The 55,926-nt window shown below is 66.7% G+C and carries 54 protein-coding genes and 1 riboswitch (1 of these 55 only partly in view); of the genes, 25 read left to right on the top strand and 29 right to left on the bottom strand.

Annotated features, from left to right (window positions below; translation table 11 throughout):
- The 3 genes in view from glcE to A9971_RS14485 are tightly spaced (at most 23 nt apart) and all read left to right on the top strand, a layout consistent with a single transcriptional unit that may run on beyond the window.
- Positions 1–671: the 3' portion of a glycolate oxidase subunit GlcE gene (gene glcE, locus A9971_RS14495; protein WP_183000115.1), read on the top strand. 394 nt of this gene lie to the left of the window's left edge; the window shows 671 of its 1,065 coding nt (coding positions 395–1,065); its start codon lies beyond the left edge, outside the window; the stop codon is at positions 669–671.
- Positions 672–674: 3 nt separating this feature from the next.
- A complete protein-coding gene (gene glcF, locus A9971_RS14490; protein ID WP_183000114.1) occupies positions 675–1,892 on the top strand; it encodes a glycolate oxidase subunit GlcF in 1,218 nt (405 codons plus the stop codon).
- Positions 1,893–1,915: 23 nt separating this feature from the next.
- Positions 1,916–2,323, top strand: coding sequence for a heme-binding protein (locus A9971_RS14485; protein ID WP_053150549.1), 408 nt, complete (start codon positions 1,916–1,918; stop codon positions 2,321–2,323).
- A gap of 7 nt (positions 2,324–2,330) precedes the next feature.
- On the opposite strand, the gene A9971_RS14480 is transcribed toward A9971_RS14485, so the two are convergent.
- Together A9971_RS14480 and A9971_RS14475 are read right to left on the bottom strand one after the other, a co-directional pair.
- Entirely contained in the window at positions 2,331–2,783 is a 453-nt protein-coding gene (locus tag A9971_RS14480) for a DMT family transporter (protein WP_041117272.1), read from the bottom strand.
- A gap of 2 nt (positions 2,784–2,785) precedes the next feature.
- Entirely contained in the window at positions 2,786–3,289 is a 504-nt protein-coding gene (locus A9971_RS14475; RefSeq protein WP_015635054.1) for a DMT family transporter, read from the bottom strand.
- 113 nt (positions 3,290–3,402) lie between these two features.
- Between A9971_RS14475 and A9971_RS14470 the strand changes: the two genes are divergently transcribed.
- The gene (locus A9971_RS14470) at positions 3,403–4,347 is read left to right on the top strand and encodes a LysR family transcriptional regulator (RefSeq protein ID WP_077933811.1); all 945 of its coding nucleotides are present in this window, start codon (positions 3,403–3,405) and stop codon (positions 4,345–4,347) included.
- Positions 4,348–4,527: 180 nt separating this feature from the next.
- Here A9971_RS14470 and A9971_RS14465 read toward each other — a convergent pair whose 3' ends face one another.
- Positions 4,528–5,826, bottom strand: a complete 1,299-nt coding sequence (locus A9971_RS14465; protein WP_161467262.1) for an Nramp family divalent metal transporter — start codon at positions 5,824–5,826, stop codon at positions 4,528–4,530.
- A 178-nt stretch (positions 5,827–6,004) separates the two neighbouring features.
- Here A9971_RS14465 and A9971_RS14460 point away from each other — a divergent pair, with 178 nt between their 5' ends.
- Positions 6,005–6,460, top strand: a complete 456-nt coding sequence (locus A9971_RS14460; protein ID WP_183000113.1) for a thiol-disulfide oxidoreductase DCC family protein — start codon at positions 6,005–6,007, stop codon at positions 6,458–6,460.
- An 18-nt stretch (positions 6,461–6,478) separates the two neighbouring features.
- Here the strand turns inward: A9971_RS14460 and A9971_RS14455 are convergent, their stop codons facing one another.
- The 3 genes from A9971_RS14455 to folE are packed head-to-tail and all read right to left on the bottom strand — an operon-like array spanning position 6,479 to position 8,119.
- Entirely contained in the window at positions 6,479–7,006 is a 528-nt protein-coding gene (locus A9971_RS14455; protein ID WP_011060558.1) for a DUF3833 domain-containing protein, read from the bottom strand.
- Positions 7,007–7,030: 24 nt separating this feature from the next.
- The gene (locus tag A9971_RS14450; RefSeq protein ID WP_183000112.1) at positions 7,031–7,558 is read right to left on the bottom strand and encodes a chalcone isomerase family protein; all 528 of its coding nucleotides are present in this window, start codon (positions 7,556–7,558) and stop codon (positions 7,031–7,033) included.
- The gene (gene folE, locus A9971_RS14445; RefSeq protein WP_015635048.1) at positions 7,559–8,119 is read right to left on the bottom strand and encodes a GTP cyclohydrolase I FolE; all 561 of its coding nucleotides are present in this window, start codon (positions 8,117–8,119) and stop codon (positions 7,559–7,561) included. It abuts the gene before it with no gap.
- 421 nt (positions 8,120–8,540) lie between these two features.
- Between folE and A9971_RS14440 the strand changes: the two genes are divergently transcribed.
- Positions 8,541–9,326 (top strand): hypothetical protein, encoded by a 786-nt coding sequence (locus A9971_RS14440; protein WP_183000111.1) that lies wholly within the window; start codon positions 8,541–8,543, stop codon positions 9,324–9,326.
- 154 nt (positions 9,327–9,480) lie between these two features.
- Positions 9,481–10,059, top strand: a complete 579-nt coding sequence (locus A9971_RS14435; RefSeq protein WP_011060554.1) for a hypothetical protein — start codon at positions 9,481–9,483, stop codon at positions 10,057–10,059.
- Positions 10,060–10,072: 13 nt separating this feature from the next.
- Here A9971_RS14435 and A9971_RS14430 read toward each other — a convergent pair whose 3' ends face one another.
- From A9971_RS14430 to A9971_RS14410, 5 genes are all read right to left on the bottom strand, one after another.
- Positions 10,073–10,789, bottom strand: a complete 717-nt coding sequence (locus tag A9971_RS14430; protein ID WP_053157559.1) for an alpha/beta hydrolase — start codon at positions 10,787–10,789, stop codon at positions 10,073–10,075.
- 62 nt (positions 10,790–10,851) lie between these two features.
- Complete coding sequence (locus A9971_RS14425) at positions 10,852–11,226, bottom strand: hypothetical protein (protein WP_183000110.1); 375 nt, start codon at positions 11,224–11,226, stop codon at positions 10,852–10,854.
- A gap of 118 nt (positions 11,227–11,344) precedes the next feature.
- Positions 11,345–12,457, bottom strand: a complete 1,113-nt coding sequence (locus tag A9971_RS14420; protein WP_183000109.1) for a succinylglutamate desuccinylase/aspartoacylase family protein — start codon at positions 12,455–12,457, stop codon at positions 11,345–11,347.
- Positions 12,458–12,560: 103 nt separating this feature from the next.
- The gene (locus A9971_RS14415) at positions 12,561–13,340 is read right to left on the bottom strand and encodes an ABC transporter substrate-binding protein (protein ID WP_011060550.1); all 780 of its coding nucleotides are present in this window, start codon (positions 13,338–13,340) and stop codon (positions 12,561–12,563) included.
- A gap of 274 nt (positions 13,341–13,614) precedes the next feature.
- Complete coding sequence (locus A9971_RS14410; RefSeq protein ID WP_011060549.1) at positions 13,615–14,049, bottom strand: rhodanese-like domain-containing protein; 435 nt, start codon at positions 14,047–14,049, stop codon at positions 13,615–13,617.
- A 103-nt stretch (positions 14,050–14,152) separates the two neighbouring features.
- On the opposite strand from A9971_RS14410, the gene ftrA reads away from it, so the two are divergent.
- The gene (gene ftrA, locus A9971_RS14405; RefSeq protein ID WP_183000108.1) at positions 14,153–15,139 is read left to right on the top strand and encodes a transcriptional regulator FtrA; all 987 of its coding nucleotides are present in this window, start codon (positions 14,153–14,155) and stop codon (positions 15,137–15,139) included.
- A gap of 135 nt (positions 15,140–15,274) precedes the next feature.
- On the opposite strand, the gene cobF is transcribed toward ftrA, so the two are convergent.
- Both cobF and A9971_RS14395 read right to left on the bottom strand, forming a co-directional pair.
- Complete coding sequence (gene cobF, locus A9971_RS14400; protein ID WP_015635042.1) at positions 15,275–16,036, bottom strand: precorrin-6A synthase (deacetylating); 762 nt, start codon at positions 16,034–16,036, stop codon at positions 15,275–15,277.
- A gap of 191 nt (positions 16,037–16,227) precedes the next feature.
- Entirely contained in the window at positions 16,228–16,803 is a 576-nt protein-coding gene (locus tag A9971_RS14395) for a histidine phosphatase family protein (RefSeq protein ID WP_183000107.1), read from the bottom strand.
- 354 nt (positions 16,804–17,157) lie between these two features.
- Between A9971_RS14395 and A9971_RS14390 the strand changes: the two genes are divergently transcribed.
- From A9971_RS14390 to A9971_RS14345, 10 genes are all read left to right on the top strand, one after another.
- A complete protein-coding gene (locus A9971_RS14390; protein ID WP_011060545.1) occupies positions 17,158–18,012 on the top strand; it encodes a MurR/RpiR family transcriptional regulator in 855 nt (284 codons plus the stop codon).
- Positions 18,013–18,014: 2 nt separating this feature from the next.
- Entirely contained in the window at positions 18,015–18,659 is a 645-nt protein-coding gene (locus tag A9971_RS14385) for an isochorismatase family cysteine hydrolase (RefSeq protein WP_011060544.1), read from the top strand.
- Positions 18,656–20,011, top strand: coding sequence for a glutamine synthetase family protein (locus tag A9971_RS14380; protein ID WP_183000106.1), 1,356 nt, complete (start codon positions 18,656–18,658; stop codon positions 20,009–20,011). Before A9971_RS14385 ends, A9971_RS14380 begins: the two co-directional genes overlap by 4 nt.
- Positions 19,995–20,747, top strand: a complete 753-nt coding sequence (locus tag A9971_RS14375; RefSeq protein ID WP_011060542.1) for an N-formylglutamate amidohydrolase — start codon at positions 19,995–19,997, stop codon at positions 20,745–20,747. Before A9971_RS14380 ends, A9971_RS14375 begins: the two co-directional genes overlap by 17 nt.
- A gap of 215 nt (positions 20,748–20,962) precedes the next feature.
- On the top strand, positions 20,963–22,312 hold the full coding sequence (locus A9971_RS14370; RefSeq protein ID WP_011060541.1) for an APC family permease: 1,350 nt from the start codon (positions 20,963–20,965) through the stop codon (positions 22,310–22,312).
- Between the two features lie 172 nt (positions 22,313–22,484).
- Positions 22,485–23,501, top strand: a complete 1,017-nt coding sequence (locus tag A9971_RS14365; RefSeq protein ID WP_183000105.1) for an arginine N-succinyltransferase — start codon at positions 22,485–22,487, stop codon at positions 23,499–23,501.
- A 49-nt stretch (positions 23,502–23,550) separates the two neighbouring features.
- A complete protein-coding gene (locus A9971_RS14360; protein ID WP_011060539.1) occupies positions 23,551–24,624 on the top strand; it encodes an arginine N-succinyltransferase in 1,074 nt (357 codons plus the stop codon).
- A gap of 216 nt (positions 24,625–24,840) precedes the next feature.
- Positions 24,841–25,045, top strand: a riboswitch (cobalamin riboswitch).
- Between the two features lie 151 nt (positions 25,046–25,196).
- Positions 25,197–27,122 carry a TonB-dependent siderophore receptor gene (locus A9971_RS14355; protein ID WP_183000131.1) on the top strand — a complete coding sequence of 642 codons (1,926 nt, stop codon included), beginning with the start codon at positions 25,197–25,199 and terminating at the stop codon, positions 27,120–27,122.
- 11 nt (positions 27,123–27,133) lie between these two features.
- On the top strand, positions 27,134–27,886 hold the full coding sequence (locus A9971_RS14350; RefSeq protein WP_145712927.1) for a ferredoxin: 753 nt from the start codon (positions 27,134–27,136) through the stop codon (positions 27,884–27,886).
- Positions 27,879–28,796 carry an ABC transporter substrate-binding protein gene (locus tag A9971_RS14345; protein WP_015635034.1) on the top strand — a complete coding sequence of 306 codons (918 nt, stop codon included), beginning with the start codon at positions 27,879–27,881 and terminating at the stop codon, positions 28,794–28,796. Before A9971_RS14350 ends, A9971_RS14345 begins: the two co-directional genes overlap by 8 nt.
- Before the next feature lie 302 nt (positions 28,797–29,098).
- Here the strand turns inward: A9971_RS14345 and A9971_RS14340 are convergent, their stop codons facing one another.
- Positions 29,099–30,181: a diguanylate cyclase gene (locus A9971_RS14340; protein ID WP_053151476.1), complete on the bottom strand. Its 1,083-nt coding sequence runs from the start codon at positions 30,179–30,181 to the stop codon at positions 29,099–29,101.
- A gap of 236 nt (positions 30,182–30,417) precedes the next feature.
- Between A9971_RS14340 and A9971_RS14335 the strand changes: the two genes are divergently transcribed.
- The 3 genes from A9971_RS14335 (at position 30,418) to A9971_RS14325 (ending at position 34,436) form a co-directional block, all read left to right on the top strand.
- On the top strand, positions 30,418–31,344 hold the full coding sequence (locus A9971_RS14335) for an alpha/beta fold hydrolase (protein WP_015635032.1): 927 nt from the start codon (positions 30,418–30,420) through the stop codon (positions 31,342–31,344).
- Between the two features lie 135 nt (positions 31,345–31,479).
- Complete coding sequence (locus A9971_RS14330; RefSeq protein ID WP_183000104.1) at positions 31,480–32,874, top strand: VOC family protein; 1,395 nt, start codon at positions 31,480–31,482, stop codon at positions 32,872–32,874.
- Positions 32,875–33,014: 140 nt separating this feature from the next.
- Positions 33,015–34,436 carry an FAD-binding oxidoreductase gene (locus A9971_RS14325; protein ID WP_019093660.1) on the top strand — a complete coding sequence of 474 codons (1,422 nt, stop codon included), beginning with the start codon at positions 33,015–33,017 and terminating at the stop codon, positions 34,434–34,436.
- 12 nt (positions 34,437–34,448) lie between these two features.
- Here the strand turns inward: A9971_RS14325 and A9971_RS14320 are convergent, their stop codons facing one another.
- On the bottom strand, positions 34,449–34,814 hold the full coding sequence (locus tag A9971_RS14320; protein WP_183000103.1) for a hypothetical protein: 366 nt from the start codon (positions 34,812–34,814) through the stop codon (positions 34,449–34,451).
- A 184-nt stretch (positions 34,815–34,998) separates the two neighbouring features.
- Here A9971_RS14320 and A9971_RS14315 point away from each other — a divergent pair, with 184 nt between their 5' ends.
- The gene (locus A9971_RS14315) at positions 34,999–35,385 is read left to right on the top strand and encodes a hypothetical protein (RefSeq protein WP_053150494.1); all 387 of its coding nucleotides are present in this window, start codon (positions 34,999–35,001) and stop codon (positions 35,383–35,385) included.
- A 269-nt stretch (positions 35,386–35,654) separates the two neighbouring features.
- On the opposite strand, the gene A9971_RS14310 is transcribed toward A9971_RS14315, so the two are convergent.
- The 4 genes from A9971_RS14310 to A9971_RS14295 all read right to left on the bottom strand — a co-directional run bounded on the left by A9971_RS14310 (position 35,655) and on the right by A9971_RS14295 (position 40,577).
- Positions 35,655–36,242, bottom strand: a complete 588-nt coding sequence (locus A9971_RS14310; protein ID WP_026020035.1) for a hypothetical protein — start codon at positions 36,240–36,242, stop codon at positions 35,655–35,657.
- Positions 36,243–36,351: 109 nt separating this feature from the next.
- A complete protein-coding gene (locus A9971_RS14305; RefSeq protein ID WP_011060528.1) occupies positions 36,352–37,437 on the bottom strand; it encodes a lipocalin-like domain-containing protein in 1,086 nt (361 codons plus the stop codon).
- Complete coding sequence (locus tag A9971_RS14300) at positions 37,427–39,907, bottom strand: FtsX-like permease family protein (RefSeq protein ID WP_183000102.1); 2,481 nt, start codon at positions 39,905–39,907, stop codon at positions 37,427–37,429. Before A9971_RS14300 ends, A9971_RS14305 begins: the two co-directional genes overlap by 11 nt.
- A 1-nt stretch (position 39,908) precedes the next feature.
- Positions 39,909–40,577 carry an ABC transporter ATP-binding protein gene (locus A9971_RS14295; RefSeq protein WP_125063907.1) on the bottom strand — a complete coding sequence of 223 codons (669 nt, stop codon included), beginning with the start codon at positions 40,575–40,577 and terminating at the stop codon, positions 39,909–39,911.
- 164 nt (positions 40,578–40,741) lie between these two features.
- Between A9971_RS14295 and A9971_RS14290 the strand changes: the two genes are divergently transcribed.
- Positions 40,742–41,290 carry a YniB family protein gene (locus A9971_RS14290; RefSeq protein ID WP_041117234.1) on the top strand — a complete coding sequence of 183 codons (549 nt, stop codon included), beginning with the start codon at positions 40,742–40,744 and terminating at the stop codon, positions 41,288–41,290.
- A gap of 44 nt (positions 41,291–41,334) precedes the next feature.
- On the opposite strand, the gene A9971_RS14285 is transcribed toward A9971_RS14290, so the two are convergent.
- From A9971_RS14285 to pedF, 10 genes are all read right to left on the bottom strand, one after another.
- Positions 41,335–43,062: a NahK/ErcS family hybrid sensor histidine kinase/response regulator gene (locus tag A9971_RS14285; protein ID WP_183000101.1), complete on the bottom strand. Its 1,728-nt coding sequence runs from the start codon at positions 43,060–43,062 to the stop codon at positions 41,335–41,337.
- Positions 43,046–44,209, bottom strand: a complete 1,164-nt coding sequence (gene ercA / locus A9971_RS14280; RefSeq protein WP_041117232.1) for an alcohol dehydrogenase-like regulatory protein ErcA — start codon at positions 44,207–44,209, stop codon at positions 43,046–43,048. The genes A9971_RS14285 and ercA overlap by 17 nt, the downstream gene beginning before the upstream one ends.
- Positions 44,210–44,791: 582 nt before the next feature.
- A complete protein-coding gene (gene pqqB / locus A9971_RS14275; RefSeq protein ID WP_183000100.1) occupies positions 44,792–45,706 on the bottom strand; it encodes a pyrroloquinoline quinone biosynthesis protein PqqB in 915 nt (304 codons plus the stop codon).
- A gap of 61 nt (positions 45,707–45,767) precedes the next feature.
- The gene (gene pqqA / locus A9971_RS14270; protein WP_011060521.1) at positions 45,768–45,839 is read right to left on the bottom strand and encodes a pyrroloquinoline quinone precursor peptide PqqA; all 72 of its coding nucleotides are present in this window, start codon (positions 45,837–45,839) and stop codon (positions 45,768–45,770) included.
- A gap of 275 nt (positions 45,840–46,114) precedes the next feature.
- Entirely contained in the window at positions 46,115–47,635 is a 1,521-nt protein-coding gene (locus A9971_RS14265; RefSeq protein WP_015635021.1) for an aldehyde dehydrogenase family protein, read from the bottom strand.
- 288 nt (positions 47,636–47,923) lie between these two features.
- The gene (gene pedH / locus A9971_RS14260) at positions 47,924–49,699 is read right to left on the bottom strand and encodes a PQQ-dependent alcohol dehydrogenase PedH (RefSeq protein WP_183000099.1); all 1,776 of its coding nucleotides are present in this window, start codon (positions 49,697–49,699) and stop codon (positions 47,924–47,926) included.
- Positions 49,700–49,930: 231 nt separating this feature from the next.
- Positions 49,931–50,860 (bottom strand): quinoprotein relay system zinc metallohydrolase 1, encoded by a 930-nt coding sequence (locus A9971_RS14255; RefSeq protein ID WP_053157526.1) that lies wholly within the window; start codon positions 50,858–50,860, stop codon positions 49,931–49,933.
- Between the two features lie 35 nt (positions 50,861–50,895).
- Complete coding sequence (locus A9971_RS14250; RefSeq protein WP_183000098.1) at positions 50,896–51,660, bottom strand: quinoprotein dehydrogenase-associated SoxYZ-like carrier; 765 nt, start codon at positions 51,658–51,660, stop codon at positions 50,896–50,898.
- Between the two features lie 8 nt (positions 51,661–51,668).
- The gene (locus tag A9971_RS14245; RefSeq protein WP_183000097.1) at positions 51,669–52,544 is read right to left on the bottom strand and encodes an ABC transporter substrate-binding protein; all 876 of its coding nucleotides are present in this window, start codon (positions 52,542–52,544) and stop codon (positions 51,669–51,671) included.
- A 5-nt stretch (positions 52,545–52,549) separates the two neighbouring features.
- Positions 52,550–53,011, bottom strand: a complete 462-nt coding sequence (gene pedF / locus A9971_RS14240) for a cytochrome c-550 PedF (protein ID WP_183000096.1) — start codon at positions 53,009–53,011, stop codon at positions 52,550–52,552.
- A 253-nt stretch (positions 53,012–53,264) separates the two neighbouring features.
- Between pedF and exaA the strand changes: the two genes are divergently transcribed.
- Entirely contained in the window at positions 53,265–55,160 is a 1,896-nt protein-coding gene (exaA, locus tag A9971_RS14235; RefSeq protein WP_183000095.1) for a quinoprotein ethanol dehydrogenase, read from the top strand.
- 78 nt (positions 55,161–55,238) lie between these two features.
- Positions 55,239–55,898 carry a pentapeptide repeat-containing protein gene (locus tag A9971_RS14230; protein WP_183000094.1) on the top strand — a complete coding sequence of 220 codons (660 nt, stop codon included), beginning with the start codon at positions 55,239–55,241 and terminating at the stop codon, positions 55,896–55,898.
- Positions 55,899–55,926 lie beyond the last annotated feature (28 nt).

The following is a 55,926-nucleotide window of genomic DNA, read 5'->3' as shown; positions in this document are numbered from 1 at the left end:
GCGGCCAACACCTGCGGTTTGGCGGCGAGGTGATGAAGAACGTCGCCGGCTATGACCTGTCACGGCTGATGGCCGGCAGCTACGGCTGCCTGGGGCTGGTCACCGAGGTCTCGCTGAAGGTCCTGCCCAAGCCCCGGCAATGCATGAGCCTGAGCCTGGAAATGGACCGCCAGCGGGCCCTCGCCCAGCTTGCCGAATGGGGCCAGCAGCCCTTGCCCATCAGCGCCGCCTGCCATGACGGCGAACGCCTGCACCTGCGCCTGGAGGGCGGTGAAGGCTCGGTGGCGGCGGCCCATGACCGGCTCGGCGGCGAGCCCCTGGACCCGGGCTACTGGAGCCAGCTCAACGAGCAGCATCTGGACTTCTTCAACCCCGGCCTGCCGCTGTGGCGCCTGTCGGTGCCGCACAACACCCCGCTGCTGCCCCTGCCCGGCGAACAACTGCTGGACTGGGGCGGCGCCCAGCGCTGGCTGAAGACCGATGCCACGGCCGCCGACATCCGCGCCGTTGTCAGCGCCGTTGGCGGCCACGCCAGTTGCTACAGCCACGGCCTGCTGGACAGCCCGTTCCAGCCCCTGGCGCCGACCCTGCTGCACTACCACCAGCGCCTCAAGGCCCAACTGGACCCGCAAGGGATCTTCAACCCCGGCCGACTCTACGTGGAGCTCTAGACCATGCAGACCACCCTCAGCCCCGAGGCCCGGCAACTGCCCCGGGCCGCCGAAGCCGAGCGCATCCTGCGCAGTTGCGTGCATTGCGGCTTCTGCAACGCCACCTGCCCCACCTACCAGTTGCAGGGCGATGAGCTGGACGGCCCGCGGGGGCGCATCTACCTGATCAAGCAGGTGCTCGAAGGCGCCCCGGCCACCGCCCAGACGCAGCAGCACCTGGACCGCTGCCTGTCGTGCCGCAACTGCGAAAGCACCTGCCCTTCCGGGGTCGACTACCACAACCTGCTGGACATCGGCCGCGCCGCGGTGGATGCCGCCCTGCCCCGGCCCGCCGGCCAACAATTGTTGCGCCGCGGCCTGCGGGCGCTGAGCGCCAACCCGCAGCTGTTCAAGGCCCTGATCCATGGCGGCAGCCGCCTGCGCCCGCTGCTGCCCCAGGCCCTGCAGGACAAGCTGCCGCGCCAGGTGCCCAGCGCCAAACCGCGTCCGCCCCTGCGCCATGCACGGCGCGTGCTGCTGCTCGAAGGCTGCGTGCAGCCGGGGCTGTCACCCAATACCAACGCCGCCGCAGCGCGGGTCCTGGATCGCCTGGGCATCAGCGTGCAACCGGTCAGCGAGGCCGGCTGCTGCGGCGCGGTGGACTATCACCTGGATGCCCAGCAAGCCGGTCTGCAGCGCGCCCGGCGCAATATCGACGCCTGGTGGCCGCACCTGCAACTGGGGGCCGAAGCCATCGTCCAGACCGCCAGCGGCTGCGGCGCCTTCATCAAGGATTACCAGCACCTGCTGGCCCATGACCCGGCCTACCGCAGCAAGGCCCAGCGCGTCAGTGCCCTGGCCCGGGACCTGGTGGAAGTGCTGCGGGACGAACCCCTGGAACAGCTCGGCGCCCACAGCGACCAGCGCCTGGCCTTCCACTGCCCCTGCACCCTGCACCACGCGCAGAAGCTCGGCGGCGCCGTGGAAAGCCTGCTGCAACGCCTGGGCTTTCACCTCACCGCGGTGCCCGACAGCCACCTGTGCTGCGGTTCGGCGGGCACCTATTCGCTGACCCAGCCGACGCTGGCGCGGCAACTGCGGGACGACAAGCTGCAGGCCCTGGAAAGCGGCCAGCCGGACCTCATTGCCACCGCCAATATCGGCTGCCAGAGCCACCTCGACGGCGCCGGCCGGACCCCGGTACGACACTGGATCGAAGTGCTGGAAGCCGCCCTGCCCTGAACCTCACGCCCCTGGAGCTCGCCATGCAGCACAAAGCCGTACTGGGTCAAGACGAAGCCCGCCGCATCCTCGCCGCCGCCCGCGCCGAGGCCCAGCGCCACCGGTGGGCGGTGAGCATCGCCGTGGTCGACGACGGCGGCCATCCCCTGGCCCTGGAACGCCTCGACGGCTGCGCGCCGATCAGTGCCTATATCGCCACCGAAAAGGCCCGCACCGCGGCCCTCGGCCGGCGCGAAACCAAGGCCTACGAGGACATGGTCAATGGCGGGCGCAGCGCCTTTCTCTCGGCGCCGCTGCTCACCTCCCTGGAAGGCGGCGTGCCGATCCGCGTCGGCGGCCAGGTGGTCGGCGCGGTGGGGGTTTCCGGGGTCAAGTCCGGTGAAGACGCCCAGGTGGCACTGGCTGGCGCCGCGTGCCTGGAGCGCGATTGAAGCGGGTTCAGGCGCGGCGCACGCTGCTGCGGTACATGAACAGCAGCGCCAGGGTCAGGCACAGCATCGCCAGCAGGCGGCTGGGCGACAGTTCGATGGCCGGGTTGCCGAACCAGCCGAAGTTGTCGATCAGCATGCCCATGCCCAACTGCCCGAGAATCACCGCCACCGTGGCCACCGCAGTGCCGACCCGGGGCACGGCTCCCACCATCACCAGCATGTAGACCACGCCGAACAGCGCACCGGTCAGTTGCCATTTCGGCGCCTGCAGCAGGCTCATGGCCTGGGGCGGCTGGAAAAACACGATCAGCAACCCGGTGATCAGGGCACCCACGGCAAAGGTCAGCAGGCTGCTGCGCAACACACCGACGCTTTCTCCCAGGCGGCCATTGATCGCCGCCTGCACACTCAGCACCGCACCGGCGGCCACCACCACAACCAGCAATAGAAACAGATTCATCTTCAACCTCGGGCAATCAGGATCAGGGCCAGCACAATCAGCGCCAGGGCCAGCCAGCGTTCGGCATTGACCGGCTTGCGGGCGCTGCCGAACCAGCCGAAATGGTCGATCAGCACGCTTTTGCCCACCTGCCCGGAAAGGATCGCGATCATGGTCATGGCAATGCCGATATGGGGCGTGGCCAACGTCAGCACCACCACGTAGATCGGCCCCAGCACCCCGCCCAGCAACTGCCAGCGCGGCAACTGGCTGAAGGCCGGGCCGGGCTGCGGGCCGCTGAACAACAGCAGCAGCAACAGCAGCGCCGTGCCCACGCCGAAGATGCTCAGGGTCGCCCACAAATGGCCCACCTGGCTCCCCAGCGGGCCCAGCAGACCGGCCTCCACCGACAGGCCCATGCCCGCCAGGATCACCAGCGGCAACAGCATCAGACGCTGCCAGCCGGCAGCGGGTACAGCGTTCGCCACCGGGTTGGGCAGCGGTACTTCTATCGTTTCAGAGGACATGCAACACCTGCTCGACATCAAGGAATGGCCGGCATTATCGATTGCGCAAGCTTTGCGATAAATGGGAGCATGCCGACAACACCTTTGCGCAAAACGCACGGCAGGATCGACCCATGCACGGCTTCAACGACCTCGGTTTCAAGGCCCTGCGCCTGTTTATCGCCGTGCTCGACCAGGGCAGTTTTTCTGCCGTGGCGCGCCGCGAAGGGCTGGCGCCCTCGTCCATTTCACGGCAGATCCAACTGATGGAACAGGCCCTGGGCCAGCAGTTGCTCTACCGCCACACCCGCGCCGTCAGCCCCACCGAGGCCGGGCGCCTGCTGGGGCACCACGCGCGGCGGGTGCTGGCGCAGTGGGAGGAAGCCGAACAGGCGTTGCAGGAACAGCAGGACGAACCGGCCGGGCTGGTGCGGATCAACGCCCCGGTGGTCTTTGGCCAGCGCCACCTGTCGCCCTGGCTCGGTGAACTGCACGGGCGCTACCCGAAGCTGCAGCTGGATATCCAGCAGACCGACAGCTACATCGACCCCTTGCAGGACGGCACTGACCTGCTGTTTCGCATCGGCACCCTGGAAGACTCCTCGATGCAGGCGCGCCTGCTGGCCCCGCAGCGCTACCGGGTAGCGGCCAGCCCGGCGTATCTGGCCCGGCACGGCACCCCGCAGCACCCGGAGCAACTGCAGCGGCACCAGTGCCTGGCCTACAAGGGCGAGACCGGCCAGCAGCGCTGGTTCTTCCGCCAGGGCCGGGCAGACTGGACGCCCTACAGCGTCAAGGGCCCGCTGACCGGCAACCACGCCGACACCCTGACCCAGGCCGCCGAACAGGGCCTGGGGCTGGTGATGTTCCCTTCCTGGCTGATTGGCGAAGCCCTGCACCAGGGCCGGCTGGTGGCGCTGTTCGAAGACTTCGACGTGGCCACCAGCCTCGAACCGCAACAGATCGCCGCCCTCTGGCCCGGCAGCCGCCGGCTGTCAGTGAAAGTGCGCACGGTGATCGACTTCTTCGTCGAGAAATTCGGCCCCGAGCCCTACTGGGACCGCCGCCCCGCCCCGTAGGAGCTGGCTTGCCAGCGAAGGCGGCGGCAAGACTTGTGCAGAGTCCAAGGGCCCCTTCGCCGGCAAGCCGGCTCCTACAAGAGCACGCCATTCACTCGCCCCGTAGGAGCTGGCTTGCCAGCGAAGGCGGCAGCAAGGTTTGCGCAGGATCCAAAGGCCCCTTCGCCGGCAAGCCGGCTCCTACAGGGCCATTTGCAGGATCAGCCAGGCATTGGCCGCGCTGATGATGGCGAACAGGCTCCAGGCGAGGATCCGGGTCGGCCAGCGGTTGACGAACTCGCCCATCAGGCGCCGGTCGTTGGTCATGCGGATCAGCGGGTACAGGGCGAACGGCAGTTGCAGGCTGAGCACCACCTGGCTCAGCACCAGCAACTGGCCCACGGCGCCGTCACCCAGCAGCCAGACGCCGATGAACGCCGGGATCAGGGCCAGCCCACGGGTGATCAGGCGCCGCTGCCAGCAGGGAATCCGCAGGTTCAGGTAACCCTCCATGATCACTTGCCCGGCAATGGTCCCGGTGAAGGTCGAGCTCTGCCCCGAAGCCAGCAGCGCCACGCCGAACAGCACGCTGGCCAGGGCCCCGCCCACCAGCGGGTCGAGCAGGTGGTAGGCGTCCTGGATCTCCACCACATCGCTGTGGCCGGTGTTGTGGAAGGCCGCGGCGGCGAGGATCAGGATCGCCGCGTTCACCAGCAGCGCCAGGGCCAGCGAGCCGATGGTGTCGATCCGCGCCAGCTTGATGGCGTCGGCGCGGCTGGCGCGGTCGTTGCCCACCAGCCGGGTTTGCACGACGGAGGTGTGCAGGTAGAGGTTGTGGGGCATGACCGTGGCGCCGAGGATGCCGATGGCCAAGTACAGCGGCGCGGCGTCGCCGATGGCCGAGAGCGAGGGTACAAAGCCCCGGGCCACGTCCGGCCAGTAGGGCTTGATCAGCAGCAGCTCGATGAAGAAGCACACGCCAATGGTCGCCACCAGCGCCAGCATGATCGCCTCCAGCCGGCGGAAGCCGCGGTTCTGCAGGGCCAGCACCAGCAGGGTGTCGAAGGCGGTGATGACGATCCCGGTGCTCAGGGACACCCCCAGCAGCAGGTGGAACGCCAGGGCGCAGCCCAGCACTTCGGCCAGGTCGGTGGCGATGATCGAAACCTCTGCCAGCAGCCACTGGGTGCGCGCCGAACGGGTGCTGTAGCGCTCGCGGCAGAGCTGGGCCAGGTCGCGCCCGGTGGCGATCCCCAGGCGTGAACACAGGCACTGCACCGCCATCCCCGCCAGGCTCGCCAGCAGTACCACGAACAGCAGGTTGTAGCCGTAGCGCGAGCCGGCCTCGATGGCCGTGGCCCAGTTGCCGGGGTCCATGTAGCCGATGGAAATCAGCAGCCCGGGGCCGGCAAAGCGCAGCAGGCGGCGCCACAGGGAAGCGCCGGGGTCGACGGCGACGGAACCCGCCACCTCCGGCGGGCAAAAGGGCGCGGTGGCGATTTTCGGCAAGCTGAATTTCACGGATTTTTCCCAGGCGGATTGGCGCAGGGGCCCAGCTTAGACGTTTCAATGCGGGCACCCAAGCCTGAATTTACCCCGCCAAGGCGAGTATGCTGCGCAGGTTGTGCCCTGCGCCGAACCCTTCGGCAGTGGGTATTTTCTGGCCCAAGGTAGCCCTGTGAACAGCACTGCGACGCCCCCCGAACCTCTGCCCCCTTTCCTGCAACCCGGCGACCGGGTCCTGCTGTTCGATGGCGTGTGCAAGCTGTGCAATGCCTCGGTGCGCTTCGTCATCCGCCACGACAGCCAGCGGCGGATCAAGCTGGCCTCGGTGCAATCGCCCCAGGGCCAGGCGCTGCTGGCCTGGTTCGGCCTGTCCACCGAGCAGTTCGACAGCGTGGTGCTGATCGAGAAAGGCCGGCTGTCCCAGCGCTCCGATGCGTTTATCCGCCTGATGGCGCAACTGCCGGCGCCCTGGCGCTGGCTGCGGCTGTTGCGCGGGGTTCCCCGGCCGCTGCGGGATTGGGTCTACGACCTTATTGCGCGCAATCGCTATCGGTTGTTCGGCCGTCTCGACGTCTGTTTACTGCCAAGCCCGGATCACCAGGGGCGCTTTCTCGACGACCCGTCTTGAGGCCGCGACCCGGCCCGATCAGCCGGGCTGACGCCGGAAGAACAGCGTCACCTGCCCGAGCTCGAAGCCGAACTTGGTCATGTAGGAACGATTGGCCAGAGTGTTTTCGTCCAACAGGTACATCCAGTCATCGAAGTGCACCTGGTAGGTCTTGCCATCCACCGGCAGGTTGAGCACGTAGCGCCAGCGCAGGGCATTGCCGGCGACCTCACCCCGGGCCTCGCCGACCACATCGTCGGCGGTCCCGCGCCACAGCCCGGGCCCCGCGGGGACCAGGGTCCAGACCCGGGTCTGGCGGGTGCCGTCGCTGTAGGTGAAGTCTTCGTGCATGATGAATTTCTCGCCTTCGCTGCGGCTGTCGATCTGCACATGAAAGCGCTTGATCACCTCGCCGGAGCGCTTCTGGAACAGGCCCCAGGCCTCGACACGACCCTTGAAGAACTGCCGCAGTTCCAGCTCGGGCTTCTGGTCACGGTACTGCTTGACGTCGGTGTCGCTGCATGCGACCAGGCCGAGGCACAGCACTAGCAAGTATTGCTTGAGCATGGAATATCTCCTGTGCTGCGCCCGCTATTGGCCCAGCAGTTGTGCGCGCAACTGCGGATTGCGCGTGCGCGGGTCGAGCCAGATGGCGAAAAACGCTCGGGCGAAGGCTTCGTCCTCCACCCTGTACTGCAAGCGCTGGTCGACAAAGAACTGCACCCCGCGCCCGGGCAGGAACACCCCGGTGATGCGCTGGCCCGGTTCGACATCGACGAAGGCGCGCTGCATCTGCGCCTGCCAGTCCTTGAGTTGCGCCGGGCTCACCGCGCTGCCGGACAGGCGCTGGATCTCGTCGAGGCTGGTCTGCACCAGATCGCCGCGGCTGATCGTGCGCCGGTAGGTCAGTTCCAGGGCGAAGGGGCTATCGGCGGTCAATGGCAACGTCGTGCCCCAGAGCCGCGCGGTGTAGACCTTGAAGCCGAACCAGCTGAACTCGCCGCTGCCCAGCAGCCGCGCATTGGGCAACGACTCTTGCCAACCGGCACTGGCCGTAGCGCTGAGCAGCACCAGCAGCCACCACCACCGGGCCCCGCTCACTCGCCGGACACGCTTCATTCAAGGCTGCCTGCGCAACAGCTGAAGAAACTCCTGGCGGGTGCTGGCCGACTCGCGAAAGGCCCCCAGCATTACCGAGGTGTTCATCAGCGAGTTCTGCTTCTCGACCCCGCGCATCATCATGCACATGTGCCGCGCTTCGATGACCACCGCCACCCCGGCCGCCCGGGTCACTTCCTGGATCGCCTCGGCAATCTGCCGCGTGAGGTTCTCCTGGATCTGCAGGCGTCGCGCATACATGTCGACGATCCGCGCCACCTTGGACAGGCCCAGCACTTTGCCGGTGGGGATGTAAGCCACATGAGCCTGACCAATGAACGGCAGCAAATGGTGCTCGCACAGGGAATACAACTCGATGTTCTGGACCATCACCATCTCGTCGCTGGTGGAGCTGAACAACGCACCGTTGACCAGTTCTTCGAGGCTGGTTTCGTAACCATGGCACAGATAACGCAAGGCTTTTGAGGCTCGCTGCGGGGTGTCCCGCAAGCCCTCGCGGGTCGGGTCTTCACCCAACCCCTGCAAAATGCCGTGAAAGTGCTGGGAGAGAGGATCGTGCATGGCGCATGGCTTCCGAAAGGCTGGCGGGGCGGGCAATTCCTTGCACGTGCCAAGGAAAAAAGGCCTCCGAGGTGGTCGACCACCTAACTGACCCAGCCCCGGTTCCACCCGGGCCTGACCTCGGAGCCCAAAAAGCGTGGGGAGCGAGCGCCGCCCCTTGAAAAACTGAGCAGCTATCAGCACATCCCACACCTTAAAAACCTATACGACAATTTAATTTTTGTACAATTTTTATCGGCGGAAAATGCCTTTTAAGCCCAAATACTTGTACAAATATGCCTTTAATCGATTCAATACTTTTTATCTGTACAAGAAAAAACGACCCTGCACTTCCCTCCCGACCACTTCCCTGCCTGCAGATACGCGCCAATCGCTTCGTTGGATGCTAGCGTGGCGCACCGTTCATCTGCCGAGTGCCCCCATGCTGCTGTTGAAACTGCTGACCGTTCCCGGATTTCTGTGGTTGATCTCCCTGGCGAGCAAGCGCTGGGGCCCGAATGTCGCTGGCTGGCTGGCGGGGTTTCCCGTGGTGGTGGGGCCGATCCTGCTGTTCCTGGCCCTGGAGCAGGGCCAGGTGTTCGCCACCCATGCCGCGGTGGCGGCCCTGTCGGCGGTGTTCGCGATGATCGCCTTCAGCGTCGCCTATACCCATGCCGCGCAGCGCTTCTCATGGCCCAGGGCCCTGGCCATTGCGACCCTGGTGTGGGCCTTGCTGGCCACGGTCATCGCCCAGGTGCCGCCATCCCTGGGTTTTTCCAGCCTCTGCGCCGCCAGCGCCCTGCTCCTGGCCCCGCGGCTGTTTCCGCCGGTGGGCGAACTGCCCGCCAGCCCTGGGCCGCGCTCCGACAAACTGCCCTACCGGATGCTCGCCGGGGCCCTGCTGACCCTGGCCGTGACCCTGTTGGCCAGCACCGTCGGCGAACGCTGGAGCGGCATGCTCGCGGTGTTCCCGGTGCTTGGCAGCGTCCTTGCGGTGTTCTCCCATCAGAGTCGTGGCGTGGCCTTCACCACTGTCCTGCTGCGCTCCCTGACCACCGGCCTGTACGCCTTCGCCGCCTTCTGCCTGGCCCTGGCACTGGCCCTGCCCCCGCTGGGCATACTCGCCTTCGCGGTGGCGCTGGCAGCGTCGATGCTGGTCCTGGGGCTGAGCAAGCGGCTGTTGCGAGCCACTGTGCAGGAGCCGGCTGGCCGGCGCAGGGGCTCTTGAGTCTTGCACCGGGCTGGCGGAAGTTTTCGCTGGCCAGCCAGCTCCTACGAGCCTTGGCTGGCCGTCATCGGAGTCGCGCTGAAAAATCCTTGTGGAGCAGGCCGCAACGGCCGTGGGATGATGCGCGCCTTTGATCACTGCCCGGAGATTGCGCATGTCATCTTTCGCTAGAAAAGCCCTGGTCCTGGTGTTCGCCGCCGTGGCGGGCCTGGGCGCGCTGAACGCGGTCGCCGCCAGCAAATCCGCGGCCAGGCAGGCCTCGGGGGAGAAGGTCGCAGTCCTCGACGGCAAGCTCGCCTTCACCCTGCCCAAGGGGTTCAGCGCTTCGGTACTGCCGGCCGGCAGCGAGGCCAATGGCACCGAGGGCGCCAGCGGCACCCTGTATTCCAACGCCACCACCCGTACCGTGGTGATCGCGGCGCAGAACACCATTCCCCATGGGGCCAAGGTCCAGGACAACGACGCCGCCTTTCTCGATGACGCGGTCAGCGGCTTTCTCGCGCAACAGGCCGCGGCGCTGCCGGATTTCAGCAAGCAAAGCGAAAAGAACATGACCCTCAAGGGCCTTGGCGTGCGCCAGATCGACAGCACCGCCACCATGGGCGGCGGCCTGACCCTGAACTCCACCCTGATTGCCGGCTCCGGCACACGCATGGCGGTGATCCAGATAATTTCCCGGGCCACCGACAAGGCCGGCCACACCGCGCTGATGAAGCAGATCCTCGGTCAGTAGACCCCGTGCCGGCTCAGGGGTTGAGCCCCTGCAGCCAGCCCTTGAGGTCGTCGATCTCGGCGTCGCTGATGCTGTGCCCCAGGCCCGGGTAGGCATGGAACTGCGGTTGCAGTGACAACCCCTGCAGCAAGCGCTGGGCATCCACCGCATCGCTGTAGGGCAGGCGCTGGTCAAGGGTGCCATGGCCGATGAAGATGCCCAGGCGCTGCAGGCTCGGGTTGTTCTTCACCTGCGCTGCCAGCACCGGCAGGATCTTCCCGCTCAAGGCGGCGATGCCCCGCACCGACTGCGGATGGCGCAGGCCCACTTCATAGGCCATCACCGCGCCCTGGCTGAACCCCACCAGCACCACCTTGTCCGGCTGGGTCTGGTACTTGGCCAGCGCCGCGCGGACAAACTGGCCGATCAGCTCGGCGCCGCTGGCCAGCTCGCTGGTCACACCATCGTAGGGGCCCTGGCCCTTGCGGTGGAACCACTGGTAGCTGCCCTCCTCCAGGGTCTGCGGTGCCCGCACCGACACATAGGTGTAGCTCGCCGGCAGGCGCTGGCGAAGGCCGAACAGGTCGGCCTCGTTGCTGCCGTAGCCATGCAGGAAAATCACCAGCGGCTGGTTGCGCGGCTCGGCCGGGGCCTGCTCCAGGTACTTGAGCGGCAGGTCATCGTGCAGTGCATCGGCGGCCTGCACCCAAGGCGCGGCCAGCAGCGCCAACAGCGCCAGGTAGCGGATCATGTGTAGCTCCTTGAAGGGGTAAAAACGGGTCGCCAGAGCCTAGCACTGCCAGCCCCGAGCGTTCATCTGCCCAGCCCGCGCCAGGCCAGCGGCAAGCACAGCAGCACCGCCAGCGCAAACCCCACCTGGGACAGGTAGAAGGTCTCCAGCCACTGGCCATGGGCCGCCACGTAGAGGCTGTTGTGCAGCACATCCAGCAGGATGATTGCCAGGGTCAGCAGCAGGCCCCAGCGCGGGCGCACCAACAGCAGCAGCACCGCCAGCGGATCGAACAGCGTCAGGGAGCCCCAGAAGGCCCGGCTGGCCAGGGGCGTGGCGGCGCCGTAGCCATAATCCCAGAGCAGGCCATGCTCGAAGGCGGCGCGCAGGTGATTGAACGTCGCCGCCAGCAGACACAGGGCGAACAGCAGGCGGATGCACAGCGATACTCGGGGCATGGGCACATCTGTCGTAGGAGCCGGCTGGCCGGCGCAGGGCGTGACGCCGGATCAAGGGGTGGGCGCGCTGCAGCTTGCGCTGGCCAGCCAACGCCCGATCGACCCCTGCGGTGGCGGTTCAGTCGTTGATCAGCTTGCCTTCACGAATCGCCTCGCGGCCGGCCACCTTGGCCAGCCAGATGCCCGGCTGGGTGTAGCGCCCACGGTCCAGGGCAAAGAGCACGCCGCTGGTGCCGGCACACACGGTGCTGACGCGATCGCTCAAGGGGTCCACCACTTCGAACAACGCATCGCCACGCTCCACCCACTCTCCGGCATCGCGCAGGAAACTGACCACGCCATGGTGGGGGGCGAACAGGTACTGAGTGCCTTCGAAGGGCATGCCTTCACAGCACTGCTGCGCAGCGGCCGGCCACTCGCCGCTGATCAGCCCCTGTTCGGCGAGAAACCCCAGGATGGCTTCGCAGTTGGCCCGGGCCTGCTGCACCCGGGTGTCGCCCATGCTGCCCAGCTCCAGGGTGGCGGCCAGGTTTGCCGGGGGAATCGCCGCCCGCGGAAAGTCCCGGGCCAGGCGCAGCCAGGGCGCGGAACAGGATTCATCGAAAGAGCTGCCGCCGGAGTCTTCGCACAACAGCGCCACCCCGGCCTTGAGCCGCGCCGCCAGGGATTGCCAGCGGGGCCAGTGCTGGGGCAAGGCATAGAGGTGGATCGCCGCTTCGAAATCGCAATGCAGGTCGAGGGTGATGTCGGCGTCGCAGGCATGGCGCAACAGCAAGCGATGCAGGGCTTGCAGCTGCGAATCAGCCGCTGGCAGCTCATCCAGCACCTGGACCATGGTCCGACGGATCAGGGCGATATTGGCCGTGGCGTCGTCCCCCAGTTGCTTGCCGATCAAGTCGCCCACCGGGCCGCTGAGCTCGACGAAGGCGCGATTGAAATTCTTGCCGCTGCCCAGCTCGAAACGCCCCAGGTGGCTGCCCTGTACCTGCTGGTCGAGGCCGATGGGATTGGCCACCGGCACCAGCTCGACCACTGCCTGCAGGCGCCCCTGGCTCTCCAGCTGCGCCAGGCGCTGCTTGAGCTCCCAGGCAGTGCGCATGCCGGGCAGTTCGTCGGCGTGCAGGCTGGCCTGGATGTACACCTTGCGCGGGCCGCTGCCAAAGCGGAACACACTGAGCTGGCGCTGGGTGCCCAGGTGGCCCCAGGGCAAGGAATGGTCGATGCGTTGCATGGCAACTCCGGAGATCAGAAAAAGGCGTGGCGCAGAATAAAACAGTGGCGCACAAAAAAGGTGGCTGCCGGCCCCCGGCAACCACCTTTTTCAACGCCCGGGCCTACTCGCCGTAGACGTCGAAATCGAAGTACTTGTCCTGCACTTGCTTGTACTTGCCGTTGGCACGGATCTCGGTGATGGCCTTGTTGAATTTCCCGGCCAGTTCCTGATCCCCCTTGCGCACGGCAATGCCGGCACCGCCGCCGAAGTATTTCGGATCGTTGTACTCCGGGCCCACGAAGGCGAAGCCCTTGCCGGCGTCGGTTTTCAGGAAGCCATCGTCGAGGTTCACCGAATCCGCCAGCAGCGCGTCGACGCGGCCGGAGACCATGTCCAGGTTGGCTTCCTGCTGGGAGCCGTAGCGCACCAGGTCGATGCCCGCCGGCACCAGCACTTCGGTGGCGAAGCGGTCATGGGTACTGGCCCGCAACACACCGACCTTCTTGCCCTTGAGCTCGGTCAGCGGGTCCTTGATGCTGGTGCCGGCCTTCATCACGAAGCGCGCCGGGGTGTGGTAGTACTTGATGGTGAAATCGACGTTTTTCTTGCGGTCGTCGGTGATGGTCATGGACGACAGGATGGCGTCGATCTTCTTCACCTTCAGCGCCGGGATCAGGCCGTCGAACTCCTGCTCGACCCAGGTGCACTTGGCCTGCATCTGCTCGCACAGGGCGTTGCCCAGGTCGACATCGAAACCGGTGAGCTTGCCGTCGGGGGTCTTCATCGAGAACGGCGGGTAGCCGGCTTCGATACCGATACGGATCGGCTTGGCCTCGTCGGCCGAAGCGGTAAAGGAAAACAGCGACAGTGCCAGGGCACCGAACAGCGCAAACTTGTTCATTTATAACTCCAGGAGACGGAGGCTTTTATTGGCTGGTTTCGATTGGGGGGCAAATCGAAGTGGCCAGCAGTCTAGAGCGGCTCCCGGGATGCAAATTGTGTTTATGCGACAAATACTTATAAAAAATATGCGCCCGCGATCCTCTACCTCCTCCCTCGCCCCGGCATGATGCGTTTGTCCCTGAAAATCCCGACGTTCGCCTCAGAACGGGCCATTTTTACCGACACATCCCCGCTAGCCGCAGCCCAAGGCCGCTACCAGCGGAGTCAGCCCTTCAGCAGGCGCAGGACAGATCCGCTCCCTCGCGGCGCGGTTGCCCGGTGCTGAGCTGGAAGCCCTCATCGAGCCAGCCGGTGACACCGCCGATCATCTCCTTGACCGAGTATTCCAGGGCCGCCAGCTTGACCGCCGCCTTGTTCGCGCCATTACAGTGAGGGCCGGCGCAATACACCACGAACAGGGTGTCGCGAGGATAACCGGCCAGGTGTTCGGCGGTGAGCAAGCGCCCGGGCAGATTGATCGCCCCGGGGACATGGCCACGGGCAAAGGCTTCGGGGCCACGCACATCCACCAGGACAAAATCCACTTCACCGGCCTCCTGGCTGCTGTGGACGTCGGAACAGTCGGTTTCAAAGGTCAGGCGGTTGCAAAAATGCATCAGGGCAATGGCCGAAGGGGCGGCGGCAGTGCTGCGGACCAGGCTGGTCATGGGCGTCTCCAGAAGCTTGCGATTAGGGTGGGAAGGACTTTATAGGCCCTGCCCCACCACGCTAAAGTGGCGACCCGGACACTGACTGGTAACTTTCCGCCAAATGCACAATCCTCCCGGTTTGGTCGCGATCCTGGCCTACGACGGCCTTTGCACCTTCGAGTTCGGCATTGCCGTGGAGATCTTCGGCCTGGCCCGGCCGGAGTTCGATTTCCCCTGGTACCGGCAAACCATCGCCGCCGTGGACCCCGGCCCGATGCGTGCCCTGGGCGGGATCCAGGTGCTGGCCGACGGGGGCCTGGAGCTGCTGGAGCAGGCGCGGACCATCATCATTCCCGGCTGGCGCAGCCGCGAGCAGGCGCCGCCGCCGAAGTTGCTGGAAGCGCTGCGCCAGGCCCACCAACGCGGTGCGCGGCTGCTGTCGATCTGCTCCGGGGTGTTCGTTCTGGCGGCGACCGGGCTGCTGGATGGTTGTAGCGCCACCACTCACTGGCGCTACGCCCGCGAGCTGGCCGAGGGTTTCCCGAATATCCGGGTGGACCCGGATGTGCTCTATGTCGATGCCGGGCAACTGATCACTTCCGCCGGCAGCGCCGCCGGTATCGATGCCTGCCTGCACCTGGTGGCCCGGGACTTCGGCACCCAGGTGGCCAACAGCGTGGCCCGGCGCCTGGTGATGTCGCCGCAACGCACCGGCGGCCAGGCGCAGTTCATTCCGGCCCCGGTCAGCCGTACCCCGCGCAGCGACCTGTCGCGGGTCATGCAATGGGCTCGGGAACGCCTGCATGAACCGCTGAGCGTGAGCGAACTGGCGGCCCGGGCGCTGATGAGCGAACGCACCTTCCTGCGGCGTTTCCACGACGCCACTGGCGCCTCGCCCAAGGCCTGGCTGCAGCATGAACGGCTGGCCCGGGCCAGGGAACTGCTGGAAAGCGGCAGCGAGAGTACCGAAAGCATTGCCCTGCGCTGCGGTTATCGCTCGGTGGAGAGCTTTCGCGTGGCTTTTCGCGGCCTGGTGGGCGTACCGCCGTCGGTGTACCGCGAACGCTTCGGCCGCGGCCTGGAAAGCACCACACCACCGCGCCCGTAGGAGCCGGCTTGCCGGCGAAGGGGACGACGCTGAGGCGGCGGCGTCCATCCCGACGCTTTCGCGGGCAAGCCCGCTCCTACAGAAGATTAATGCAGGAAGGGGATGTAGAGGGGGCGACGCTGGTCCGGCGGGGCGTCAGTCCTGGGGTTTGCGCAGCAGGTAGGTGTCCATGATCCAGCCATGGGTCTGGCGGGCCTGCAGGCGCACACGGCGGATTTCGTCGGCCACCTGGTCCAAGGGGCCGCTGATGAGGATTTCATCCGCGGTGCCCAGGTAGGCCCCCCAGTAGATGTCCAGGCCCTGGTTGCGCAGGTGGCGGTAGGAATCCTCGGCGTCGAGCATCACCACCAGGCTGTCGGCGGAGCCGGCCTGCCCCGCTGCCAGGCGGCGTCCGGTGGTGATTTCCACGGAGCGGCCAATGCGGTTCAGCGGCACTTTGTGCCGGGCCGTCAGGGCCTGGACACTGGTGACGCCGGGGATCACTTCGTACTCGAACGACGCCGTACCGCTGGCCAGGATCTGCTGCAGGATGCGCAGGGTGCTGTCGTACAGCGCCGGATCGCCCCAGGCCAGAAAAGCGCCGGTTTCACCGTCCGCCAGTTCCTGGTTGATCAGCCGCTCGAAGACCTGCTGCTTGTCGCGGTTCAGGGTCTGCACACTGGCCTGGTAGTCCACGTCGCCGCGCTCGCGCTCGGGGTTCTGCGCCTCGACGTAACGAAAGGGCCGCTCGGTGAGGTAGCGCTCGCACAGCTCGCGCCGCAGGTCGATCAGGGAATCCTTGCTCGGCCCCTTGTCCATGAGGAACACCACGTCGCTGCGGTTCAGCGCCTTGATCGCCTGGATCGTGATGTAGTCGGGGTTGCCGGCGCCGATGCCGATCACCAGGAGGGTTTTCATGGGCTTGCTCTCGCTGTTTTGCCAGCGAGCCAGTATGCGGCGCTTTGGCCTGATGAGAAATGCTTCTGTAGCCCCCTGGGGCGGCGGGCATCGGCGCGGCGAAGGGTAGCCTGGGGCCGTTGCATGTCCGGCTGGAGATGGCCAGGCAAGGCCCCCGGGGCCTTTGCGCAGCCTCGCGGGCTCGGCAGCGGCTACCGGGATGGCGTCGGGGGGCCGGGCAGGCGCAGGCGCCAGCGGCCGGCGTGGCTCAGGTCGAGCCGGGACAGGGGCTCGATGTCGATCTGGTTGAAGCTGGCCAGCGGCGCCTGCAGCACCTGCACCAGCACGGCGCGGATGACGAACGGATGGGTCACCGCCAGCCAGTGGCCCGGGCGCTGCGCCATGACCTCCAGCCATTGCGCCACGCGCTGGCACAACTGGGCCAGGGATTCGCCTCCCGGTGGCGCCAGCTGCGGGTCCTTGAGCCAGGCCTGCAGCGCCTCGGGTTCACGCTCTTGCAGTTCATCGATGCGCAGCCCCTGCCAGGCGCCGAAATCACAGTCGCGCAAGGCGTCCTGCACCTCATGCTCGGCGCTGAACAGCTGGGCGCTCTGGCGGGTGCGCAACTCGGGCCCGCACAGCACCCGGACGCTGCGCTTGAAATCACCGGCGCGGCTCAGGGCCTGGGCTTGCCAGTCCAGCTCCAGGGGTTCGTCCCGGGGAAAACGCGCCAGCTTCTGGGCGGCGGTGCGGGCATGGCAGATCAGGGTCAGACGGGTGGCCTGCACGGTGTTTACTCTGGCGTTATCGATTGGCAAACCTACACGGGCCGGGCAGATGCAACATCTTTGCTGCAACCGCCTCCAAGGTTCATTGCAAAACAGCACGCCGGTGCCTGTCCGGTGCGGTCGCGCCACTGTATTCGGCCTGCTCGGCGTAAGCCAGACCCTGTTGCGATCGCTCCCCTACGTCCCGCACCGTGGCTTCCCGCCCCGCCAACAACAGATTCCCACCTGAAACCGCCCCATTTCAGGGCAATTTGATATCAGAGGAAAATTCACTAGACATGTAGCGTCTATTACATAAATATCCATTTCGCCATTTTATGAAATAAAAACGACATCACTTTCCAAGGCACCCCGATGCCCTCTCTCAGAGACCTGATCACCGACCCCGCCCTCGACCTCACGCCCTCCGAGCGCAAGGTCGTGCGGGCCCTGCTCGATCACTACCCGCGCAATGGGCTGGGGCCGATGTCACGCCTGGCGGAACACGCCGGGGTCAGCGATCCGACCATCGTGCGCCTGGTGAAGAAGCTCGGTTTCAGCGGCTACGGCGAATTCCAGGAAGCCCTGCTCAGTGACATGGATGACCGCCTGCGCTCCCCCAGCACCCTGCTGCGCCCGCGTTCGCAAGTGGCCCAGGGCGATACCTGGGGCCGCTACCTGGCCGACAGCCAGCGCGTACTGCAGGACACCCAGGCCCTGACCCAGCCCGAAGACATCCGCGTGCTCATGGACTGGCTGCTGGACAGCCGGCATTCGGTGTACTGCTTCGGCGGCCGCTTCAGCAGCTTCCTCGCCCTCTACCTGTTCAACCACCTGCGGCTGATGCGCCCGGGCTGTTTCTTCCTTGACGACAACGCCCAACTGCCGGACCGCCTGTTCGATGTCCAGCGCCAGGACCTGGTGCTGCTGTTCGACTACCGCCGCTACCAGTCCCAGGCCATGCGCGTGGCCAGTGCGGTCAAGGCACGCAACGCCCGGGTGGTGCTGTTCACCGATATCTATGCCTCGCCGCTGCGGGAGCTGGCGGACCTGGTCATCAGTGCACCGGTGGAATCCTTGTCGCCATTCGACACCCTGGTGCCGGCGCTGGCCCAGGTCGAGGCGCTGGTCGCCTGCCTGACCCCGCGCAGCCCTCATCTTGATCAACGCCTGGAGGGCATCGATGCCCTGCGGGCGGAATTTGCTACCCATGTGCTGGAGGAAAAATAAGGATGTTCAGCCTGCCCCACCGTTCGCCCCGGGACCTGCCCTTCGTCGTCGACCACACCGCCCTGCTGCTGGTGGACATGCAGCGGGCGTGGCTTGAACCGCAGTTCGACCCGCACCTGCAAGGGCCCGAGGGCGAGGCCTTTCTCAAGCGCGCACGAGAGCGAGTGATCCCCAACCAGCAACGGCTGCTGGCGGCGGTGCGCGAGGCGCGGCAGAACGTGCTGCACACCATTATCGAAAGCCTGACCGCCGATGGCCGTGACCGCTCCCTGGACCACAAGCTGTCGGACATGCACCTGCCCAAGGGCAGCCCCCAGGCGGCGATCATTGCCGAGCTCGAACCGGTGGAAAACGAGATCGTGCTGCCCAAGACCTCCTCCGGGGTGTTCAACTCCACCAACATCGACTACGTGCTGCGCAACCTGGAAACCCGCCACCTGATCATCGCCGGGATCGTCACCGACCAGTGCGTGGACATGGCCGTGCGCGACGCCGCCGACCGCGGCTACCTGGTGACCCTGGTGGAAGATGCCTGCGCCACCTACGGCGATACCCGGCACCAGGCCTGCCTCAACGCAATCAAGGGCTACTGCTGGATCACCGACACCGACACCGTGCTCGGCCGCCTGCGGGAGATCCGCGGATGAGCCGGGGCCAGGGCATCGAGGCCCTGACCCCGGTGGCCATGACCAGCATCGTCACCACCGACCTGATCGGCGTCACCCGTGGCCGCTCCTTTCCCAGCGATGAGCTGGAGCGCTACAAGGTCGGCGGCTGCGGCTGGGTGCCGGCCAACAGCGCGCTGACGCCCCAGGACCTGATCGCCGAGGACAACCCCTGGGGCGCCTATGGCGACCTGCGGCTGATCCCCGACCTGGACAGCCGGGTCAGTGTCGGCGCCGGGCCGGATGCCAGCGCGGCGCCGCTGGATTTCATCCACGCCGACATCTGCGAGACCGACGGCAAGCCCTGGGCGGCCTGCCCGCGCACCCTGCTGCGCAATGAAATCGAGCGCTACCGCGAGCTGGGCATCCAGATCACCGCGGCCTTCGAGCATGAATTCAACCTCGACACCGGCACCGGCCAGCGCGAACACCTGGCCTTCTCCCTGGAAGCCCAGCGCCAGGGCGCGGCCTTCGGTGGCTGGCTGCTGGCGGCGTTGCGGGCCGCCGGCGCCGAACCGGAAATGTTCCTCCCCGAATACGGCAAGCAGCAGTACGAGATCACCTGCCGGCCGACCCAGGGCCTGGCCGCTGCCGACCGGGCGGTGAACGTGCGCGAGATCACCCGGGAAATCGCCCGGCAACTGGGGCACCGGGTCAGCTTCGCGCCCAAGACTGCCGACGACGCGGTGTGCAACGGGGTGCACCTGCACCTGAGCCTGCAAAACCTGGACGGCGAGCCACTGCTCTACGACCCCCACGCGGTGAGTGGCGACGACCTGTCGAGCCTGGGCCAGCACTGGGCCGCCGGGGTGCTCAGGCACCTGCCGGCGCTGTGCGCCTTCACCGCGCCGACGCCGATTTCCTACCAGCGCCTGCAGCCCCATCACTGGAGCGCCTCCTACGCCTGCCTGGGCCTGCGCAACCGCGAAGCCTCGCTGCGCATCTGCCCGACCCTGAGCCTGGGCGGCAAGCCGGTGGCGCCCCAGTACAACCTGGAGTTCCGCGCCCTGGATGCCACCGCCTCGCCGCACCTGGCCATGGCGGTCATCCTGATGGCCGGGCGCCTGGGCCTCGAACAGCAACGGGTGCTCAATGCGGTGACCGACAAGGCCCCCTCGGACCTGAGCGCCGAGCAACGCCTGGCCAGTGGCATCGTGCCGCTGCCGGGCTCCCTGCCCCAGGCCCTGGAATGCCTGCGCGGCAACACTGAACTGCTGCAGTTCCTGCCCCAGGACCTGCTGGCCACCTACTTCGCCGTCAAACAAAAGGAAGTGTCCCTGACCGAGCACCTGACCGCTGCCCAACTCTGTGAGCACTATGGACACCTGTACTAAATCCGCCGAGCTGGGGTTCTACACCGAGCCGGCCTACCGCCTGATCCGTGAAGACTCCGAGCACCCGCTGATTCTGGTGTGCGAACACGCCAGCCACTACATTCCACCGGCCCTGCACGACCTGGGCCTGGACCCGCTGGCGGCCCGCGAACACATCGCCTGGGACCCGGGCGCCCTGGAACTGGCCCAAAGCCTGTCCCAGGCCCTGGGCGCGACCCTGATCGCGGCCAATTACTCGCGCCTGCTGATCGACCTCAACCGGCCGCGCCACGCCCCCGACAGCATCCCGCTGCAAAGCGAGATCTATCAGGTGCCGGGCAACCAGCAGCTGGACGAGGCCACTCGCGAGTACCGCCGCCAGCAGCTGTTCACGCCGTTTCACCAGCGCCTGCAAAGGATCATCGACCGGCGCCTGGCCCAGGGCCGTGAAGTGCGGGTGGTGGGGATCCACAGCTTCACCCCGGTCTACTACGGGCAGCCGCGCGCGCTGGAAATCGGCGTGCTGTATGGCAGCGCCACCGACTACGCGGCGCGGATCCTCGAAGGGCTGTGGAGGCTGCCGATCAAGGTGGCGGGCAACCAGCCCTACGAGATCGATCCGTTGAGCGACATGACCGTGCCGGTGCACGGCGACGCCCGTGGCCTGGCGTCGGTATTGATCGAGGTGCGCAACGATCTGCTGCGTACCCCTGAAGCGGTGCAGCACTGGAGCGATACACTGGCGCCGCTGCTGTAGCCGCGGCGAGAGGAAGGTTTCACCGGCGCGCCCCGAAGGACTCACCCGGCGCGCCAAAACGCTGTTTGCAGGACCGGTACAACAACTAGAAAAACCGCTGTGGTGTGTCTTTAAACCCTGCCAGGTTCAAACACGAAAGCGCGGCCCGAGGTGTCAATGACGACCCGCAGGGCCCCGCCTTTACCCACTTACACAGGCTCAAGGAGAACGGCTTCATGGAGATTGAAGAATTCGGCTACAAACAGGAACTCAAGCGCGGGCTGAGCCTGCGTGACCTGGTGGTCTACGGGATGATTTTCATGATTCCCATCGCCCCGTTCGGGGTCTACGGCTACGTCAACCAGGAAGCCCCGGGCATGGTGCCCCTGGCCTACATCATCGGCATGGTGGCGATGGTCTTCACCGCCCTGAGCTACGGCGCCATGGCCCGCGCCTTTCCCATCGCCGGTTCGGTGTATTCCTACGCCCAGCGCGGCCTCAACCCCCATGTGGGCTTTCTTGCCGGCTGGCTGATGCTCCTGGACTACCTGCTGATCCCGCCGCTGCTCTACGTCTACGCGGCCATGGCGCTCAACCACCTATACCCGGAAGTGCCCAAGGTCGGCTTCATCCTGGCGTTCCTGGTCAGCGCCACCTTCGTCAACCTGCGCGGCATCACCTTCACCGCGCGGATGAACATCCTGTTCCTGCTGGCGCAACTGGCGGTCCTGGGGATCTTCCTGTTCTACGCCTGGAATGCCCTGCACGGTGGCGCCGGCAACGGCCAGCTGACCCTGGCGCCGCTGTACAACCCGGAGAACTTCCACTTCGGCATGCTGATGCAGGGCGTCTCGATCGCGGTGCTGTCGTTCCTCGGCTTCGATGCCATCTCCACGCTCGCCGAAGAGGTCAAGGGCGACCCGGGCCGCAGCGTCGGCCGCGCCGCGCTGATCACCCTGGTGGTGATGGGCGCGATCTTCGTGGTACAGACCTGGATCGCCACCGACCTGGCCGCCGGCATGGGCTTCAAGTCCGCCGACACCGCCTTCTATGAAATCGCCGAACTGGCCGCCGGCAGCTGGCTGGCGACCCTCACCGGAGTGGCCACGGCGCTGGCCTGGGGCGTGGCGGTGGCCATCACCTCGCAGGCCGCGGTATCGCGCCTGCTGTTCGGCATGGCCCGCGATGGCAAGCTGCCCAAGGTGCTGGCCAAGGTCCACCCCAAGCACAACACCCCGCACATCAGCATCTACCTGGTGGCGGTGCTGTCGCTGCTGATCTGCTACCTGTTCATCAACTCGGTGGACACCCTGACCTCCCTGGTCAACTTCGGCGCCCTGAGCGGCTTCATGCTGCTGCACATCACCGTGATCAATTTCTACTGGCGCCGGCAGAAGTCCGGCCAGGTGGTGCGCCACCTGATCTGCCCGGTGATCGGCTTCGTGATCGTCAGCGCCATCATGTACAACATGGGCGTGGATGCGCAGAAACTCGGCGCCATCTGGATCCTTGCCGGGCTGGTCTACCTGTTCCTGCTGAACAAGCTGGGCAGCGGCGCCGCCCTGCCCGACCCGCTCAAGCACTAGTTGCACCCGCGCGGCGCCCCAGGGCGTCGCGCCAACCCCGGCGCTGCCAGCAAGAGCGGCCCGGGGACTGGCCGCCGGATGCCGCGGCCATGGAACTGCGTGGTAACCGACAGTGATGTCTGGCCAGTGCCTGCCCCCCGGGGCAAGCGGCCCTTGATACAGGAGTACACCCATGCTGGCCTTGCGTCCGGTGGCGTTATCCGATCTGCCCCAACTGCGGCGCCTGGCCCGCGAACGCCTGCTGGGCGTGACCTCCCTGGTGGATGACGAAACCTGCCTGCGGGACAAGATCCTCGATTCCCAGGCCTCCTTCGCCAAGAGCGAGGCCAGCCAGGGCCCGGAGAACTATTTCCTGGTGCTCGAGGACCTCGACAGCGGCCAGTTGCGCGGCTGCTCGGACATCCTCGCCACTGCCGGTTTTGCCAGCCCGTTCTACAGCCTGCGCAACCGCCCGTTCATCAGCAGTTCCCGGGAGCTGAACATCCAGCACGGGGTGCCCACCCTGTCGCTGTGCCACGACCTCAGCGAACAGACCCTGCTGCGCAGCTTCCATGTCGACCCGCCGCTGGGCGGTACGCCACTGGCCCAGCTCACCTCCCGCGGGCGGTTGCTGTTCATCGCCGCCCACCCCCAGCGCTTCGCCGACAGCTGCATCAGCGAGATCGTGGGCTACAGCGACGCCAACGGCGAGTCGCCGTTCTGGCAAGCCGTGGGCCAGCACTTCTTCGACCTGCCCTATGTCGAGGCCGAGCGCCTGTACGCCCTGCAGGGCCGCGGCTTTCTCGCCGAACTGATGCCCCAGTACCCGCTGTACATCCCGATGCTGGCGCAGGCGGCCCAGGACTGCATCGGCCAGGTTCACCCGGATGCCCGGGAGGCCTGCCAGATCCTGATCGACGAAGGCTTCGCGCCGACCCAGTACGTCGACCTGTTCGATGCCGGGCCGACCCTTCAGGGGCGCAGCCACCAACTGCGCTCGATCGCCCAGAGCCGGGTTGCCACCAGTTACCCCAGCCCCCAGAGCGGCCAGGGCCAGCAGTGGTTGCTGAGCAACGAGCGGCTGCAGGGCTTTCGCGCCATAGTCGCGGCGCTGGACACCGCCCCGGGCGATGAAATCGGCCTCGACCCGGCCATGTTCCAGGCCCTGCAACTGGCGCCGGGCGAGCCGGTACGGAGCGTTGCCTTATGAACCGGCCCCTGTTGCCCCCCTGCCCGGCGTCATTGCCAGGAGCCCGCCAATGATCGTCCGTCCGATCCGCGTCACCGATCTGCCGGCGGTCTTGAGCCTGCTCGAAGGCAGCTGTCGCGAACTGAACAACCTGTCCACCGACCCCGAGCGCCTGGCCCATCGGGTGCGCTGGGCGCAGCGAGCCTTCGCCAACCAGGTGGAGCGGGCCGATGCCGACTACCTGTTCGTCATGGAAGATGACGAGCAGCAGGTGATCGGGGTCTGCGGCCTGAGCGGCGCCATCGGCCTGCGCGAGCCCTGCTACAACTACCGGGTCGGCACCACCCACGGCAGCGCCCCGGTGCTGGGCATCGAAAAGCACATCCCGACCCTGTTCCTGTGCAACGAGATGACCGGGCAGTCGCTGCTGTGCTCGCTGTTCCTGCGCCGCGATCACCGCCAGGGCTACACCGGCCGCCTGCTGTCCACCGCGCGCCTGCTGTTTGTCGCCGAATTCCCCCGGCTGTTCGGCGACAAGCTGGTGGCCGAACTGCGCGGCCAGCTCGACAGCCAGGGCCGCTCGCCGTTCTGGGACAGCCTGGGGCGGCACTTCTTCAAGATGGGTTTCCAGCAGGCCAATCGCCTGTCCAGCCACGGCAGCAAATCCTTCATCGCCGAACTGATGCCGCGCCAGCCGCTGTACACCTGCCTGCTCAGCCCCCAGGCACAGGCCGCCATCGGCCAGGCCCACGCCAGCACCGAACAGGCGGTAAGCATCCTGCGCGACGAAGGCTTCAGCCATCAGGGCTGCATCGACATCTTCGATGGCGGGCCGCTGATCGAGGCCGAGGTGGCGAAGATCCGCAGCGTGCGCGAAAGCCAGACCCTGCCCCTGCTGGTGGGCACTCCGGACGCACAGGCGCCGGTGTGGCTGATCCACAACCGGCGCCTGGAAAGCTGCCGCATCACCGCCGCCCCCGGGCGCCTGGTTTCGGGTTGCCTGCTGGTGGACCGGCTGACCGCCAAGCGCCTGCAACTGCAGCCGGGCGACTCGGTACGGGCGGTGCCGCTGCTGGCCTGCGAGTCACGCACGGCCCTGCACGCACAGCGGCACCTGGCCCCGCAAAGCGCCCTGCTCCTGTAGCCGCAGCCGCAGGCTCGGGCCGCGTTCGGAAGCACGGCCCGCAGGGGCGCGAAATCTCGAGACCGCTGAGGCGCTCGACATGAGACTGCCAAGCAAGGCCCTGCGGGCCTTTGCGCAGCCTCGCGCGCTCGGCAGTGGCTACAGAGGCGTCAGGGCGATGAATCCGGTAACACCTGGCGGCAGGCGCAACGTTGACGAACGCCGGGGCGGATGTTCATATGCCGCCCAGTTTCAGGTGCCTCCTGCCGCCGTGCAGGAGGTGAAACGGGAAACCGGTGCGCCCCTTTTCGGGCAAGTCCGGTGCTGCCCCCGCAACGGTAAGCGAGTGCTGCATTCAACAGGCCACTGTACCCAAGGTATGGGAAGGCGAATGCCGCCAGACTCGCAAGCCCGGAGACCGGCCTGTGACGTCTGTTTGGCAATCCTGCGGTGGGCGGGCATGGGCCGGTATGGTCGCGTGCCCGTGGCCGATACCCTCTCCTGCGTGCTTCCCGAAGACACTTTCGAGAAGACCAACAATGACAACACCTGACACTTTGCCTGCACGCGACTGGCGTGCACCTCGCCGCACCATGAGCGGCGCCCTGCTCGGCTGCCTGTTCAGCCCCCTGCTGCTGGCGGACGACAGCCCCCTGACGCTGGACCGGCAATTTGTTTCCGCCCCCTCGGTGGAGTCCACCACGGTGGCCGAAATGGCCCGGTACGGCAGCAAGGTGGAGATCATCGACCGCCAGCAGATCGAACGCGCCGGCCCCAGCAGCGACATCACCCGGGTCCTGCAGATGTACGTGCCGGGGCTGTATGTGGCGCCCAAGAATGGCCCCTTCGACTACGGCACCTACTCCCTGCTGGGCGGGCGCAACGACGACACCCTGATCCTGCTGGACGGCGTGCGCCTGAACAACCGCCTGTACGGCGGCCTGTACCTGGATACCCTGCCGGCCAACGCCATCGAGCGCATCGAGGTGCTCAAGAGTGGCCAGAGCCTGCTGTTCGGTACACAGGCGGTGTCCGGGGTGATCAACATCGTCACCCGCAGCCCGCAGACCCGCGACGTCTCCGGCGAGGTCAACCTGGGCCTGGACAGTTTCATGGGCAGGAGCGGCGACGCCCGCGCCGAGCAGATCCTCAGCAACGGCCTGGGCGAGCTGGGGCTGTTGGCCTATGTCAGCCACAACGTCTCCGATGGCTACCAGCCATTTCGCAACAGCGCCTACAACGCCAACACCCGGGACAAGAAACGCAGCTATGAAGTGACCACCTTCGGCGCCAAGGCGATCCAGGGCCTTGGCGACGCTTCGCGGCTGGAACTGTTCTACCAGTACAGCGACGCCAACCTGGATTTCGCCCGCCCGGTGAACAACCGGAAAACCACCAACGACCGCATCCAGCAGATCGCCACCGCGACCTTCGAGCAGCGCCTGGACGAAGGCTTCAGCTACTTCGTCAAGGGCCATGTCAACGACTGGGACACCCGCTACACCAGGATCGACAGCCTCGACGACGCCAGCCTCAAGGTGCGCAACCACAACGACTACTGGGGCTTCACCGACTGGGGCCTGCAGGCCGAGGGCAAGGCCGAGCTGGACGGCGGCCACGTGCTGGTATTGGGCACCGACAACCAGTGGTTCAAGGGCCAGGACGACGTGCTGAAGATCGATAACAAGCAGGCCCAGGCCAATGCCCTGTACACCCAACTGCGCCCGGTGTTCGACGCCCTGCCCGACTGGCACCCGAGCCTGGGCGTGCGCCACGAGAAAATCAGCGGCGGCGAGAGCGCCACCGTGGGCATGCTCACCTCGCTCTACGACCTGACGCCCCACTGGCAACTGCGCGGCCAGTACGGCAGCGCCTTCAAGCTGCCCAACGCCGAGCAGCTGTACGCCAACGAGGACTACGAAAAAGGCAACCCCGACCTCAAGCCGGAAAAGAGCCTCAATGCCGAGCTCGGCCTGGACTACAAGGGCAGCCTGCTGGCCGGCGAATTCAACGCCAGCGTCAGCGCCTTCCACCGCAAGATCGACGACCTGATCACCCTCGACGCCAACGATGTCTGGAGCAACGGCCAGGGCCGGATCAAGGTGCGCGGCATCGAACTCGACGGGCGCTGGCAGTTCAGCCCGCAATGGACCCTGCAGGCGGACATGACCCGCAACCTGTTGGAGTCGCGCAACGGCGTGACCCTGAGCAACATCCCCGGTTTCTTCGCCCGTTCGCGGCTGGGCTTCGAAGCCCCGGACCGGATGTGGGGCGTGGGTGGTGCGGTCCGCTACATCGGCCAGATCGACAGCCCGAAGAACGTCGACTACGGCCACTATTCGGTGGTCGACGCCGATGCCTATCGCTACCTGGATACGGCCCAGCAGCACCGCCTGAGCCTGCTGGTGGAGAACCTGTTCGACCGCGACTACAGCACCAGCATGACCAGCACCTCGCCCTCGGTGGACAACCTGGGGCGCCCCTTCACCACCGAAGTGCGCTACACCTACCGCTTCTGAGGCCGACCGACATGCATGAGAACTATCAACGGGTGCTGTTCGTCGGCCCCGGCCTGCACGGCGGCGCCCTCGGCGAAGCCTTTCGCAAGGAGCTCCAGGCCCTGCGCGGCGACGGCGCCGACACCCGGGTGATCGACACCCTGGACGGCTTCGACAGCCTCTGGGCGGCGCTGGGCGAAGCCCTGCCCGAGGACGGCGCGAAGCTGCTGGTGGTGGACCTGGAACCCAGCTCCGACAGTGCCTACCTGGACTGGCTGCGCGATGAGCTGGGGCGCCTGGCCCAGGCCCACCCCCAGGCACCGCGGCTGTGGATCACCGCCCAGGCCCTGGGCCGGCGCGGGCTGGACGCGGCCCTGGCCTGCGCCAGCATCGGCCAGCGCGAGCGCCACCTGGCCTGCGACAACGTCAACGCGGTGCAGAGCGACCCGGACTGGTCGCGGGTGCCGCCCCATGCCCGCCAGGTGTTCCTGTGCACCGGCCCGCGCTGCGTGCGGCGCGGCGCCCTGGCGCTGTGGAAGACCCTGCGCCGCGAACTGCTGCGCCTGGAGCACATGGAGACGCCCGGTGGCGTGCTGCTGACCCGCACCGCCTGCCAGTTCCCGTGCAACCTGGGGCCGGTACTCACCGTGCACCCGGACGGCTGCTGGTACCGGGTGCGCGATGACAGCGAGGTGCTGCGCCTGGTGCAGCAGCACCTGGTCCAGGGCGAACCGGTGGCGGACCTACGGATTCCCGCGCCCTACGGAGGAACGGCGGATGCCTAGCAGACTGCTCGGCCTGCTGCTGTGGCTGGCGGCCCTGCCGGCCCTGGCGCACAGCTACCAGAACTGTGGCCGGACCTGGACGGTGGACGGCCCGCCCCAGCGCATCGTCGCCCTCAACCAGCACAGCGCCGACCTGCTGCTGGCCCTGGGTGCCGGGCCGTCGATGATCGGCGTCGCCTATCTGGACGACGATGGCCAGGCCCAGGCCGAAGGGCTTTACCACGGCGTGCCGGTCATCGCTCGCCAGTACCCGTCGGCAGAAGTGCTCTACAGCCTGAAACCCGACCTGGTGGTGGGCGGCTTCGCCTCGGCCTTCCCGGAAAACTTCAGCTCCCGGCAACGCCTGGGGGCCATAGGCGTGGGCAGCTACCTGCTGGAATCGGCCTGCGCCGGGCATGACCAGGACTACTTCGGGCATATCCGCCGCGACCTGCTGACCCTGGGCCGGCTGCTGCGCCAGGAGGCCCGCGCGCAGCAACTGGTGGGCCAGATGGATGCCGACCTGGAGGCCGCCGCGGCCCTGTACCGCGGGCGCCCGACGCCTTCGGTGTTCTACCTGGACAGCGAAGTCAACGGCCTGGCCAGCCAGGGCCAGCGCGGGTTTGTCGGCGTGCTGCTGCAAGCGGCCGGTGCACGCAACAGCTTTGCCGCCATCGACCGCCCGCGCCTGACCGTGGACAGCGAGACCCTGCTGGCCAACGACCCCGACGCCATGCTCCTGGCCGACGCCCTGTGGTCACCGGCCCGGCGCAAACGCCAGCTGCTGCACAGCGACCCTGTGCTGTCGCGATTGCGCGCGGTGCGCGAAGACCGACTGATCGACATCCCCTTCGCCCGACTGGTGCCGGGCATCGCCAGCGGCCGCACCGCCCTGGAACTGGCCCGGCGCCTGCACCCCACCCACGACTGACCCCACACCCCGCAGGAGCCGGCTTGCCGGCGAAGGGAACACCCCCGATCCCTCGGCGTACCCACAGACGCCTTCGCGGGCAAGCCCGCTCCTACAACCACCAGCGAGCCCCCCGTAGGAGCCGGCTTGCCGGCGAAGGGAACACCCCCGACCCCGCGGCGTACCCACAGACGCCTTCGCGGGCAAGCCCGCTCCTACAACCACCAGCGAGCCCCCCGTAGGAGCCGGCTTGCCGGCGAAGGGAACACCTCCGACCCCGAGGCGTACCCACAGACGCCTTCGCGGGACACAAGGAACAGCGGCTACAGGGAGTTGAGCAAACGCCTGGACGGCTGCTCCGGCGGGTGGCAGGTGACGTTGTTGCGGCCGCAGGTCTTGGCCGCATACAGGGCCTGGTCGGCATCGTTGAGCCAGCCCATGGCGTCGTCGTGCAGGGGGTTGAAGGCCGCCAGGCCGATGCTCAGGCTGACCTGCAGCGCCGGGCTCTGTTCATAGCCCAGGGCCCCAAAACGACCGCGCAGGGCCTCCATCAGTTCGGCGGCATGGGCCAGGGGCACGTCCGGCAGGATCACGCAGAACTCGTCGCCGCCATAACGCCCGGCCTGGTCGCTGACCCGCAGGTTCTGGCGCAGCAGCTTGCTCAACTGGCGCAGCACCACATCCCCGGCCACATGGCCGTAGGTGTCATTGATGGCCTTGAAGTGGTCGATGTCGATCAGGGCGATGGCGCCACCATGGGCCTGGCGCTGGCAGCGCTGGAACTCGATCTCCAACTGGTCCTTCCAGGCGCCATGGTTGAGCAGCCCGGTCAGGCTGTCGGTGCGGCTCAGGGCCAGCAGCTCACGCTTGTGCCGGCCCAGGGTCACCGCCTGCTGATAGCAGATGTAGCCCAGGGCCAGCGGGTACAGGGTCAGCATCGGCAGGCAGGCATACACCTGCTCGGGGGTGGTCTGGGCGACAAACGCCGGCCCGAACAGCCACAGGGCAACGCCCATGCCCAGCACTTGGGCCGCACTGCCGGCGAGGAAGAAACGTAATCCGCCCAGGGCCATGTTGTTCATGGCCATCATCCCCAGGGTGGTGGCCAGCGGCAGCGGATTGAAGTGCATGGCGCCGACCCAGAAGCCCCCCAGCAGCGAATCCACCAGCAAGTTGCGGTACTCGGCACGAAACGGCACCCGGGCCAACCGCGCCCATTGGTAGGCCAGGTGCGGCCAGGCAAATGCATTGAACAGCATGAAGCCCCAGACCCAGGGCGCCGGTTGCAGGGGCGCCATCCCCGCGGCCACGCAGAAAAACCCCAGGGCCAGGCCCAGGGTCCGTGACCGATAAAGCCTCCTGGCCAATGACAGTCCCTTCCCTCTGGTGTCCTGCGCAGGGAGCAAGTCGCCTCCGATCAGCAATGGGTAAAGGTGGAACGAGCGGGTGGCAAGCAACCGGTGAAAGTCTATCAGTCGCGTTTCAAAGCGCCATCACTGCCAACGCCCAGTTTCGGCCTGCCAGCGCCAGCAGGTGGGGAATATTTGGCTATAACTGAGGGGCGGCCGATAACCGACTTCGCAGTGGCGAGCACGGCGCGCGCCGCCCCTGAGCCGATCCACCCTGCCCCTGGAGGCCACCGATGCTGGTGATCCTGGTCCTGCTGCTCCTTGCCGCACTCTGGTGCTACCGCACCTACCCGCGCATCGGCCACCTGCTGTACGACGCCAGCGTGGCCCTGGAAGCACGCCTGTACCGACTGCAGAAAGTCCCGGTGCAGATCGGCGAAGAGACCCTGATGACCTACCAGGGCGGCCCGGCCCAGGCGCCGGTGATCCTGCTGCTGCACGGCCTGAGCGCGGACAAGAGCATCTGGCTGCGTTTTGCCCGGCACTTCAACCGCGACTACCGGTTGCTGATCCCGGACCTGGGCGGCCATGGCGAAACCGCCTATGCCGCCCACCAGGACTACCGCGTTCCGGCCCAGGCCCAGCGCCTTTTGCGCTTGCTCGACGCCTGCGGCATCCAGCGGGTGCAGGTGATCGGCAACTCCATGGGCGGCTATATCGCCGCCTGGCTGGCCGCCCATGCCCCGCAACGGATCAGCGGCCTGGCGCTGTTCGACCCGGCCGGCGTCGAAGCCCCCGAGACCAGCGACCTGCAGCACCTGCTGGAACAGGGCAAGAACCCCTTCCTGGTCCGCTCCCGCGCCGACTTCCAGCACTTCTACAGCCTGACCATGGCCACCCCGCCCTGGGTGCCCGAAGCAGTGCTGGCGGCCATCGCCGAACGCTATCAGGCGCGCCGCGGGCAACTGGCGCGGATCTTCGCCGAGCTCCAGGCCAGCCCGCCCATGGAGCCCGAGCTGGCGAAGATCCAGGCCCCGACCCTGCTGCTCTGGGGCCGCGAGGACCGCCTGCTGCACCCCAGCAGCGCCCAGGTCTGGGCCAAGGGCCTGCCCCAGGCCCAGGTGCAACTCTGGGAGGGCATCGGGCATATGCCCATGGTCGAACGCCCGGTGCGCAGTGCCCGGCTGTACCAGCAGTTCCTGGAACGCCAGCGGCACTGACAGCGGCCCGCTCATGCATTCATTTGCAGAATGAAGTTCAGAGGAAACTTCGTTTGTCAGCCTCGGGCAGGCCCAGCAGAATCGAGGCCGATCCGCCCTTTCACGCCTCGCCCCTCTGCCACGGGAAGCCTGTTCATGAGCAACCAGCACTTCGTCAGCCCGGACCTGATCCGCCAGGGATTTTCCCGGGCGATGTCGGACATGTACCGCGAGGAGGTGCCGCTCTACGGCGCCCTGATGGAGCTGGTGGCCGAAGTCAACGCCCAGGTCCTGGAGCGGCAGGCGGCACTTGCCCGGCACCTGCAGAGCAGCGGTGAACTGCAGCGCCTGGACCTGGAGCGCCACGGCGCGATCCGCGTCGGCAGCGCCGCCGAGCTGGCGACCCTGGCCCGGCTGTTCGCGGTGATGGGCATGCAGCCGGTGGGCTACTACGACCTGACCCCCGCCGGGGTGCCGGTGCATTCCACGGCCTTTCGCGCGGTGCACGAAGCGGCCCTGCAAGTCAGCCCGTTCCGGGTCTTCACCTCGCTGCTGCGCCTGGAGCTGATCGACAACCCGGAGCTGCGCAGCTTTGCCGAACAGGTCCTGGCCCGGCGCCAGATCTTCACCCCCCAGGTGCTGGAACTGATCCAGCAGGCCGAGGCTGCCGGAGGCCTGGACGCCGAAGACGCCGAGCGCTTTATCCGCCAGGCCCTGGAAACCTTCCGCTGGCACCACCACGCCACGGTGACCGCCGCCCAGTACGCCAGCCTCAGCGCCCAGCACCGGCTGATCGCCGACGTGGTGGCCTTCAAGGGCCCGCACATCAACCACCTGACCCCGCGCACCCTGGACATCGATGAAGTGCAACGGCTGATGCCTGCCCGCGGCATCACCCCCAAGGCGGTGATCGAAGGCCCGCCGCGCCGGGAATGCCCGATCCTGCTGCGCCAGACCAGCTTCAAGGCCCTGGAGGAGTCCGTGGCCTTCACCGACCAGGCCCAGAGCCAGGGCAGCCACAGCGCGCGTTTCGGCGAGATCGAACAGCGCGGCGCGGCCCTGACCCCCAAGGGCCGCGAGCTCTACGACCGCCTGCTGAACGCCGCCCGCGACGCCCTGGGCGACTTCCCCAACGAAGCCAATGCCCAACGCTACAACCAACTGATGCAAGAGCACTTCAGGGAATTTCCCGACAGCCACCCAGCCATGCGCGAACAGGGCCTGGCCTACTTTCGCTACTTCGTCAGCGAAACCGGGCTGGCCGCGCGCAACCAGCCCCAGCGGCCCACCACCCTGGCAGCGCTGCTGGCGGCCGGGCACCTGAGCGCCGAACCCCTGGTGTATGAAGATTTCCTGCCGGTCAGCGCCGCCGGGATCTTCCAGTCCAACCTGGGGGACGACAGCCAGAGCCACTACGCCGGGCAATCCAACCGCCAGGCGTTCGAAGCCGCCCTGGGCCGCCCCACCCTCGACGAACTGCAGCTCTACGCCCAGACCCAGCAGCGCTCCCTGGAGCACTGCGCCGCCACCCTGGGCCTGCCGGCGCTCTAAGGCGCAGGGCAGGCCCGCGGGCCGATGCCGGCCTTGCAGCCGGTGCGCTGCCCCCATGGTCATGGACCCGTCGCGGCGTTATTCTGCCGCCACTTGCGCCCCCATCAGCGGCGCGCCACCACCAGGGATGGACACAGCGAATGAGATTCGCGATCGGCCTGTTTTTATGTGCGGCACTCGGCGGCGCACTCACCACCCACGCCGCAGAAACCGTCAACGACATCACCCAGCTCAACCCCATAGTGGTGGACCAGGTGGTACGCCCCACCCGCCTGGAGCAGATCGTCCAGCTGGTGGCCGGGCACCCCGGCCCTATCGCCATTGGCGGCGGGCGCTACAGCATGGGCGGCCAGACCGCCACCGAACAGGCCTTGCAGATCGACATGCGCGGCTTCAACCGGGTGCTCGACTTCTCCAAGGAACGCAAGGAAATCACCGTGCAGCCGGGCATCACCTGGCGCGCCGTGCAGGACTACATCGACCCCCACGACCTGTCCGTGAGCATCATGCAGAGCTACGCCAACTTCACCGTCGGCGGCGCCCTGAGCGTCAACGCCCATGGCCGCTACATCGGCTACGGCCCGCTGGTGAGCTCGGTGAAATCCATCAAGCTGGTGCTGGCCGACGGCCAAGTGGTGGACGCCAGCCCGCAGCACAACCGCGACCTGTTCTACGGCGCCATCGGCGGCTACGGCGGCCTGGGGGTGATCGTCCAAGCCACCCTGCAACTGAGCGACAACGTGCGCCTGCTGCGTAGCGTCGACGAGATGCCCCTGGGGGACTACCGCCCCTACTTCCAGGCCCGGATCCAGAACAACCCCAAGGTCATCCTGCACAACGCCGTGCTCTACCCCGACCAGTACCAGACCCTGCGCGCGGTTTCCTACAGCCAGACCGACCTGCCGGTCACGGTCAAGGAACGCCTCACGCCCCTGGACCAGAACTACTGGAAAGAACAGAAGGCCCTGAAAGTGGTGAGCCAGTGGCCCGGCGGCAAGACCCTGCGCCAGGAAGTGATCGACCCCCTGGTGCTGAAAAAACCGCAAGTGTCCTGGCGCAACCACGAAGCCAGCCTCGATGTGCGTGAACTGGAACCCGACTCCCGGGCCAAGCGCACCTACGTGCTGCAGGAATACTTCGTGCCCCCCGACCAGCTGGAAAGCTTCGTCCAGGAGATGGGCGCGACCCTGCGGGCGCACAAGGTCAACGTGATCAACCTGTCGATCCGCCACGCCAAGGCCGACCCCGGCACCCTGCTGGCCTGGGCCAAGACCGAGGTCTTCGCCCTGGTGCTGTACTACCAGCAGAGCACCGCGCCAGAGGAACGGGAAAAAGTCGGCGTATGGACCCGCGCCCTGGTGGACAGCGCCATCGAGCGCGGCGGCAGCTACTACCTGCCGTACCAGATCCACGCCACGGCCCAGCAGTTTCGCGCGGCCTATCCACGGGCCGGGGAGTTCCTGGCGCTGAAGGCCCGGGTCGATCCGCAGAACAAGTTCCGCAACAAGTTGTGGGATGCCTATGGGCTGGGGGCCACAGGGGATGGGGCTGCCCAACCTTAAGGCTGGGTGCCATCAATGGGCCGCGGAGCGCAGTGGCGCCAATACCTTGCGTTGCTGCAGGTAAATCACTCCGTCACCGTCGAAGGCCAGCACCTTGTCGGTGGTCAGGACGCTGGCGTCGCCGTCCTCGTACTTGAGCCAGCCCTCATCCCACAAGTCGCCACTTTCATGACGCACCTGCACAAAGAAATAAGGCGGCTCGGAGCGGGTGATCTCAATGTAATGCCCACCATCGGCCCCCCCCTGCCACCGCGCATCAGGGTGCTCGGCCAATACATGGGCCGGCGTCGTGGAGAAGCCGTTCTTGAACACGACCACCGCCAGCAATACCAGCGCCAGTACGCCCACCGACATGAGCAAACGTTTTAACCAGATCAATCCAGGATCTCCGCTATCATTCACCGCCCTCGACCTGTCCCGGTCGGGCAATCGCGCATTCTGTTGAAGGCCCGCGCAGTGTGCAATAACAAGCGCAGTGGCCGCTTGCCATCCAGGCCGGCCGCCCCCCCGGAAAGCCGGCTGAACGCCTCTTGAACCCGCAGTACCAAGGAAAGGATTGGCCATGCGTATCACCCTCAACACCCTCCATGTAGAAGCCGACCATAGCCTGTGGGTCAATTTCAGCAGTGCGTTCGGCGAAGGCCGGGGCCAATGGCTGGGCACGCCGCCACAGACGGGCCAGGTGCATGAGGTGGAGTTGAGCCTGGAGGACGATTTTGTCTGGGATCACAACCTGTGGGCCGCGACCCAGGACAGGCCACGCATCAGCCGGGAACAGGCGGGGCTGCGGGTCACCGGGCAGTTGCTGCCCCGGGAAGACGAGGCTGTCGCGGCGCTGGCCATAGGTCCGAACATCGTCCTGCTGTCGCTGCAGGGTGGCCACGCGCAGCCAGGCGGCTTCGTCAGCCTGCTTGCACGCCAGGTCAGCTTGAGTCCGGTGGCACTGTAGAGGGAGCACGGCAGGCTCGCGCCGGAGCATCCAGCCAGGGTCGATTCAGGGTGATGTAAAGCGGGAAAGTCGCAGGACGCGACAGGGAAAGGTGTTCGCCCAGTGCTCTGGCCTTGGCAATCCTTGCACCGGTAAAGAGCCCTTGCACCGGGCGAACGGTTGGCATTCTAGTGCAACTGGCGGGGAAAGTCCGTGGGCAGATTCTGAATAAAACTGCACAGTGCAGTTAACCCGATTGCCCATTGCCTCCCCCGCTCAGTCCTGCCCCCTCAGCCTTCGTGGGCAGTGCTGACCTGCAGGATGTCGGTGTAGGTCACCAGCACGCTCTGGCCCACCTTGAGGTCCTTGAGGCGCTGCTGGACTTCGGGTTTCTCCACGCTCACCACTTTCTTGTTGCCCGCCGGGCCTTCGAAGGTCAGCTGGTTTTTCTTCAAGTCGATGGCGGTGATCTTCAACTGCACCTGCACCTGGCGATAGGCCGCGCCGCCGGGGTTGGGGTTGTCTGCGGTAGCGCGGACCACGCCGCTGGCTTCGCTGGAATCGGGCTTGCCCTTTTCAACGTCGGTGTCGAGCACCGCCACCACCGAGTGGGTGACCGTGACCTTGACCTGATCGCCGACCTTGAGGTGGCCCAGGTCCTTGGCCTGATCGCTCAATTGCACATGCACCGGCTTGCCCCCGGCGCCTTCGAGCACCACCTGGTGCTTGGCAGCGTCCACCGACAGGACCTTGGTCACCACCTGGTCGGCCTCGATGGCCCCGGACAGCGGGATATCGGCGGCGTGTGCGGCAAGGCTGGCGGTGCCCAGCACAGTGGCCAGGGCGATGGCGCGGGCCAGGGTATTGAGGGTTTTCATCATGAACATTCCTTGTGGTTGAGAAACACACTGACTTTCAGTCAGGCCCTTGAGCATAGACGCCCTGCCAGCTTTCACCGGGGGGATGGGTGCAAGCGTCGCGGCGCCCTCAATAACCGGTCATCTCCAGGTAGCCGCTGCCACTGTGGCTGCCAGCGAATTGCAGCGGCCCTTCCCAGTAGGGAATGCTCAGGTTCATCCAGGCCTGGGGGTTCAGGGCCCGGGTGGTGATATCCAGGCCCTTGGCGGGGATCTTCAGTTGCCAGGTGGTGGGCAGGCTGCGGCCCTGGACCCTGGACTGGGCCAGCGGCAGCAACTGGATCTGCTCCTTGCCCAGGCTCTGGGTGTGGCCATCGGTGCTGATCCAGGTGCCGGTGATATAGGGCGCCTTGTCCCGCTCGCGGACCCGGAACAGCATCAGCCGCTCGCCGCTGTCCAGGTGCAGAGAGAACCAGTCCCAGCCGCTCTGGTCCGCGCCCAGGGGCTGGCTGCTCCATTCCCGGTCGAGCCAGGCCGGGCCGCTGACCTGATAGCGCTGGCCATCGATCTGCAACTCCCCCGCGGCCTGGAAGAACGGCTGGCTGTAGTAGTAGGAGGCCTGCCCCTGGTCGGACTTGCGGCTGTAGCCGCCCTCGCCCTGCAGCACCAGCGGCCGGCTGCTGGAAAGTTGCAGGCGATAGGCGAACCCCGGCCCCGCGGCCTGCACCTGCATCCGCGCCAGGGGGTCGCCGGCGCTGTTCAGGGTGCTCAGTTGCCAGTCGTCGATCCAGGCCTGGAACGGCTGCGCGATCACCCCGGCCTGGCCGACGCCACCCCGGGCATACCGCTCGGCGGCGTGGTGGCTCTGGGCCGACGTGGCCGCTGCATGGCCCAGCCACACCAGCGGCGCGCCCCAGCCCGGCTGTTCGGGAGCGGCCCGCAGGGCACTGCGAAACAGCGTCCACTGCACGCCGAAGTGGCGGCCCTGGGCGTCGCTCAGGTCTGCCGTGAGGTACCACCACTCGATGCGAAACCCGTCATGGGCACCGTGGTCGGCAGGAAAGCTGAAACTGCGCCCCGGCAGCACCGGGGTGAAGGCCGCGGCCTCGCTGCCCAGGCCGGCGAAACCCTGGGGCGGCTCGGCGGGCTGTTCACAACCGGCCAGCAGCGCCAGCAGCAACCCCGCCAGGGCCCGGCCCAACACATCAGTCTTCATGGGCAAAAGTCCTCAGCAGATCCGCCGGTTGCGCGCGGTACAAACGCAGCAGCGGCCAGGCCGATGCCAACAGAGTCGCCAGCATGGCCAGGCCCAGAAGTTGCAGAAGCTGCCCGGGGAACACCCGCAACGGCAGGCGCCAACCAAAGGCCTGGACATTGATCACGCTGTCCAGGCACCAGGCCAGGAGGATGCCCAGCGGCAGCGCCAGGACCAGGGTGAGCAAAGCCAGCAGCCAGGTCTGCCCGAGGTTCAGCAGCATCAGTTGACGCCGCCCCACCCCCAGGGCCCAGAGCGGCGCCAACTGGCCCAGCCGGCTCTGGCTCTGGGTCAGCAGGCTGATGAACAGCGCCACCCCGGACACCCCCAGGGTCAGGCTGTTGAGGGCGGCGGTGGCGGCGAAGGTGCGTTCGAAGACCTGCTGCGACCAGCCCTTGAGCCGGGCCTGATCGATGATCCGGCTGTCGTCCAGGGCGAACCGCTGTTGCAAGGCGCCGACCAGCCCAGGCATCGCTCCCGGCGCCAGGCGCAGGTTGAAACGGCTCGGCGTCAGCGCTGGCCAATGCGCCAGCAAGTGCCCGGCATTCACCAGCAGGTGGCCCTTGGGGTTGCCATAGTCGGCGTAGATCCCCACCACCCGGGGCGCCCACTGCCCGGCGGGCACCGGCAGGCTCAGGCGGTCGCCGGGGCGCACCTTCAGGCGTCGGGCCAGCTGTTCACTGAGCATCAGGGTGTCCTGGCTCGCCAGTTGTGCCCAGGGCTCGGCGCCGTCGCTTTCCAGGAGCGGCCAGTGCTGGCGGTAGCTGGGATGGTCGATCACCCCATACAGGTCCGCCGGCCAACCCTGCACCTGCAACGCCACCTGCCAGCTGGGCAGCACCGCGGCCACCTGGGCCTGTTGCGGCAACCAGTCCAGCAACTGCCGGGCCTGCTCCGGGCTCTGCGGATTGACATACAACTCGGCGCTCAGGCGTTGCTCCAGCCAGTCGTTGAAGGTTTCGCGAAACCCTGCCGTCATGCTGCCGGCGCCGATATTCGCCGCCAGCGCCAGCAACAGCGCCATCAGGGCCAGGCTCAGGGCCGGCAGTTGCTGGCGGCAATCGGCAAGAAACCACTGCCCCAGCACCCCACGCCGGCGCCCGAGCAAGGTCCCGAGCAAGGCATCGAGCAGCACCGGCAGGCCCAGGGCCGCCGCTAGCAGCAAGGCCGCCATCAGCACAAAGCCGCTGGCCAGGCTGTCGCCCCACTGCCACGCCGCCAGGGCCAGCAGCAGCGCCACTACGGCCACCGCACCCTGGCGGCGCAGCCAGCGGGCATGGGCCTGATGCCAGGCCTGGGGGTTGGCCAGGGCCAGCAGCGGCAGGCGCGCCGCCCGCAGCAGGCTGGCGGCGCCGGCCAGCAAGGCGCCCAGCAGGCTCAGGCCGATACCGCTGAGCCACCACCCAGGGCTGAGGCTCAACTGCCCCGCCACCTCGGCGCCGTACAAGCCGCGCAGGCTGGCAGCCACGTCCGGCAGCAGCAGCCCGGCCAGCAGGTAGCCGCTGATGACCCCCGCCACTCCACCCAGCAGCGCCAGGGCCCCCAGTTCCAGAATCAGACTGAAGATCAGCAGCCGCGCACTGACCCCGCAGGCGCGCAAGGTCCGCAGCAGGCCACGACGCTGCTCCAGGGCCAGGCCGATGGCGGCATGCACGATGAACAGCCCGACCACGAAGGACAGGAAACCCAAGGCATCCAGGTTCAGGTGAAAGCTCTCGGTCAGGCGCGCCAGGGTGTTTTCCGATTCGCCCGAATGCAGCACCAGTTGCCCCGCCAGCTCGGCCGGCAAGGGCGGCGCGCGGGCGGCAAAGTCCCGGGGCAGCAGCAGGCGGCTCAGTTGCCCCGGCTGGTCGAGTACCTGCTGGGCAAAGCCGATGTCCATCAGCAGTAGCCCCGGGGCCATGTCCGCCTGCACCTGCAACGGCGGCAGCAGCCGGCCATTGCTGGCACGGGGCTGCTGGCCCTCGCGGTAGCCGAGGCTGGCCAGGGTCTCTGGGGCAACCCAGGTACGCCCCGGCGGGCTGAAGAATTCCACCACCTGCTGCATCGCCAGTGGCTTGCCGGCCACTGCGGAACCGGCGGGCAAGGACAAAGGCTCGATGCCCATCAGTTGCAGGCGCAGCGCCTCGAAGCCCTGCAACTGCACCCGCCCTTGCAGCACCGGTGACACCGGCCAGCCGGCCCGGCGCAGGTCGACGAACCATTGCTGGGCAAAGCTTGCGCCAGTGGCCGTGCCCAGGCTGGCCTGGGGTTCACCGCCAATCAACTGGCTGGCCCTGGCATAGCTGTCCCGGGCCTGGCTGTTGAGGGCCAGGACCCCGGTCAGCAGGCTGGTGGCCAGCCACAAACCGGTGAGCACACTGAAGAACTGCACCGGGTGCTGGCGCCAGTGGCTCAACAGCGCCTGCAAGGTGCCACGCAGCACCCGCATCTCAGGCCCCGCCCGCTGCGGCCAGGCGGCCACGCTGCAGGACCACGGTGTGTTGCAAACGGCTGGCCACGCGCTGGCTGTGGGTCACCATCAGCAAACTGGTGGGGCTGTCGGCCAGCAATTCCAGCAGCAAATCCAGCACCTGGTCACTGGTGGTTTCATCGAGGCTGCCGGTGGGCTCATCGGCCAGCAACAGCCCGGGCCTCGACGCCAGGGCCCGGCCCAAAGCGACCCGCTGCTGCTGGCCGCCGGACAACTGTTCGGGGTAGCGGCGCAGCAAGTCCCCCAGGCCCAGGCGCTCCACCAACTGCGCCTGCCAGCGCGGATCGAAGCGCCCGGCCAGGCGCGCCTGGAAGCCCAGGTTGTCCTCGACCCGCAAGCTGCCGATCAGGTTGAACTGCTGGAACACCAGGCCGACTTCGGTGCGGCGCCAGTTGGCCAACTGGCTTTCGCTCATGCGCTCCAGGCGCTGGACGCCGATGCGAATGCTGCCGGCATCCACCCTGTCCAGCCCGGCCACCAGGTGCAGCAAGGTGCTCTTGCCGCTGCCGGATTCGCCCATCAGCGCCAGGCTGCTGCCCTGCCCCAGGTGCAAATCGACACCCTGCAGCACCGCCAGCGGCCCCTGGGGGGTGGCATAGCTCTTGAACACTCCTTGTACTTCCAGCATGGGCTGACTCGTCCGACCTGAAGGGGGCTCAAGGATAACCCGTGTCGCCCATGGCACCAGCGCAAACCTGCAGCGCGGCAACCGATGAACCAGGGCGCGCCCCTATCGCCCAGCGGCCACGGAATATAGTATTGCGGCCCGTTTGTTCATTGCAGGAAGCACCCATGACCTACACCAGGGCCCAATTGCAGTACCGGCTGTACATCGCCGCAGGCGCACTGTTGTTTACCGGTGCCTTGATCTCGACCTTTTTCTCGACCCTGAAAATGCTCTACTGGCGCCTGGACAGCTACACCACCATGGCCTCGACCATCAACCGCCCGATCAAGTATTTCGTGTACCAGGTCAATGCCAACACCCAGCCGCTGAACTGGTTCTGGGACAACAGCCCGACGCCCAGCTTCCTCGACCTGAGCTACTCCTCCCACTGGAAATTCCTGGTGATCTACTTGCTGATCTTCGTCGGCGCGGCGCTGTTCGCCACGGGCCGGGGGATGATACGCAAGGTCGAAGAAGTCGAGCCGCTGATCGAGGCCCAGCTCCAGGCCCCGGTGGAGGAAGGCGTCCCCGCCAAGACCCTGCAACAGCTGGAAGACTCGACCCTGGTGGGCAAAGCGCCGTCGTTCTTCAGCCAGACCCGCCTGCTGGTGGTCTGGCCCCTGGGCTGTGCGGCGGTCTACCTGGGCTTACTGTGGATGCTGGGCATCATCTGAGCCCCGCGCCGGCGCATCGATTTAGCCGCAACCCCTTGCCACCGCTAGCCCAACAACTGGCTGAGCACGGCCCGCAACTTGCCCGGCTTCACCGGTTTGTTGAGCAGCGGCGCGCCCAGTTGCTGCAAGGCGCGGCGGCACTGGTCGCTGCGGTCGGCGGTGATGATCACCGCCGGCAGCGGTTGTTGGAAATGCTCGCGCAAGCGCCTGACCACCTGGCAGCCGGTGACCCCGTGATCCAGGTGGAAGTCGGCCAGGATCAACTCCGGCGCCCGGCCCTGCAACACCTCCATGGCCGCGGCCTGATCGGTGGCGGTCAGCACCTCGCAGCCCCACTGGCCGAGCAGCGCGGCCATGCTTTCAAGAATGCTCAACTCGTTGTCCAGCACCAGCAGGCGCCGCCCCGGCAGCGGGTTGCCGGTGCCCGGCTGCGGTGCCTGCTGGCTCAAGGGCAAGGGCACCCGGGCCGCCAGTGGCACCTCGATGCTGAACCGCGAACCGTGCCCCGGCCGCGACGCTACCTGCACCCGATAGCCGAGGATCTTGGCGATGCGCTCGACAATCGCCAGCCCCAGGCCCACCCCTTTGCGGTCGGCGGCGCGGCCTACATCCAGCTGGTTGAATTCAAGGAAAATCGACTCCAGGCGGTCGGCGGCAATGCCGCGCCCGGTGTCCCACACCTCCAGCCGTAACTGGTCGCCGCGACGGCGCGCCGCCAGCAGGATACTGCCGCGCTCGGTGTAGCGGCAGGCATTGCTGAGGAAGTTGCGCAGGATCCGCGTCATCAGCCGCAAGTCGGTGAACAGGGCAAAGTCACCGAAGCGCACCCGCAGCCCCAGCCCCGCCGCCTCGGCCACCGACTGGAACTCGGAGACCAGGGGCGCGAGCATTTCATCCAGGCGGTAGGTGGCCAGGTCCGGCTTCACCGCCGCCTGATCGAGCCTGGAAATATCCAGCAGGTCGGTGAGCAGGTCCTCGGCGCCTTCCAGGGCCTGGTGGGTGCGTTCCACCAGCAGTTGCTCCGGGGCCGGCAGGCTGCGCTCGCGCAGGGTGGAAATCAGCAGGCGTGCGGCATTCAGAGGTTGCAGCAGGTCGTGGCTGGCGGCGGCCAGGTACTTGTCCTTGCTGCGGTTGGCCGCCTCGGCGGCGTCCCGGGCCTCGCGCAGGTCGCGCTCGATGCGCTCGCGCCGGGCGATCTGCTGCTGCAGGTTGCGGTTGGCGTCCAGCAACTCATCGGTGCGCGCCGCCACCCGCTGCTCCAGCTGGTCGTTGAGCTGTTCCAGGTGCTGCTGGGCCAGCTTGCGCTCGGTGATGTCGGCGACGAACCCTTCCACCAGCCCGTCCTGGTCGGGCTTGAGCAACAGGTTCATCAGCACATCGATGCTGCTGCCGTCCTTGCGCCGCAGCTGGGTTTCGTAACCCAGCAGGCTGCGCTGGTTCTGCAACTGCTCGCCGATGGCCGCCAGTTCCCCGGCGCCGCCCACGAACAGGTTGCCCGCCAGGTCGGCCAGGGAAAACAGCACTTCCTGGGGGTCCTGATACCCCAGCATGCGCGCCAGGGCCGGGTTGGCGGCACGCATGCCGGCCTGCAGGCTGGCCTGGAAGATGCCGTGCACCGCGTTCTCGAACAGCCACTTGTAGCGGTTGCGCTCGGTTTCCAGGTCTTCCAGGCGCGCCGCCAGTTCCGGGTAATGGCTCTTGCGCGCCGAGTGGTTGCCCAGGCCCAAGAGCCCGGCCAGGGCTCGTTGCTGTTCGTCAGAGGGCCTCGCCATAGACCACCTCGACATCACGCTGGCTGGATTCACGAGGGTTGGTGAGGATGCATGGGTCGCCCATTGCGTGCTGCGAGAGGAACGGAATATCGCTGCTGCTGACCCCATGCAGGCCCAGGGTCTCGTGGAAGCCGATAGAGCGCTTGAGGGCGATCAGGTGCTCCACCAGGCGCCCGCAGATCTGTCGCTGGTTGAGCCCGCGGCAGTCGATACCGAAAGTCTCGGCAATCACCTTGAAGCGCTCCGGCGCCGCGCTGTAGTTGAAGGCCACCACATGCTCCACCAGCACCGCGTTGCACAGCCCGTGAGGCAGGTCGAGAAAGCCCCCCAGGCTGTGGGACATGGCATGCACCGCGCCGAGGATGGCGTTGGAGAACGCCAGCCCGGCCTGCATGCTGCCGAGCATGATCTTCTCGCGCAGGGCGATATCCGCGGGGTTGGCGATCATCTGCACCAGGTTGCCGTTGATCAGGCGCATGGCTTCCAGGGCGTGGGGATCGGTCAGCGGCCCGTGGCCGGTGGAAACGAACGCCTCGATGGCATGCACCAGGGCGTCGATGCCGGTGCAGGCGGAAAGGAAGGGGTCCATGCCCTGGGTGGTTTCCGGGTCGATCAGCGACACATCAGGGACCACCGCCTTGCTGACGATGGAGAACTTCATCCGCTCCTGCTGGTTGGAGATGATCACGAACTGCGAGACATCCGCCGAGGTGCCCGCGGTAGTCGGGATCATGATCAGCGGGGGGCTGGGCATGCGGATGGTGTCCACCCCCTCGAACTCGAGGATGCTGCGCCCGTGGGCGGCGACGATGCCGATGCCCTTGCCGCAATCCATGGGGCTGCCGCCACCGACCGCGACGATCACATCGCAGGCGTTTTCCCGGTAGATCTGCGCGCCGTGCATCACCTCCTCCACCCGCGGGTTGGGCGACACCGCGCTGTACAGGCAGTACTCGACGCCCTGGGCCAGCAGGCTGGCCTCGACATCGGCGACCCAGCCGGCGGCGATCACCCCGGGGTCGGTGACCACCAGCACCTTGCGCGCACCGAAGGTCTTCGCATAGTTGCCGACGTTGTGCCGGCAACCGGCGCCAAAGATGATTTCCGGAGAGACGAACTTGCGCAGCAGACTGAGATTCTGGCCCATGGGGGAAGCCTGTTTTCTTATTGTTCTGGAGAAGAACGCCAGCCTAAAGCATCCGTTGCTGAAAGCAATCCGACCATCGGCGGACTTCGCAGCCTCGGCAGCGGCTACAGGCCATGTAGCCGCTGCCGCAGGCTGCGAACGGCACGAAGGGCCGCAGCGTGCTTGAGGCCGCTGCGGGTTCGGTGGGAGATGGTCAGGCAAGGCCCTGCGGGCCTTTTCGCAGCTTCGCCAGGGCTCAGCAGCGGCTACAGGGCCAGTGCCGATCCGAGGTTGGTGTAGCCGCTGCCGCAGGCTGCGAACGGCACGAAGGGCCGCAGCGTTCTTGAGGCCGCTGCGGGTTTGGCGGGTGATCGCCAGGCAAGGCCCTGCGGGCCTTTTCGCAGCTTCGCCAGGGCTCAGCAGCGGCTACAGGGCCAGTGTCGATCCGAGGTTGGTGTAGCCGCTGCCGCAGGCTGCGAACGGCACGAAGGGCCGCGGCGCTCTTGAGGTCGCTGCGGGTTTGGCGGGAGATGGTCAGGCAAGGCCCTGCGGGCCTTTGCGCAGCCTCGCGGGCTCGGCAGCGGCTACAGGGACCGGGTGGCGTCAGAGATGGATGTCCATGCCGTCATGCGCCACTTCGATGCCGCGGCGGGTCAGTTCGGCGCGCTCGGGGGAGTCCTCGTCGAGGATCGGGTTGGTGTTGTTGATGTGGATCAGCACCTTGCGCGCCCGAGGAAAGCGCTCCAGCACCTCAAGCATGCCGCCGGGGCCGCTTTGCGCCAGATGGCCCATTTCGCTGCCCAGCTTGTCGCCCACTTCACACAGGCGCATCTCGTCGTCGCGCCACAAGGTGCCATCCACCAGCAGGCAGTCGGCGCGCTCCATCCACGCCAGCAGGGCCTCATCCACCTGCCCCAGACCCGGGGCATAGAACAGGCTGGCGCCGCTGCGCCGGTCCTCGATGAACAGGCCGATATTGTCCCCCGGGTGCGGGTTGCCGCGATGGGGCGAATACGGCGGCGCGCTGCTGCGCAGGGCAATCGCCCGCAGCGCGATGTCCGGGCAGGCCGGCAGGCTGAATTCCCGGCCATCGAGGTGGATGGGCTGCCACTGCAAGCCGCCGTTCCAGTGGCTGAGCATGTTGAACAGGGGGAAGCCGCTGCACAGGTCCTGGTGGACCATCTCGGTGCACCAGACCTGATGCGGGCAGCCTTCGCGCAGGCTGAGCAGGCCGGTGCAATGGTCAATCTGGCTGTCCAGCAGGATCACCCCGGCCAGGGCGGTGTCCCGAAGCTGTCGAGCCGGTTGCAGCACCGCAAAGGACTCCAACTGCTGGCGAATGTCCGGGGAGGCGTTGCACAGGATCCACTCGCTGCCCTGGTCGCTCAGGGCGATGGACGACTGGGTGCGGCGCCGGGCCCGCAGCGTGCCGTTGCGCACGCCGGCACAGTTACGGCAGTTGCAGTTCCACTGGGGAAAACCGCCCCCCGCCGCGGAACCGAGAATGCGGATATGCATGACGTGCTCCTGAAGGGCAAAAGGCTCCGGCCGACACCAGTACCGGCCGGAGCGGGACGGCTCAGCGGTTGGCGAAGTACATGGTCACTTCAAAGCCGATACGCAGGTCGGTGTACGCGGGTTTATGCCACATGGGGTCAAGCCTCTTGTTGTGCCGGGGGATTCCGGTAGCGGCATTAATGCACGGGGAGCGCGGGGGCCGAATGCTACTTTGGGACGAACCGGCGGGGTGCGTTGGTAGGGGGAAATGGGGGTGGTCTTGCGGGCCTCTTCGCCAGCAAGCTGGCTCCTACAGGGTTGGCGGTGCTGCGCCCACAACGCACACGGGGAGGTGCCCACCCATGAGCCCTCCCCGTGTCCGTCCCGCACAAGCGCGGTGGCACCCAACCCCCGCGCCTGTTGTTGCCCTTAGAAAAAGCCCAGGGGATTGATGTCGTAGCTCACCAGCAGGTTCTTGGTCTGCTGGTAGTGGTCGAGCATCATCTTGTGGGTCTCGCGGCCCACCCCGGATTTCTTGTAGCCACCGAACGCGGCGTGGGCCGGGTACAGGTGGTAGCAGTTGGTCCACACGCGGCCGGCCTTGATCGCCCGCCCCATGCGGTAGGCGCGGTTGATGTCGCGGGTCCACAGCCCGGCGCCCAGGCCGAACTCGCTGTCGTTGGCGATCGCCAGGGCCTCGGCTTCGTCCTTGAAGGTGGTCACGCCCACCACCGGGCCGAAGATCTCTTCCTGGAACACGCGCATCTTGTTGTGGCCCTTGAGCAGGGTCGGCTGGATGTAATAGCCGCTGGCCAGGTCACCTTCCAACAGCTCGGCGGCGCCACCGGTGAGCAGCTCGGCGCCCTCCTCCTGGGCGATCTGCAGGTAGGAGAGGATCTTCTCGTACTGCTGCTGCGACGCCTGGGCGCCGACCATGGTCTCGGTGTCCAGCGGGTTGCCGCGCTTGATCTTGACGATCTTCTTCATCACCTCGGCCATGAACGGCTCGTAGATCGACTCCTGGACCAGGGCCCGGGATGGGCAGGTGCAGACTTCCCCCTGGTTGAAGAACGCCAGCACCAGGCCTTCGGCGGCCTTTTCGATGAACTTGGGTTCGGCCTGCATGATGTCTTCGAAGAAGATGTTCGGCGACTTGCCGCCCAGTTCGACGGTGGACGGAATGATGTTCTCGGCGGCGCATTTCATGATGTGCGAGCCCACCGGGGTCGAGCCGGTGAAGGCGATCTTGGCGATGCGCTTGCTGGTGGCCAGGGCCTCGCCGGCTTCGCGGCCAAAGCCCTGGACGATGTTCAGCACCCCGGCCGGCAGCAGGTCGGCGATCAGCTCGGCGAAGACCATGATCGACAGCGGGGTCTGCTCGGCGGGCTTGAGCACCACGCAGTTGCCGGCGGCCAGGGCCGGGGCGAGTTTCCAGGCAGCCATCAGCAGCGGGAAGTTCCACGGGATGATCTGCCCGACCACGCCCAGGGGTTCGTGGAAATGGTAGGCGGTGGTCAGTTCGTTGATCTCTGCGGCGCCGCCTTCCTGGGCACGGATGCAACCGGCGAAGTAGCGGAAATGATCGGCGGCCAGGGGCACGTCGGCGTTGAGGGTTTCGCGCACGGCCTTGCCGTTGTCCCAGGTTTCGCTGACCGCGAGGATCTCCAGGTTCTGCTCGATGCGGTCGGCAATCTTCAGCAGCACCAGCGAACGGTCCTGGGCGCTGGTCTTGCCCCAGGCATCGGCGGCGGCATGGGCGGCGTCCAGGGCCTTGTCGATGTCCGCGGCAGTGGAGCGCGGGAATTCGGCGATCACCTCACCGTTGACCGGCGAGGTGTTGCTGAAGTACTGGCCGTCCACCGGCGGCACGAACTGGCCACCGATGAAATTGCCGTAGCGTGGCTTGAAGGACACGACGGCGCCTGGGGTTCCGGGTTGTGCGTAGATCATGCTGAGCCTCTGCTGGTCGAGGCCTGTCCGACGACAGGCGATGGACCGATGGTAGAGAGCCCCGCGTGCCGGACGAATGCATCGTTGGCAGGGGGGGCTCTCGTCATTTGGTCGTAGGTTGATTGCCCTGTGCGGGAGCCGGCTTGCCGATGAAGGCGCTCTTGCGGGCCTCTTCGCCAGCAAGCTGGCTCCTATGGTCGGCAGGGATATCGCGAGGGTTTTGTAGGAGCCGGCTTGCCGGCGAAGGCGGTCGTGCGGGCGCCTTCGCCGGCAAGCTGGCGCCTACGATCAGCGTTTGCTCACCAGCTCCTTGGGCAGTTTGAAGGTCCAGAGCATGCCGCCCTGGTTGAAGTCCTTGACCCGCTTGGCCACTTCGCCGCCCCACAGCGGCACCGCACCGCCCCAGCCGGACAGCACCGAGACGTACTGCTCGCCGTCCATTTCCCAGGTCACGGGCGAGCCCAGGACCCCGGAGCCGGTCTGGAATTCCCAGACCTTCTCGCCGGTCTTGGCGTTGAACGCCTGGAGGAAGCCCTCAGGCGTGCCGGTGAACACCAGGTTACCCTTGGTGGTCAGCACCCCGCCCCACAGCGGCGCGAAGTTCTTGTGGCGCCAGACTTCCTTGCCGCTGATGGGGTCGATGGCCCGCAGCACGCCGATGTAATCCTCGTTCAGCGGCTTGATGGTGAAGCCCGCGCCGAGGAACGCCGCGCCCTTCTTGTAGGCGATGCCTTCGTTCCAGATGTCCATGCCCCATTCGTTGGACGGCACATAGAACAGCCCGGTGTCGCGGTTGTAGGCCATGGGCATCCAGTTCTTGGCGCCGAGGAAGGCCGGAGCGACGAACACCGAGCTGCCCTTGGCTTCGCTACCCGGGGCGCCAGGGCGGCTGGCCTCGTTGTAGATCGGCCGGCCGTTCTTATCCAGGCCGGTGGCCCAGGTGATCTTGTCGACAAAGGGGAAGCCGCGGATGAATTTGCCGTTGGTGCGATCGAGCACGTAGAAGAAGCCGTTGCGGTCGGCGGTGGCGGCGGCCTTGATCTCCTTGCCGCCTTCCTTGTAGTTGAAGGAGATCAGCTCGTTGACGCCGTCGAAGTCCCAGCCGTCGTGGGGGGTGCTCTGGAAGTGCCACTTGATGGTGCCGTCGTCCGGGTTCAGGGCCAGGCGCGACGAGGAATACAGGTTGTCGCCAGGGCGCAGGTGGGAGTTCCACGGCGCCGGGTTGCCGGTGCCGAACAGCAGCAGGTTGGTTTCCGGGTCGTAGTAGCCGCCAAGCCACGGCGCCGCGCCACCGGTCTTCCACAGGTCACCCGGCCAGGTCTTGCCCGCCTCGCCACCGGAAATGCCGTTCTCGATGGCCTTGCCGTCCTTGTACACGTAGCCCATGTGGCCTTCCACGGTGGGGCGCATCCACAGCAGCTCGCCGTTTTTCGGGTCGTAGGCCTGGATCTTGCCGACCACGCCGAACTCGCCGCCGGCCACCCCGGTGATCAGCTTGCCGTTGACCATCATCGGCGCCGCGCTGATGGAATAACCCTCTTTGTGGTCGGCGACCTTCTTGCTCCACACCACCTTGCCGGTGTCCTTGTTCAGGGCCACCAGCTTGGCGTCCAGGGTGCCGAAGAACACCAGGTCGCCGTACAGCGCCACGCCGCGGTTGATCACGTCGCAGCAAGGGCGGATGTCGTCCGGCAGGCGCGCGTCGTACTGCCAGAGCTTCTTGCCGGTGCGCGCGTCCACCGCGAACACCCGCGAGTAGGAACCGGTCATGTACATCACCCCGTCCTTGATCAGCGGCTGGGCCTGCTGGCCGCGCTGCTTCTCGCCGCCGAAGGAGAAGGCCCAGACCGGCCGCAGCTCCTTGACGTTATCGACGTTGAGGATATCCAGCGGGCTGTAGCGCTGGCCCTGGACGCCCAGGCCGTTGGTGACGATCTGCTCAGGGTTCTTCGGGTCCTGGAGGATCTCTTCATCGGTGACGGCGGCCAGGGCCGCGCTGGACAGCAGCATGGCGCTGAGCACCAGGCTCACGGCGAAAAAGGGACGACGTGGGGGTTGGGTCATGACGGCTACCTCGGCGGTTATTGTTGTTCCCGGGAAATTTTCCCGGTCTGCCGGGAATTCTTGGTCCCGGCCTGCCTGCCAACAATTGCCCGCAGTGCGGAGTTTTCTAGTTCCTTGGTACAGGAGCGGCCGCCGCCCCCTACAAAACCCCACGCGCTATCCCTGCCTACCGTAGGAGCTGGCTTGCCAGCGAAGAGGCCCACAAGATCGCCTTCGCCGGCAAGCCGGCGCCTACAGACCGTCGATACGCTGCAGGCGCTGGCGCTCGTAGCGCGGGTACAGGTGGCTGACGCTGCGGATCAGCTCATAGCGGGTCAGGCTGATGCCGGCAAAACGCTCGGGGATCGGGCGGCGGATCATCTCCGCCATGTCGTCGCCCTGGGCGGCGCCGTCGCGCATCAACCCGTCCAGCCAGCCCAGGTAGTCACGCATCTGGGCAAAGGGCGCCGTATCGCTGGCCACCGGGCCATGACCTGGCACGATCAGTTTCCACGGCAAGGCCTGCAAGGTGTCCAGGTCCTTGAGCCAGGCCCCGAGCCCCGGGCTGTTGGGGGTGGTCAGCGCGCGCTCGTAGAACACCAGGTCACCGGCAAACAGCACCCCGGTGTTCTCGTCGAGAATCGCCAGATCAGCGCCGGTGTGCCCACTCAGGCCCAGCAAGCGCAAGCGATGCCCGCCCACCTCAAGCACCCCGGGCTCAAGCACCTGGGTCGGCAGCACCACCTCGGTGCCGCGCATCCAGTCGCCGACCATGCGGTACATGTTCTCGGCCATGGCCTCGCCCTGCTGGCGCAGCAGGTCGCTGGTGCCGGCCAGGGCGCCGATGGGCACGTCGCCAAAAGCCTGATTGCCCAGCACATGGTCGGGGTGATGGTGGGTCAGCAGCAACTGGATCACCGGCTTGTCGGTGGTGGCGGCAATCGCCCGGCGCAAGGCTTCGCCGTAGCGTTTCGACGGCCCGCTGTCGATCACCACCACCCCGCTGTCGGTGACGATGAAGCCGGTGTTGACGATGTTGCCGCCATTGGCCTTGGCGAAGTTGTCGGTGCTGCCTTCCAGCAGCCAGGTGCCCGCGGCGATCTGCCGGGGCTTGAGTGGATAGTCCAGGTCGGCCCGGGCCGGCAGGCCCAGGCACAGCAGCAACAGCAGGATCCAACGCATGGCGCGCCTCGGCTCGGGTGGGTCAAAGGATGCGGTCAGGGCAGCCTGGCCTCGAACTGGTTGCCGCTGTTGTCGCGCAACAGCAAGCGGGTCTGCCCCGGCCCCTGGATATCGAACGCCAGGTTGGGGTTTTCGCTGACCGCCGGGAACAGTTCGAGGCTGGCCAGGCGCTGGTCGTTCTGGTCGCGCAATTCGGCGTGGTTGAGAAAGAACTCGGGGACGCCGCTGACCAGGCCGTTGTCCATCGGGTGGGACACTTGCAAGCGCAGGCGGCTGGCATCCCCACGGGGATAGCGCCCGCCCAGCACCTCGCCGATGTGCTCCTCCCAGCCGGGCTGGGTGCGCACCACGCTGGGGGCGGTACAGCCGCCGCCCGCGGCATCGATCAGGGTCGAGCCCACGTGCCACAGGCCATCGCGGGTCAGCACCGCGGCGCGCAGCGGCGTGGCCTGCTCGATACGGATGCGGATCGACAGCCAGGGCAGCACCCGCTCCCCCGGTTCGAAATCGACGATGCGCGGCAAGGGGTTGAGCTCGGCCCAGGCAAGGATGCGCACCACCTCGCCGCCAAAGGCCCGAGCGTCGATTTCCAGGGGCACCTGCCGCGCATCCTCGGCAAAGGGCGGCGCCAGCAGCTTGACCCGGTCATCGAAGACGAACGCCGCGCCCCCCAGCAATTGCTTGTGGTAGAAGGCCCACATCACCGAGGGCACCGGGTCCGGGGCCTGCGGATCGGCGGCCAGCGCCGGGGTCGCCAAGGGCAGCCAGCACGCCAGCAGACAGGTCGCTCGCCAGTTCATCGCAGCTCCTATTGATACATCTCTGGGACCTCGTAACGCAGGCCATAACGGGCGTACAGCGCCTGCAGGCGACCGTCGCGGATCAGCCCTTCCAGGGCCTCTTCCACGGCATAGGCCAGCTGGCGGTTGCTTTCATGCACCGCCATGCCGATCTCCCACACCTGCTTGCCCATGTTCGGGTAGGCGTTTTCCGCCAGGGCCAACTGCGGATCAGCGGCCTGATGCAGCTGCCAGTCGATCTCGCCGCGCATGGCCATCACCGCGTCCACCTGCCCGGCCCGCAAGGCGCCGAACGCCTGTTGCACGCTGGGGTAATGGTGGGTCTTGGCACTGAGCATGCCGTTGAACACCGAGGTCAGGTAGAACGACGGCACGCTGTCCACCTCGACACCAATGGGGTGCTCCTGGAACACCGCGACACTGGCCACCGCATCCAGCCGGCGGCGGTCGAATGCCACCTGCCAGCGCTCCTCCTGATAGGGGCCGAACATCACCACGTGATCGTTGGCCAGCTCCCCCAGTTCGTTGCGTTTTTGCGCGTAGTCGTGGTCGTAGGGCACGCGCATCATCAGGTCGGCCAACTGCTGGTGGCGCAGCGGGCTGCCGCGCCAGATGTAGTCCCGCAAATCGTCGTCGAGCTTCTCCCCGGGGGGCGCCCAGATCAGTTGCAGGCGCACCCCCAGGGCCTCGGCCAGGGCTTGCGCCAGCTCCACGTCGACGCCTCGGGGCTGGCCCTGGTCCTCGAAGCTGTAGGGGGCAAAATCCTGGTACACCGCCACCTTCAGTTCACCGGAGGCGATCATCGTGTCGTAGTTGCGCACCTCGGCCTGGGCCGTGGCGCAACACAGCAGCAGGCCAACCAGGAACAGGGCGAAGCGGCCCATGGCGATCACTCCTCGACGCGCACGCTGTCCAGATAGGTGCGCACCGCCCACAGGGCTTCCTGGCTCAGGTAATCGGCCATCTTCGGCATGTACACCCGGCCATCGCGCACCGCGCCGTGGCGCACCCGCTCGACGAACCATTCATCCCCGGCTTCGCCGGCGTCGAGCATGCGCAGGTCCGGGGCGATACCGCCGGACTTGGCTTCCAGGCCATGGCAGGCGGCGCAGTTCTGGTTGTAGGCCGAGGCGCCGATTTCCACTGCCTTGTCGTGCTCGGGCGAGGTGCGGTACGGGTTGACCGAAGCCCAGCCGTCGCCATCGACGCTCACACCGGCATCCTTGATCGGCGTCAGGCCCTGGGTTTCCACCGCCTGGGGCACCACGTTGCCATGGGCCCATACGGCACCGGTGGCCAAGGCACCGGTCAGCAGCCCTACCGCGAGCAAGGCGTTGCGTTTTGTTGTCATTGTTATGCCCTCAAGATTGCACGCAAGACCTCAATACAGAGGCCATGGCGCCATCTTAGGAACAGCCGGCGGGCGGCCGTATGCTGCTTTGGTGGCCGCGCCCTACTCCCTTGGTAGTAGGGCTTGTGGCGCGGGCCTAAATCAGGTGCCGCCCGGGAACTATTCCCGGCAAGGGCGGGACTTTTTCCGTATCTCAACACCCGTCCCGGGGCGGACCCTAGTCAGGCCAAAACCTCCACTGGGAACTGCAACCATGACAATAAGATCGCTCCCCGCCCTTTCCCCCCTGAGCCTTGCCGTCCAGGCCCTGCTGCTGGCCGGCAGCCTGTCCCTGGGCGCGGCGGCCACAGCGGCCACCGCCCCGGCGGCACCTGCCGGCAAGAACGTGACCTGGGAAGACATCGCCAACGACCACCTGACCACCCAGGACGTGCTGCAGTACGGCATGGGTACCAACGCCCAGCGCTGGAGCCCCCTGGCCCAGGTCAACGACAAGAACGTGTTCAAGCTGACCCCGGCCTGGTCCTACTCCTTCGGCGACGAGAAGCAGCGCGGCCAGGAATCCCAGGCCATCGTCCGCGACGGCGTGGTCTACGTCACCGGCTCCTACTCACGGGTATTTGCCCTGGACGCCAAGACCGGCAAGCGCCTGTGGACTTACAACCACCGCCTGCCGGACAACATTCGCCCGTGCTGCGACGTGGTCAACCGCGGTGCGGCGATCTACGGCGACAAGATCTACTTCGGCACCCTCGACGCCCGGGTCATCGCCCTGGACAAGAACACCGGCAAGGTGGTGTGGAACAAGAAGTTCGGCGACCACAGCGCGGGCTACACCATGACCGGCGCCCCGGTGCTGATCAAGGACAAGACCAGCGGCAAGGTGCTGCTGATCCACGGCAGCTCGGGCGATGAATTCGGCGTGGTCGGCCAGCTGTTCGCCCGCGACCCGGAGACCGGCGAAGAGGTGTGGATGCGGCCCTTCGTCGAAGGCCACATGGGCCGCCTGAACGGCAAGGACAGCACCCCCACCGGCGACGTCAAGGCGCCGTCCTGGCCCGACGACAAGACCACCGAAACCGGCAAGGTCGAAGCCTGGAGCCACGGCGGCGGCGCCCCTTGGCAGAGCGCCAGCTTCGATGCCGAAACCAACACCATCATCGTCGGCGCCGGCAACCCCGGGCCGTGGAACACCTGGGCGCGCACCGCCAAAGACGGCAACCCCCACGACTACGACAGCCTGTACACCTCGGGCCAGGTCGGCGTCGACCCGAGCACCGGCGAAGTGAAATGGTTCTACCAGCACACGCCGAACGACGCCTGGGACTTCTCCGGCAACAACGAACTGGTGCTGTTCGACTACAAGGGCAAGGACGGCAAGGTGGTCAAGGCCACCGGCCACGCCGACCGCAACGGTTTCTTCTACGTGGTGGACCGCAACAACGGCAAACTGCAGAACGCCTTCCCCTTCGTCGACAACATCACCTGGGCCAGCCACATCGACCTCAAGACCGGGCGCCCGGTGGAAAACCCAGGCCAGCGTCCGGCCAAGCCGCTACCAGGTGAAACCAAGGGCAAGCCGGTAGAAGTCTCGCCGCCGTTCCTGGGTGGCAAGAACTGGAACCCCATGGCCTACAGCCAGGACACCGGGCTGTTCTACATCCCCGGCAACCAGTGGAAGGAGGAGTACTGGACCGAGGAAGTGAACTACAAGAAAGGCTCGGCGTACCTGGGGATGGGCTTCCGTATCAAGCGCATGTACGACGACCACGTCGGCACCCTGCGCGCCATGGACCCGACCACCGGCAAGCTGGTCTGGGAGCACAAGGAACACCTGCCGCTGTGGGCCGGGGTCCTGGCGACCAAGGGCAACCTGGTGTTCACCGGCACCGGCGACGGCTTCTTCAAGGCCTTCGACGCCAAGACCGGCAAGGAGCTGTGGAAATTCCAGACCGGCAGCGGCATCGTCTCGCCGCCCATCACCTGGGAACAGGATGGCGAGCAGTACATCGGCGTGACCGTGGGCTACGGCGGCGCGGTGCCGCTGTGGGGCGGCGACATGGCCGAACTGACCAAGCCGGTGGCCCAAGGCGGCTCGTTCTGGGTGTTCAAGATCCCGAGCTGGGATAACAAGACCGCCCAACGCTGATCATCCCCGCCTTGTCTGTGGCGAGGGAGCCCGCTCCCTCGCCACACCCGCCTTCACTCCAGCCTGGAGAACCGCACCATGAACTACCTGCCCCTGGCCCTGCTGCTGAGCCTCTCCCCCGCCTTGGCCATGAATGTCGACGACGACGGCAACGATGTACCGCTGACCGTCAACGGCTGCCTGATCGCCGAATCCAGCCAATGCCCCGGCGCCAACCTGCGTGGCGCTAACCTCGCCAACCAGGACCTGCGCAAGATGAACCTGGCCGGCGCCGACCTCTCCGGCGCCGACCTGCGCCACGCCCAACTGGACCTGGCCAACCTGGAAAAGGCCCGCCTGCAAGGCGCCAACCTGACCCGCGCCAGCCTGCAACAGAGCAACTTGCGGCTGGCGGACTTTACCGACGCCAAGCTGATGGCGATCCAGGGCTGGGGTCTGTTTGCCCAGGGCGCGCAATTCGAAAAAGCCGACCTCAGCGCGGCCTACCTGCAATTTGCCCGCCTGTCCGGGGCCAAACTGCACCAGGCCAACCTGCAAGCGGCGGATCTGGAGATGGCCTGGTTGAGCAAGGCGGATCTGCAAGGGGCCAATCTGAGTGATGCCAATCTGCAGGAGGCCAAGTTTGGCGAGAGCAATCTGGAACGCGCCGATTTGCGCGGGGCGCGGCAGCATTATGGGAATTTTCAGGATGCCAATATGGAGGGGTGCCGGGGGTGTCCGGGGACGTGGGATAAGTAGGGGGTTGGGGGTATGTTCGGTGCTGCGG

It is taken from the genome of Pseudomonas sp. UME65 (assembly GCF_014170225.1).
Lineage (GTDB): Bacteria > Pseudomonadota > Gammaproteobacteria > Pseudomonadales > Pseudomonadaceae > Aquipseudomonas > Aquipseudomonas protegens.
This window is presented reverse-complemented; position numbering and strand designations above follow the sequence as displayed.

Coding starts and splice junctions, on each gene's coding strand:
- A9971_RS14300 (WP_183000102.1), bottom strand. CDS start 39,907: ATGCGGGTGCTGCGTGGCACCTTGCAGGCGCTGTTGAGCCACTGGCGC.
- A9971_RS14255 (WP_053157526.1), bottom strand. CDS start 50,860: ATGCGTTGGATCCTGCTGTTGCTGCTGTGCCTGGGCCTGCCGGCCCGG.
- A9971_RS14305 (WP_011060528.1), bottom strand. CDS start 37,437: ATGAAGACTGATGTGTTGGGCCGGGCCCTGGCGGGGTTGCTGCTGGCG.
- A9971_RS14365 (WP_183000105.1), top strand. CDS start 22,485: ATGCTGGCCTTGCGTCCGGTGGCGTTATCCGATCTGCCCCAACTGCGG.
- A9971_RS14230 (WP_183000094.1), top strand. CDS start 55,239: ATGAACTACCTGCCCCTGGCCCTGCTGCTGAGCCTCTCCCCCGCCTTG.
- A9971_RS14335 (WP_015635032.1), top strand. CDS start 30,418: ATGCTGGTGATCCTGGTCCTGCTGCTCCTTGCCGCACTCTGGTGCTAC.
- A9971_RS14360 (WP_011060539.1), top strand. CDS start 23,551: ATGATCGTCCGTCCGATCCGCGTCACCGATCTGCCGGCGGTCTTGAGC.
- glcF (WP_183000114.1), top strand. CDS start 675: ATGCAGACCACCCTCAGCCCCGAGGCCCGGCAACTGCCCCGGGCCGCC.
- A9971_RS14385 (WP_011060544.1), top strand. CDS start 18,015: ATGTTCAGCCTGCCCCACCGTTCGCCCCGGGACCTGCCCTTCGTCGTC.
- pedF (WP_183000096.1), bottom strand. CDS start 53,011: ATGACAACAAAACGCAACGCCTTGCTCGCGGTAGGGCTGCTGACCGGT.
- A9971_RS14450 (WP_183000112.1), bottom strand. CDS start 7,558: ATGAAGCGTGTCCGGCGAGTGAGCGGGGCCCGGTGGTGGTGGCTGCTG.
- A9971_RS14345 (WP_015635034.1), top strand. CDS start 27,879: ATGCCTAGCAGACTGCTCGGCCTGCTGCTGTGGCTGGCGGCCCTGCCG.
- A9971_RS14315 (WP_053150494.1), top strand. CDS start 34,999: ATGCGTATCACCCTCAACACCCTCCATGTAGAAGCCGACCATAGCCTG.
- A9971_RS14390 (WP_011060545.1), top strand. CDS start 17,158: ATGCCCTCTCTCAGAGACCTGATCACCGACCCCGCCCTCGACCTCACG.
- A9971_RS14470 (WP_077933811.1), top strand. CDS start 3,403: ATGCACGGCTTCAACGACCTCGGTTTCAAGGCCCTGCGCCTGTTTATC.
- ercA (WP_041117232.1), bottom strand. CDS start 44,209: ATGGGCCAGAATCTCAGTCTGCTGCGCAAGTTCGTCTCTCCGGAAATC.
- cobF (WP_015635042.1), bottom strand. CDS start 16,036: ATGAAAACCCTCCTGGTGATCGGCATCGGCGCCGGCAACCCCGACTAC.
- A9971_RS14325 (WP_019093660.1), top strand. CDS start 33,015: ATGAGATTCGCGATCGGCCTGTTTTTATGTGCGGCACTCGGCGGCGCA.
- A9971_RS14355 (WP_183000131.1), top strand. CDS start 25,197: ATGAGCGGCGCCCTGCTCGGCTGCCTGTTCAGCCCCCTGCTGCTGGCG.
- A9971_RS14415 (WP_011060550.1), bottom strand. CDS start 13,340: ATGAACAAGTTTGCGCTGTTCGGTGCCCTGGCACTGTCGCTGTTTTCC.
- A9971_RS14380 (WP_183000106.1), top strand. CDS start 18,656: ATGAGCCGGGGCCAGGGCATCGAGGCCCTGACCCCGGTGGCCATGACC.
- ftrA (WP_183000108.1), top strand. CDS start 14,153: ATGCACAATCCTCCCGGTTTGGTCGCGATCCTGGCCTACGACGGCCTT.
- A9971_RS14455 (WP_011060558.1), bottom strand. CDS start 7,006: ATGCTCAAGCAATACTTGCTAGTGCTGTGCCTCGGCCTGGTCGCATGC.
- A9971_RS14310 (WP_026020035.1), bottom strand. CDS start 36,242: ATGAAAACCCTCAATACCCTGGCCCGCGCCATCGCCCTGGCCACTGTG.
- A9971_RS14480 (WP_041117272.1), bottom strand. CDS start 2,783: ATGAATCTGTTTCTATTGCTGGTTGTGGTGGTGGCCGCCGGTGCGGTG.
- folE (WP_015635048.1), bottom strand. CDS start 8,119: ATGCACGATCCTCTCTCCCAGCACTTTCACGGCATTTTGCAGGGGTTG.
- A9971_RS14410 (WP_011060549.1), bottom strand. CDS start 14,049: ATGACCAGCCTGGTCCGCAGCACTGCCGCCGCCCCTTCGGCCATTGCC.
- A9971_RS14330 (WP_183000104.1), top strand. CDS start 31,480: ATGAGCAACCAGCACTTCGTCAGCCCGGACCTGATCCGCCAGGGATTT.
- A9971_RS14440 (WP_183000111.1), top strand. CDS start 8,541: ATGCTGCTGTTGAAACTGCTGACCGTTCCCGGATTTCTGTGGTTGATC.
- A9971_RS14425 (WP_183000110.1), bottom strand. CDS start 11,226: ATGCCCCGAGTATCGCTGTGCATCCGCCTGCTGTTCGCCCTGTGTCTG.
- A9971_RS14375 (WP_011060542.1), top strand. CDS start 19,995: ATGGACACCTGTACTAAATCCGCCGAGCTGGGGTTCTACACCGAGCCG.
- exaA (WP_183000095.1), top strand. CDS start 53,265: ATGACAATAAGATCGCTCCCCGCCCTTTCCCCCCTGAGCCTTGCCGTC.
- pedH (WP_183000099.1), bottom strand. CDS start 49,699: ATGACCCAACCCCCACGTCGTCCCTTTTTCGCCGTGAGCCTGGTGCTC.
- A9971_RS14485 (WP_053150549.1), top strand. CDS start 1,916: ATGCAGCACAAAGCCGTACTGGGTCAAGACGAAGCCCGCCGCATCCTC.
- A9971_RS14250 (WP_183000098.1), bottom strand. CDS start 51,660: ATGAACTGGCGAGCGACCTGTCTGCTGGCGTGCTGGCTGCCCTTGGCG.
- A9971_RS14435 (WP_011060554.1), top strand. CDS start 9,481: ATGTCATCTTTCGCTAGAAAAGCCCTGGTCCTGGTGTTCGCCGCCGTG.
- A9971_RS14475 (WP_015635054.1), bottom strand. CDS start 3,289: ATGTCCTCTGAAACGATAGAAGTACCGCTGCCCAACCCGGTGGCGAAC.
- A9971_RS14370 (WP_011060541.1), top strand. CDS start 20,963: ATGGAGATTGAAGAATTCGGCTACAAACAGGAACTCAAGCGCGGGCTG.
- A9971_RS14290 (WP_041117234.1), top strand. CDS start 40,742: ATGACCTACACCAGGGCCCAATTGCAGTACCGGCTGTACATCGCCGCA.
- A9971_RS14350 (WP_145712927.1), top strand. CDS start 27,134: ATGCATGAGAACTATCAACGGGTGCTGTTCGTCGGCCCCGGCCTGCAC.
- A9971_RS14430 (WP_053157559.1), bottom strand. CDS start 10,789: ATGATCCGCTACCTGGCGCTGTTGGCGCTGCTGGCCGCGCCTTGGGTG.
- A9971_RS14295 (WP_125063907.1), bottom strand. CDS start 40,577: ATGCTGGAAGTACAAGGAGTGTTCAAGAGCTATGCCACCCCCCAGGGG.
- A9971_RS14245 (WP_183000097.1), bottom strand. CDS start 52,544: ATGGGCCGCTTCGCCCTGTTCCTGGTTGGCCTGCTGCTGTGTTGCGCC.
- A9971_RS14285 (WP_183000101.1), bottom strand. CDS start 43,062: ATGGCGAGGCCCTCTGACGAACAGCAACGAGCCCTGGCCGGGCTCTTG.
- A9971_RS14420 (WP_183000109.1), bottom strand. CDS start 12,457: ATGCAACGCATCGACCATTCCTTGCCCTGGGGCCACCTGGGCACCCAG.
- pqqB (WP_183000100.1), bottom strand. CDS start 45,706: ATGCATATCCGCATTCTCGGTTCCGCGGCGGGGGGCGGTTTTCCCCAG.
- A9971_RS14265 (WP_015635021.1), bottom strand. CDS start 47,635: ATGATCTACGCACAACCCGGAACCCCAGGCGCCGTCGTGTCCTTCAAG.